Consider the following 55,770-nt stretch of genomic DNA (forward strand, 5'->3'; position numbering starts at 1 on the left):
GTCGATGCCGAAGCTGAAAAGGCCCGCTTGACGGCGCTGACCGGCGACCAGCCGATCATCATCGCCCAGAAGAAAGACCAGAAATTCAAGCTGCCCGGCCTCTAAGGCCGGACAGTAGGTTTAAAAAGTATCGAGGCGTTCCATTCGGGACGCCTTTTTCTTTCCCACCTCAATCCCGGAGGATAAGATGAAGCTGAAGTCCCTGATCGCCCTGTCCGCGATCTTGGTTGTGCCAATGGCCACGACCGCCCTCGCCGCACCGGCCGCAGATTGCGCCAAGCAGACGCTTGAACAGCGCGTCGATAGCGCCCTGGCCATGGCCGACCGCCCCGCCAACCAGCGCGAACGCGACGCGGTCCGTAAACCCGAAGTCACCTTCCTTGTGTCTCACGTCAAGCCGGGCGCCAACGTGCTCGATATCGGCGCCGGCCAGGGCTATGCCTCATGGCTGCTGTCATCGGCGGTTTGCGACGGTCACGTCGATTCGCAGAACCCTCAGGGCTGGGTCGACGCTTTCAAGATGGGCCCGGCACGCGACGCCATGATAGCCGCGCGCAAGAATATAGGCCTGGTGACCTCCGACTTCGACAAGATCCCTGTGCCTGCAAAGCCCTATGACGTCATTTTTATGGGTATGGTCTACCACGACACCTACAATGAAAAAGACCATGACACGGCCAGACTGACGGCTTCGCTCAAGGCAGCGCTTAAAAAGGGCGGCGTGGTGGTCATTACGGACCACGACACGGCAGCCGGCAAGGGCTTCAGCGAGACGAACACGACCCACCGGATCGAAAAGGCGCAGGTCCTGGCCGACTTCAAGGCTGCCGGCTTTACCGTCGCCGAGGATAGCGCCGTGCTGGCCAATAGCGGCGACGACCACACGAAGAACGTCTTCGACCCGGCGATCCGCGGCAAGACCGATCGGATGGCTTTGGTGTTCCGCAAGCCCTAAGCCGTAAGGCTTTTTAACCACGAACCACACGAACGAACACGAACGCAGAGACGCGATGTTCGTGACGGCGCTTGCCGGGAATGTATCCCGGCGGCGCTCACGTGGTTAAACCCTTGCTGACTTCCCAACCGACTCCGGCTATTCTGCCGCCATGTCCGTTATTCAGCGTCTCCCCCAAGATACCATCAACCGCATCGCGGCCGGTGAGGTCGTCGAGCGCCCGGCGTCGGCCGTCAAGGAACTGGTCGAAAACGCCATCGACGCCGGCGCCCGCCAGATCGACATTCGCTGCGACCTGGGCGGCCTGTCGCGCATCCTGATCGAAGACGACGGATGCGGCATGGGCCCGGACGACCTGCAACTGGCCATCGAACGCCACGCCACATCCAAGCTGAAGCCGCAACACGACGGTAGCTGGGACCTGCTGCACATCCAGACCCTCGGTTTCCGTGGCGAGGCCTTGCCCTCCATGGGCTCGGTCGCCCGCCTCAGCCTGACGTCGAAGCCAAAAGACGGCGATGCCCTGACCATCACGGTCGACGGCGGCGCCATCCAGCCCTTGCAGCCCGCTGCGTTTGGCCGCGACCACGGCACGCGCGTCGACCTGCGCGACCTGTTCTATGCCACGCCGGCGCGGCTGAAATTCATGAAGTCCGAACGCTCGGAAAACATGGCGATCGCCGAAGAAGTCAAGCGCCAGGCCATGGCGCACCACGAGGTCGGCTTTTCGCTCGAGCTCGACGGCAAGAAGTCGCTGCGGCTCTATCGCGAGCCCGACGGCTTCGAAGGCCGCCTGAAACGCCTGGCCGCCCTGCTCGGTGCGGACTTTTCCGAGAATGCCCTCTTGATCGACCAGCACCGCGAAGGCGTGCGGCTGACGGGCTATGCCGGTCTGCCGACCTTCTCGCGCGGCAATGCCCTGCATCAATATCTGTTCGTCAACAACCGCCCGGTGCGCGACCGCCTGCTGGCCGGCGCATTACGCGCCGCCTATGCTGACTTCCTGGCGCGCGACCGCCACCCGCTGGCGGCGCTGTTCATCGAAATCCCGCCCGAAGAGCTCGACGTCAACGTCCATCCGGCCAAGACGGAAGTTCGCTTCCGCGACCCGAACCTGGTGCGCGGCCTGATCATCGGCGCCCTGAAACACGCGCTCGCCTCAGCCGGCCACCGCGCCTCGACAACCGTCGCCACCCAGACCCTGAGCGGCTTCCGCCCCGAGGGCATGATATCGCCGGTCCAGCCGCAATTGAGCCTCAACCGCGCCTTTGCTGTCCCAGCCTATGACCAGCGCCCGACGCCGTCGCAGATCGCTGCCGTGCGGCCGTGGCTGAGTCCTGAGCCTTCGCCGTTCGTGCCCGCCGGTCGGGTCGAACCCTCCCCCGCCTATGACCTGGCGCCGGGCGTCGCCGAAGCGCCCTTCATTGACATGGATGGCGTCATCACCGAAGTTGCAACGTGGGCGCCGGCCGAACACTCGGCGCCTGACGCCATCGCCTTTCCCCTGGGCGCCGCACGCGCCCAGATCCACGAAACCTATATCCTGGCGCAGACCCAGGACGGCATGGTCATCGTCGATCAGCACGCCGCTCACGAACGTCTGGTCTACGAGCAGATGAAGGCGGCCATGGCCGAGGGCCACGTCATCAGCCAGAACCTGCTCATCCCTGAAATCGTCGATCTTGAGCGCGAAGAGGTCACCCGACTGATGGCGCGCGCCGACGACCTGACAGCCATGGGCCTGGGACTGGAAGCTTTCGGCCCAACCAGCGTGCTCGTTCGCCACATCCCGTCTCTGTTAGGCGATTGCGATATAGCCGGCCTCGTCCGCGACCTGGTCGACGACCTGACCGAACACGGCCAGTTGCTGGCGCTGAAGGAGCGTATGGCGGAAATCTGCGGCGATCATGCCTGCCGCCACAGCGTACGTTCCGGTCGCCGTCTGACCGGCGAAGAGATGAACGCCCTGCTGCGCCAGATGGAGGCCACGCCGCACTCCGGCCAGTGCAATCACGGACGCCCGACCTATGTCGAGCTTAAGCTCAAGGATATCGAGCGCCTGTTCGGCCGGCGGTAACAAGAAATCCGTTGCTGAAACAACAATGGCGAGCGCACCCATTTGCGCTCGCCATTGTCACACCCCACCCATCGTACTCTAGCGCCAGGACAGAAACTGCCTCTGCGCACATCAGTCTGGCTCATGCCCCGCTGCAGAGTCGGGGCATATTTTTGTTTTGACGTGATACTCGACCTTAACCATTCCACACGTGAGACGTATGGTTTCAGTCATAAAAAAACCTGCGGTCAGACGACCCCAGGCAGACACCGCATCAATGTGCGAAATTCAGGATGAGCAGACCGAGGCCCATTACGACACCCCACGCCTGAACGCTCAGACCGGCGACCAGAAGCAGCTTGAAAGCGTCCTGACGGCCGCGTGCGGCACGCACCTTCCCTGTATACATAGCTTGATTGTCCATCACTTACCCCTAAGTTTGATAACCTCATCTCAAGGCGTAGACGGGCAATTTGCGTGCCTCTTTCATATTTACGCCTTGTTAAGGACATATTGGGGATAAGATCGGCAGACCGTCAATAGACTTTTTTAACTGTTGCGCTAATTATACCACTGGACAACGTGATTGAATTTTTATTGTAATAAAAATCAATAATTTATTTACGATAAATTTTTTGTTTAAGGAATAAAACCTGCGCTGCGCCGTAGATTTTCGCGTTGTTTATTTCCCACAGGTCTGTGGCAAAATCGCCCTCGTCCGCGCCGCGCTCGAAAACCACTGTCGCATTTTCTGACAGCCAGTTACCCGAAATGAGACAGTCGAGTGTCTTCTCGCCCAATCCCTTGTGGTAGGGCGGGTCGAGGAACACCAGATCGTAGGCTTCGGCCGCGGATCCAAGCCGTGTTCCCAGTTGCGTGGCGTCACGGCGATGGATCTTGGTATTCCCGAACAATCCGAAAGATTCGATATTGTCGCGAATGGCGCCGCGCGCCCCTTCATCCGTTTCAACAAAGAGGCAGGACGCAGCACCGCGCGACAGGGCTTCGAAACCCAGCGCGCCGGAGCCGGCAAATGCGTCCATGACGCGGGCGCCCGTGATATCGGGCGCCCACTCGGCATGGGCCAGGACATTGAAGATGGCCTCACGCGCACGGTCCGAAGTCGGCCGCGTATTGCGGCCATCCGGCGTGGCGATGGTGCGGCCCTTGAAGTCGCCCCCGACTATGCGCATAGCTTAATCTTCGCGGCGCGGCTTGCCAAAGCCGCCGGGACGCCCGCCGGGAGCCCCGCCTGGACGCGGTTTGAAACCCCCAGGCTTGCCACCGAAGCCGCCAGGCTTACCGCCGGGACGTGGCCCTGAAGACGGCCGGTCGGACTTGTAACCGCCACGGTTCGGCGCATCGCCATAGCTTTTGCGTTCCCCGCCGCCTGCACGATCCTCGCGCGGACGGAAGCTGCGCTCACCCTGAGGACGGTCGCCTTGCGGACGATCGAAGCGTGGCTTGTCGCCATAGTTCTTGCGTTCCCCACCACCGGCACGGTCTTCACGCGGACGGAAGCTGCGCTCGCCCTGAGGACGGTCGCCCTGCGGACGATCAAAGCGCGGCTTATCGCCATAGCTCTTGCGTTCCCCACCACCGGCACGATCCTCGCGCGGACGGAAGCTGCGCTCACCCTGAGGACGGTCGCCTTGCGGACGATCAAAGCGCGGCTTGTCGCCATAGCTCTTGCGTTCCCCGCTATGGGCACCGCCGCCTGCACGATCCTCGCGCGGGCGGAAGCTGCGCTCACCTTGGGGACGATCGCCTTGCGGACGATCGAAGCGCGGCTTGTCGCCATAGCTCTTGCGTTCCCCGCTATAGGCACCACCACCTGCACGGTCTTCGCGCGGACGGAAGCTGCGTTCACCCTGCGGACGGTCCGAGCGGAAAGGCTTGCTGTAAGGCTTGCGATCACCACCTTCGCCGCCGCGCGCCGGGCGATCACCATAGGGACGGTCGCTGCGCGGGCGATCAAAGTCACGCTTAGGCCTATCGCCCTGGGCACGATCGCCGCCGCCAAACTCACGCTTGGCGCGTTCGTAAGCGCCGGCCTCACCCGCCGGGACGCCATCGGATTTTTGGCCGTAAGGTTTCGCACCATAGGCCCGCGCCGGACGCGCGCCGTCACGCGGCGCACGATCCTCGCGTGGACGGAAAGGCGGCTTGCCGTAGGAGGGACGGTCTCTGCCCTCATGGGCGCCACCTTCACGGGGCGGACGCGGCGTAAACGGACGCTCGCTGTTTCCGCGGTCAAAACGCGGCGGGCGCTCTTCGCTGCTGCGTTCCGGGCGCGGCGTCCACGGCTTCTTGTCGAATGACCGCTCGCCACCATGCGTAAAGGAAGGTTCAGCACGACGATTGCGGGCCTCGCCGTCACCTTCAAAGCGCGGACGCTCATCAAAGTCGCGGTCCTTGAACTCGCGGCGGTCCTCGAACTCACGACGGACTTTTGGACCGTCGCCGACCTTGCGCTCACGCGGCGGCCGGGCATCGCTCTTGCCGAAGCGATCGCCGCCACTGCGACGGCCTTCGTCGGTCGGGCGGGCACGCGGCAGGTCGCGCGTCTGGCTGGCGCCTTCCGGCGGCAGGTTACGCGGATCGATCTTGTCGCTCAGCAGTTCACGAATAACGCGTGGGCCGACTTCCTCGGCCTCACCCGCTTCCAGGTTACCAAGCAGGAAGGGACCATAGGCCAGGCGGATCAGGCGATTGACCTTCAGGCCGATCGATTCCAGCACCTTGCGGACTTCACGGTTCTTGCCTTCGGTGATTGAAACGGTCAGCCACAGATTGGCACGGCCATCGGCCTTATCCTGGCGCTTGTCGAGCGAAGCTTCCATCGGGCCGTAGATTACGCCTTCGACGGTGGTGCCGTTCTTCAGGCGGTCAAGCTGCGCCTGGGTCGTATTCCCAAGGGCACGGGCACGATACTGGCGCACCCACGCGGTCGACGGCATTTCCAGCGCGCGCGCCAGTTCACCGTCATTGGTCAGCAAAAGCAGACCTTCGGAATTGAGATCGAGGCGGCCGACAGAAATGACGCGCGGCATGGGCTGCGGCAGCTGCTCGAAAACGGTCGGGCGGCCTTGCGGATCGGAATGGGTGGTCATCAGGCCGACGGGCTTATGGTAGCGCCACAGGCGGGTCGGCTCGGCCTTGCCGATCGGCTGGCCTTCGACGGTGATGACGTCGGTGGACGACACCAGCACTGCCGGCGTCTCAAGAATACGGCCATTGACGGCGATCTTGCCGAGACCGATCAGGCGCTCGACTTCGCGTCGCGAGGCCAGGCCGGCGCGCGCCAGCACCTTGGCGATGCGTTCGGTCTTGGCCGGCGCCTTGGCATCCTTGCCGTCCTTGCCACCCTTTTTGGGGCCTTTGGCGTCGCTTTTCGCGTCGCTCTTCCCGTCTCTGGCCGGACGCTTGCGATCACTCGCCGGCTTGGCGGCTTCACGCGCGTCTCGGAATTCCTGGCTCTGGTAACGATGGCCATCGGCCATGTCCTGTTCGTCTTGGCTGATCTGCGCGGGCGCCTGAATCTCAGTGGGCTGGGTCTCAGGAGTCTCTGGGGTTCCATCTTCATTGGGCATGTCACGCTCTCCAGCGTTACTGTTATCGGTCACGACGATGACTTTCTTAAAACGCGGCACTTAGGCCTTTTTGCTTGACGCGGCGGGCATGTTTCGGCTTGTGGCAGCATGGTTCACAACGACGAAAGCCTTATGCAGGCCGCTTTGGACGAGGCGCAATCCGCTGCCCGGTCCGGCGAAGTGCCGATTGGCGCTTTAATCTACGATCCGTCAAGTAAAACCATTGTTTCAGTCGCAAGAAATTCGCCGATTAGCCTTAATGATCCGTCGGCGCATGCGGAAATACTGGCCATACGCGCGGCAGGCGCGGCCATCGGCAATTATCGTCTCACCGACCTCTGGCTTTATGTGACACTGGAACCGTGCGCCATGTGCGCCGGTGCGATCAGCCACGCCCGCATTGGCCGGGTGATCTACGGCGCGCCCGACGCCAAGGGCGGCGCGATCGATCACGGCCCACGCTTTTTTGCGCAGCCGACCTGCCACTGGCGGCCGGAGGTAACCTCGGGCATACTAGCCGAACAGAGCGGGACTATGCTGAAAGACTTCTTCAGGGCAAGGCGCAAAGGTTAGCTTTGTCGCGATATCCAGCTGAAACAACGTTCGGCGCAGCCAAAACTGCTTCACACTTTTCGGCATATCGCTTAACGGGGGCGCATGATCACATCCGGATTTAAACTGGACCTCGGTCCGCTCAACGGCTTCCTGAACGAGATTGGCACCTACGCCAACGCTCTGTGGCACCAGCTGACCGCCAAGCCGGAAATGATGTCGAACATCGGCTGGGCGGCGGCACTGCTGGCCGTTACCATGATCCTGTCGACCCTGATCGGCGATGCCGTCAAACGGGTGTCGCGCCGCCTGGTCCACCGTGACGCCGACCGCACCCTGCCCGAATTCTTCTCCCAGGTCGTGCGCTGGCTGGTTCTGCTGGTCGGCCTGGTCGCCGTGCTCAATCGCCTGGGGGTGCAGACGGCATCGCTGATCACGGTATTGGGCGCCGCTTCGCTGGCTATCGGCCTGGCGCTGCAGGGGACACTCAGCAATGTTGCCGCCGGCCTGATGCTTTTGTTCACCAAGCCTTATCGCATCGGCGATTCCATTCGGGTGGGCGATGTGTCCGGCAAGGTGCACCGGCTGGGACTGTTCAGCACCGAAATCGACAATGTCGATAATGTCCGGGTCTACGTCCCCAATACCAAGGTCTTCTCCAACGAGATCACCAATCTCACCACCAATGGCGCCTCCAAGGTCGAACTGCGCGTCGAGGTTGGCTACAACACCGACCTCGACGCTGCCGTTCAGCTGCTGACCGAGGTTGCCAAGGCCCAGGCCGAGCACCTGTCGGCGCACGAGGTCGCAGTCCACCTACATGAATTTGCCGCCTCAGGCGTGATCGTGCGCATGTGGATCTGGACCTTGCCAAGCAATGCGCAGAAGGCCCGTACACAGTGGATCATCGCGGTCAAGACAGCTCTGGATAAGGCAGGGATCGAAATCCCCTACCCGCATCAGGTGGCGATCGAACGCAATGGCTGAGGTTGCAGGGCTTAGAACTTATAGCCGACGCCAAAGGATACGACCGGATAGGTCTTGAAATCCTTCAGTTCGTCCTCAAAGTCCCGGCGCTCGACTTCCAGCGCCTGCTGATAGGCCGGATCGCTGGCCAAGGTGCCATTCGAGGTCAGGGAGACCTTGGGCGAGCCCTGGAAATAGGCGCCGGCTTCCAGGCTGAACCCGACATGGCCGGCAGCCCAGCGCCAGCCGAGGCCGAGATAGGGTGCCGTGTCCTTGAAATCGGCCCTGGCGGTCAGCACGCCGATCTGTTCGGGCGTAAAGGGAATGCCCCCGATGTCGGTCTGCTGCGCCGGATCGGCCGTTGCCTTGATCTCGTTATTATTCTTGTAGATGCCGGCCGAGACGAAGAAGGGGCTGTTTTCCGTGAAGTGGAAATCGACAAGGCCGCCGAATGAACCCAGTTCCAGTTCGCCATTGTACTGGATGTTGTCGGACTCGAAATCGTCGTCGTAATTGTAATTGTTCACCACTGCACGGCCGGAAATGTGCGGCGTGAACCTGTGGACATATTCCAGCCCCAGGCCGAGCGTGCTGGCGCGGGCACCGACATATTCCGGTTCGGCGTGGGCGCCCAAAGGAAGGAAAGCTGCAAGGGCTGTGGCGGTAAGAAGGGCAATACGCATGGTCTAGCTCCAAGGTTTCAAGAGCCTATGTGCGATCCGGGATAGCTAAACAAAGGGGACTGGCGGATAGAAAAGTCAGCGCGCCGTAAAGGTAACCGGTTAAATTTCCGACTTAGAAAACCGAAGCTGCCGCGTCGCCACCACGGAGCTTCATCTGGTTCTTGTGAACCGCGCCAGATATCCGGAAGAAGAGCGCCATGCTCACCAATATCAAGCTATATCCCGCCGCTTCCATCGCGAGATCAAACATAACCCCGCTCTCGACTGCGAAATTGGTTGTTCGCTCGGCTATCCGGGTCAGAATTCCGCCAAGAACGTGCGCTGCCCACCAATAACCAAGCAGTCGCGTAGTTTCAGTGTCTTTTGCGACATCAAGACTGATGTTCCAGATTTTCTCCATATACTGGTATGGCTTGTACAGCAGGGCAAAAGGAACAAAGTACCAGCCGACGGCCCATCCTGGCGACAGCTCGACATCCGGCTGCAACGCTGCGGCATTGCGTGCCGCGCCGTAAATCCAGAAGAGGCTGGTTACCCCCGCCGCTCCCCAGGCAATGATCACATAGAGACTGACAAGTGCGGCGACACTCCCAAGGACACTGAGTTCTTCGGCGTCAAAGTCGACCCGTTCGCCCGTGGTCAATTGCATGACAAGGCATACGACGTAGGCCAGTACGCCAGGCATAGCCAAGCCAATCAGGACCTGGTTGGCCTTGGTCAAAGCCTTCAAAGGCTTGAATACGTGGTCGCTCAAAAATCCCCCGCCTGCCGCCTTTACAACCCCTTGCGGCCGATATCGTAAAAGCGCTCCGATCGCTGGGCAACCAATTGCTCAGGCGTCAGGAAGCTCAGTGCCTTCAGTTCTTCTTCAAGCACGTCGCCAAGCGTCTCGATCATCTTTTCACGGTCGGAGTGCGCGCCGCCGGCGGGCTCTTCCACGACACGATCGACGATACGCATCTTCAGCAGATCGGGTGCGGTGATCTTCATGCGGTCGGCCGCATCCTTGGCGCGGCCGCCGTCCTTCCACAGGATCGACGCGGCACCTTCCGGCGAGATGACGCTGTAGATGGAGTGCTCCAGAATCAGCACCCGGTTCGCCGCCGCCAGGGCGATCGCGCCGCCCGAACCACCCTCGCCCGTCACCGTAGCGATAAATGGCGATTTCAGCATCAGGCCCTTTTCGGTCGAACGCGCGATGGCTTCGGCCTGGCCACGTTCTTCGGCGCCGATACCGGGATAGGCGCCGGCCGTGTCGACAAAGGTCAGGACCGGCAAGCCGAACTGTTCAGCCATCTCCATCAGGCGCACCGCCTTGCGGTAACCTTCAGGGCGGGCCATGCCGAAATTGTGCTTCAGGCGCGTATTGGTATCGTGGCCCTTTTCATGGCCCATAACGACGACCGACTGGCCGCGGAACTTGCCCAAGCCACCGACGATCGCCTGGTCGTCACCGAACTTGCGGTCGCCGCGCAGCTCGACGAAATCCTCGATCAGCCCATTGATATAGTCGACCAGGTGCGGGCGTTCGGGATGGCGCGCCACCATGGTCTTCTGCCATGGCTCCAGCTTGGCATAGACGTCCTTGCGCAGGCGCTGGCTCCGGTCGCGCAGCGCCTGGATTTCCTCATCGAGGTTGGTCCCGCTCGCCGAAAGCGCCGACAGTTCGTCGATCTTGGCTTCCAGGTCAGCAATGGGGCGCTCGAATTCAAGATAATGACGCATCTAAATTGGCTCTCGGCTGCCGGAAAGTTCGCAAAACTAAGGGAATTGGCGTTTAACAGCAAGCGCGTGAGAAGGCAAAGCCGTTTTTGGCCGGTTTCCCTCCATTAGGTTAACGCAGTTTTGCAAGCGGATGATGCGTTTCCACGACCTCGCGCAGGCGTTCGCTGGCCACATGGGTGTAGATTTGCGTCGTCGAAATGTCAGCGTGGCCCAGCAGGGTCTGGACGACGCGCAGGTCCGCACCGCCTTCCAGCAAGTGCGTAGCGAAGGCATGGCGAAACACGTGCGGCGACACCCGCGCCGGATCGATACCGGCATTCATCGCTGCTTCATCGAGCAACTGCCCGACGCGGCGGCGTGTCAGGTGACCATCCGCGCCGCGCGAGGCGAACAGGAAGGGATTGACCTGGTCCTTAGCCTGCAAAAACGCGCCGCGAATATCGAGATAGGCCTTGATGGCTTCGCGCGCCGGCGGATTGAGGGGGACCAGCCGCTCGACCCCGCCCTTGCCCTTGATGATCAGGAAGGCCGGATCACGCTGGACCGTGTCCAGTTTGAGCGAGACCAGTTCCGAAATCCGCATGCCTGAGGCATAGGCCATTTCGATCAGGCAACGCAGACGGATCGCCTGGGTGACATCCTTGACGCCCGCCGCCTCCAACAGGGCTTCGATCTCGTCGCGGCTGATGATCTTGGGCAGCTTCAGGCCTTTGCGTGCGGCTGCTATCTTGCGGCTGGGGTCGTGTGCGGTCAGGTTTTCCGACACGCAGAAGCGATAGAACTGGCGAACCGCCGAGCGCTTGCGCTGCATGGAACTCGATGCCAGGCCGCGTTCATCCAGGATCGCGAAGTATCGCGCAATGTCTGCTTCGCCCAAACCGAGCAGGCCCGAGGGCGTGACATTCAAAGTCTCGGCGAGGTCACTCAAGTCGCGGCCATAGGCGTCGAGCGTCGGCCGCGCGGCGTTGCGTTCGACCGCCATCATCTGCAGAAACTGGTTCACGGGATCGAATGTGGGGCGCGACATAGGGGTGCTCAAAGGAAATTCGCACCGAGTCTGGCAAAGCCCCCCTAATATCGTGTAAAAGCCGCCATTATGACACTTCATCCCTTTGGCCAGGACATGGCAACCCAGCCATGACCGCGCCCACAAATCCTGGCGAGGCCACTCCGCGCCCGCAATTCACCCTGCCCCGCACCGTGGCGCTCGTCGGACTGATGGGCGTCGGCAAGACGACCATCGGCCGCCGCCTGGCCGATCATTTCGGCCTGCCGTTCGTCGACGCCGACGAAGAGATCGAAAAGGCTGCCGGCCAGAGTATCGCTGACATCTTCTCCCACTATGGTGAAACAGGTTTCCGGGATGGCGAGCAGAAGGTCATTTCCCGGCTGCTCGACGCCCCCGTGCAGATCCTGGCGACCGGCGGCGGTGCCCTGACCAACGCCCTGACGCGTGAGCGGCTTAAGGAGAAGGCAATCACGGTCTGGCTGAAGACCGATCTCCGCGTCCTGGCCCGGCGCGTCGCCAATAAGCCGCACCGGCCGCTTTTGAAAGATCGCGATCCGATGGACGTTCTCAAAGACCACGTCCAGAAGCGCTATCCTCTTTATGAGATGGCCGACGTCGTCGTCGATACCGGCGACAATTCCCACGGCCGGGCCACCGAAATGGTCCTCGATGCGCTGTTTGCGCACGTCAACGGAGACAGGACATGACGGAGATACGGCGCATCGCGGTCGATGGCCAGGGCTTCAAGCCCTACGAAGTCATTGTCGGCCAGGGCTTGCTGAACGAAGCGGAAAAGTGGATCGGCCCCTTCCTGACCAATAAGCGCGCCGTGCTGGTGACCGACAGCCATGTCGATCCGCTCCACGCTGACGCGCTGCTCAGGCAGTTTGAAGCCGCCGGCCACAAGACGCACAAGATCGTCGTCCCGGCCGGCGAGCAATCGAAGTCGTTCGACGGCCTGAAATACCTGTTGGAAGAGATGCTGGAGATCGGCCTCGACCGCAAGGACGTGGTCCTGGCCTTGGGCGGCGGCGTCATTGGCGACCTGGCTGGTTTCGCCAGCGCCGTCTATATGCGCGGCATCGACTTCATTCAATTGCCGACGACCGTGCTGGCTCAGGTCGATTCGTCGGTCGGCGGCAAGACGGCCATCGACCACGAAAAGGGTAAGAACCTTATCGGCGCCTTCTGGCAGCCACGTCTGGTCCTGTGCGACCTCGATATCCTGAAGACCCTGCCCGAACGCGAAATCCGCTGCGGCTACGCCGAGATCATCAAGTACGGCCTGCTGGGTGATCACGCCTTCTTTGACTGGCTGGAAGCCAATGGCGGCGACGTCATTTCACTTCAACCGGAAGCATTGCTGAAAGCTATTTCCAGAAGTGTGGAAATGAAAGCCGAGATTGTCGCCGCCGATGAACGCGAAGGCGGCAAGCGCGCCCTGCTCAATCTCGGCCACACCTTCGGTCACGCGCTCGAAGCCGAGGTCGGCTTCGGCGATCAGCTGCTGCACGGCGAAGCCGTCGCCGTCGGCATGGCCCAGGCCTTCCGCTACAGCGAGATGATCGGCGAATGCAGCGATGCCGCGCGCGAACGCGCCGTCGCGGCGATCGCCAGTGTCGGCCTGCCGACAACCATGGCCGAGGTCCGTAATGAACCCTTCGAAGCAGGCCGCCTCATCAAGCACATGGGTACCGACAAGAAGGCCGAGGGCGGCAACCTGACCTTCGTCCTCGTCAAGGGTATCGGCGAGGCCTACATCGCCAAGAAGGTCGGCCGCAGCTCGGTCTGCGACTTCCTGATCATGGACGGCGCTGAGATGACCGAGGACCAGCCATGCTGATCGCCACTCTGCTCGTTCTAGCGCCATCGCTTATCTGCCTGTTGTTCGTCTCGGCCCTGTTCTCGGCCGGCGAAACCTCGCTGACCGCCGCGTCACGCGGGCGCATGCATCAGCTTGAACGCGACGGTGACAAGGCCGCCAAACGGGTGAACATCCTGCTTTCCGATCAGGAAAAGATGATCGGCGCCATCCTGCTGGCCAATAATGTCCTCAATATCGGTGCGTCGGCCCTGACGACCAGTGTCCTGGGCAGCCTGTTTCCCGGCGCACTCGGCGTGGCTGCATCGACCGCCATCATGACCGTACTGATCCTTGTCTTCGGCGAAGTCCTGCCCAAGACCCTGGCGATCCTGAAGCCCGACGACGTGGCGCGCGGCATGTCGCGCCTGGTCATGTGGACCGTTTACGTCTTCGGTCCGGTCGTCCAGGCGGTGCAGTGGTTCGTGCGCGGCACCCTGCGTTTGTTCGGCGTCAGGATGTCCATGGAGATCGACGTGCTGGCGGCCCACGAGGAGATTCGCGGCGCAGTCGAATACCATCACGACGAAGGTGCGGTCGAAAGCCAGGACCGGAACATGTTCCGCGGCGTGCTCGACCTGCAGGAACTCGACGTCAGCCAGATCATGGTCCACCGCAAGCAGATCGACATGATCGACGCCGACCTGCCCATTTCCGAAATTGTGGAAACGGTTCTGGGCTATAGCCATACCCGCATTCCACTCTATCGTGACCACTCCGAAAACATCATCGGCGTCCTGCATGCGCGTGACCTGATGGTCGCCATGGCCCGGGTCGGCGGCGACGCCAACAAGCTCGATATCGCCGCGATCACGCGTGAGCCGTGGTTCATTCCGGACACGACCAACCTCAAGGATCAACTGGCAGCCTTCCTGCGCCAGAAGATGCACTTTGCCCTGGTCGTCGACGAATACGGCGCCTTGCAGGGGCTGGTGACGCTAGAGGACATTCTCGAGGAGATCGTCGGCGAGATCGACGACGAACACGATGCCGTTTTCACCGCCATCCGCAAGCAGTCTGACGGCTCGATCCACGTCGACGGCGACATGCCGATACGCGATCTCAACCGCGCCATGGACTGGAACCTGCCCGACGACGACGCCGTGACGGTGGCGGGGCTGGTCATCCATGAAGCCCGCACCATACCGGAACCGGGCCAGACCTTCATCTTCTACGACCGCAAGTTCCAGATCATGCGTAAGCTGCGCAACCAGATCACGGCGTTGAAGATAACCCCCGTGCCCCGCTCGGAGGACTAGACCATGCTCTGTTTTGAAGGAAACAGAGCATGGTCCAGATTCCTTAGCGGCCGCATGCTTGGACCGAAAACCGGGTTCCACTTTTTCGGAGCATGCTCTAAGCGGATTAAAAGAAAAGCCCCGGTTCGGATGAACCGGGGCTTTTCTTGTTTCTGATGCCTGCGGATTATTCCGCCGGCTTGGTCTCGACCTCGTCCTTGCCCTGAGCGCGGAAGAGCGGCGAGATCAGCTTGCCGAAGAAGTTCGATACCTTGTCGATCAATACATAGACGACCGGCACGTACAGCAGCGACAGCAGGGTCGAGGTGATCAGACCCCCGATCACGGCGACCGCCATCGGCTGACGGAAACTGTCGATACCGACCGCGACCGGGATCATGCCGACGCCCATGGCGATCGTCGTCATGACGATCGGGCGCGCCCGCTTGCGCGACGCCTCAACCAGGGCCTCCTCACGCTTCATGCCGCCCTTGATCGCAACCATGGCATATTCCACCAGCAGGATCGAGTTCTTGGCCGCGATACCGACCAGCATGATCAGGCCGATAAAGGCCGGCATGGACATGCTCATCCCGCACAGGATCAGTCCTATGAAGGCGCCGCCGAAGCTGAGCGGCAGGGCCAGGATGATGGTCAGCGGGTGGCTGAACGATCCGAACAGCAGCACGAGAACGACGTACATCAGGCCGATGCCTGTCAGGATGGCGATGACGAAGTTCTTGCCCATGTCGGCAAAGTCCTCGACGTTCGGGTTCACCTGGACGCGGACGCCCGGATACTTCGCCTTGTCGGGGTTGGCCATGCCTGCGCGAATATCCTTCATGACCTGGGTATTCTCGACAGCCTTGTCGGCCACGCCGGTCGGCACACCGTTAAGGTCGGCCTTGACGGTCGCCGACCGGACGCGATCGAGACGGTTGATCTGGATCGGACCGGCGCCAAAATGAATGTCGGCGACCGCGCTCAGCGGCACCGATGTGCCGGCGCGCGTCGGCACCATCATGGTCGACAGGTTGGTGACCTCAGCCCGGGCGTCCGATTTCAGCATGACCCGGATCGGAATCTGACGGTCGCCTTCGTTGTACTTGGCCAGGATCTGATCGATATCGCCCATAGTCGCCACGCGCGCGGCCGAGCTGATGTCGGCGGTCGATACGCCCAGCAGCGCCGCCTGTTCAGGCTTGGGCGTGATGACGATTTCCGGCCGGGTCAGGTTGTCGTCCGATGACACATTGGTCAGTTCCGGCAGCGCCGCCATTTCCTGTTGCAGCTGGATGGCCGCATGGGTGAGGCTCTGGGCGTTTTCAGACACCAGGATGTAGGCCGCGCCGGTACCGCCGCCACCTTCGGAACCGAAGCTGGCATGCACGCCCGGATAGTTGCCGAGGGTCTTGGAGACGGCCTGTTCAAATTCCGCCTGGCTGACATCGCGTTTGTCCTGGGGCACCAGGTTCGCGATAATCGTTGCCTTTTCCATTTCCATGGTGGCGAAGGTGCCGACGACCTCTGGCCGCTTGCGGAGATCGGCGCTCAGCTTCTTCACAGCCTCATCGGTTTCCTGCAAGGTCGATCCGGGCGGGAGCGACACGTTCATGACCGACATCGACACATCGCCCGCCGGGATATTGTCGCTGGGAATCATGACCAGCATGGCGATCGAGCTGGCAAAGAAGCCGAAGCTGAGCAGAACCACCACAAACTTGTGACGTAGCGACCAGCGCAGGCTCTTCAGGTAGGTGTCCATCCAGAATGGCTTGTCTTCCTTGTGCTTGCCATTGTCGCGCAATAGATAAGCGCCCATGAGCGGCGTCAGGGTCCGCGCCACGACCAGCGAGAAGAAGACGCTGACACAGCAGGCAATGGCGAAGCTCTTGAAGAACTGGCCGACAATGCCCGGCATAAAACCGGTGGGCGCGAAGACGGCGATGAGCGTCGCGGTCGTTGCCACGACGGCCAGGCCGATTTCGTCGGCGGCTTCGATAGCCGCTTGGTAGGGCGGCTTGCCTTCGCGGATATGGCGGACGATGTTTTCGATTTCCACGATTGCATCGTCGACCAGGATACCAACGGTCAGGGCCAGGGCCAGCAAAGTCACGACGTTGAACGACTGGTTCGTCGCCAGCATCACGAAGAAGGTGGGCAGCAACGACATCGGCATCGCCATGGCCGACACAAAGGTCGCCCGCCAGTCGCGCAGGAACAGCCACACGACCACGACCGCAAGAAGCGCGCCGATCAGCAGGGCTTCCATTGACGAGGTAAAGCTCTGATTGACCTCGTCAACCGACGAAGCCACCTGCTCGATGCGCAGGTTCTTGTTTTCCGTCTTCAGCTTGGCGATGACTTCACGCACCTGCTTGGCGACGTGCGCTTCAGAGGTGCCACGCGTCCGCTGAATGTCGAAGCCAACCACTTCCTCGCCATTATAGCGGGCACGGGCGCGCGGTTCGGACCATGAATCGACGACCTCGCCGAGATCGCCCAGGCGAACGCTGGAACCATTCGGCAGGGCAATGCGACGGTTGGACAGTTCGGCGACGCTGTTGGCGCCACCGACCGTGCGGATGTTCTGCTCGGTCGTACCGACATTGAAGCGTCCGCCCGGCATGTTGACGTTCTCGGAGCGCAGCTGATTGCTGATTGCCGCTGCCGTCACGCCTTGCGCCGCCAGCTTGGACGGATCGAGTTCGATACGGATTTCGCGGTTCACGCCGCCTTTCCGGTTCAGTTGCGACACCCCTTTGACCGCCAGCACGCGCTTGGCGACGTCGTTGTCGACGTACCAGCTCAGCTGCTCCGGCGTCATGTTGTCGGCGCGGATGACGTAGGTCAACAATGCCTGGCCTTGCGCGTTCTCGACGCGTGAGACAATCGGATCCTGAACGTCGGCCGGCAGGTTGCCACGCACGCCCGCGACGGCATTACGGACGTCGTTCGTTGCTTTTTCAAGGTCGACGCCCAACTGGAACGTAACGACGGTGGTTGAGGCCCCTTCATTGACGTAGGACTGGCTGTGGCGCACCCCACCGAGGCCCGCGACCGAATCCTCGACAATGCGCGTCACCTGGTTTTCCAGTTCGGTCGGCGCTGCGCCTGAACGAATGACGGTGACCACGACCATGGGGAAGTCGACGTCGGGCCAGTTGTTGACCCGTATGGAGCTAAAGCCCATTGCGCCGACAATCGTCATCATCAGAAAGAAGACGATGGTCGGGATCGGGTTGCGGATCGACCAGGACGATATCTGGAAGCCGCCCGTGGACGCCTTCGCGGCGTTTTCGTAGTGATTGCCTGCCGACATGGCTTAAGCTCCCGTAGCGCCGGCCGGAGCCGCGGCCGCCTGGAGCTTGACCTTGTCGCCGTCGTTCAGGAAGCCGGCGCCCGTGGTGACGACGCGGTCACCCGGTTGTAAGCCTTCGCGGACGATGACGTTCTTGCCGGCCTGGCCGCCAAGGGCAACCTTGCGGCGATGGGCCTTGCCGTCGGCACCGACGACAAAGACGCCCGGCGTGTTCTCCGAATAGACCACAGCCACCTGCGGAACGGTCGTAACGCTTTGCGTGCCAACATTAATCTGACCCGAAGCGAACATGCCGGGGCGCATGCCCGACGACCACGGCACCGAGATGCGGGCGTAGCCAAGGCGGGTCGCCGGATCGACCATGGGGGTAACGATACGGACCGAGCCTGTAACCGCGCCAGTTGTGTTGGTCGTCACGGTCGCCGGCATGCCGGCCTTGATCATGCCCAGTTCGCTTTCGACGACTTCCATATTCAGTTCGATACGGCCGTCGCGGACAATCTTGAAGAGTTCCGCGCCCGGCTGGATGACCTGGCCCAGAACGGCCTTGCGCGACGAGATCACGCCTGCGACCGGCGCACGCACGGTTGCCAGAGACAGCTGCGTCTGCGCAGTCGCCAGAGCGGCTGCGGTCGTTTCCTGGTTGGCGAAGGCCTGATCCAGAGCGGCGGCCGACAGATATTGCTTGTCGTGAAGTTCCTTGGCGCGCGCATAGGCCTTGCTCGCCTGGTCGGCTGAAGCCTTGGCCTGGCGGACCTGGGCCTGCAGCAGCACGTCGTTCATCTTCAGCAGGGGCTGGCCCTTGGCGACGCTCTGGCCTTCATCGACCAGCAGGGCGACGGCGGTCAGGCCGCCGGTTTCGGCGCCGATCGGCACTTCCTGCCAGGCGCTGATCGTGCCCGAGCCGCTGACCGCGACGGGTGCTGTATCCTGGCCGGCCGTGACATAGTTCACAAGCGTGGCATTCGCCGGCGCCACCGACTTGGCCTTGGCCTCATCCTTGTGCTCGCATCCGGACAGCCCCCCAGCAAGCACAACACAAAGACCGGCCGCCAGCAGCGGGCCCTTACCCTTAGTCAACCCCATGAACATACCATCGATCCCAGTTTTTTTCGTTATCAATCCGAGCTGGGCAGAATCGGGAGCACTGCCAGTCTTCGAATCGCCCATGAAAACGCGCCACACCCTTCATGGATGCAGCCTACCCCAATGCAACAAAGGTGCACATATTGCACCGCAAGACTTAATTTGCCACTAAACTCGCCTTACGGGAAGTGCGGCAGACCCACGTTACGAAAATATTTCCTGCGAAGTCGCATGGAAATGTCACACCTACTGTCACAGACACCCAAGCCCATATCTGTCAGCAGGCTTATAAAAGCGGTCGGCCGACATGGCGCTCACCGCCCCTCAGGCTGATTTTACCCCTTTACCTGGCACCGCTCTACTTGGCAGCCTTGAACTTGGCAGCCTTGAACTTGACCGTCCTGAACGCCGCCTTGACCTCGGCGCCCTTGGCGTCCTTCAGGACACTGCAGTTGCGCATGTTTTCCAGCATCCGGTTGAAGGACAACTCGCCCCGGCCCGCGGCCTGAACCTTGGGACGCATGATACGCTCTATCTCATCCGCCTTTTCCGCCGAGCAGTAGGTGCCTGGCAGCGAGGCCACCTTGCCCGCCGCGAAAATGCCGGTGCGTGCCGAAAACGCCTCGTAATTGGTCTTCAGCCAGTCATATGCCTGGTCGCGCGTCGTATCGTAGGCGAACAGCCCGCCCATCAGGGCCAGCTTGTCCGGGGTGCGCAGGCGCGGATCGTCGAGCCCGCCGTCCAGCAGCCAGTCGGCCGTTGCCTTTGTGGCCCCGGCGGTCACCGCCCCAAGCGCGCGGGCGCGGAACAGCTCGTCCTTGGTGGTCAGCACACGCTCCAGCATCGCCTTGGCGACCGGCAACCCGCCCTCTTCGACGTATACGGCCAGGGCACGGAAGGTATAGGCTTGGTCAAGCGCGGAGGCGTCGCCGGCCAGGTAGGCCACGGCGGCGGCGTTCAGCGTTTTGCGAACGGCCGGATCGTGTGCTTCGTCGGCGACAAGGCCGACCAGCGACTGGCGCAGCTTCTGGCGGTCGGGGGTGTCGGCCTTATGCGCGCCGGCCTTCGGGTCAAAGCCCATGGCACTGAGGCGCGGGGCATAGATGCCGCCGATGACGCGACGATAATCACCAAGCTCCGCCGCGCCCAGGAAGCCTCTGGTCCGGAAATAGCCCAGACGGTCGCCACCATCGACGGCGACGTTGGAGTCCTGGTTATCGACCATTACCCGTGCGGCGGCGATCAGGTGGCCGGTGTCGATGCGGCCGGCATTGAACTGTGCCCACAAACTGTCGGTTGCGGCAATCCCCTCGCCGGCCGGCAGCTTCGCGCCCGTCGCGATCAAGGCGTCCCAGTCGCCCGGTGTCAGGTTGAAGCGGTAATAGCCCGTACCGCCGGCATTGGGCATGAAGGCGCCCTTCCCCGGCATCTTTACTTCCTGCGTCGTCTTGTCGAGCAGGGTGCAGGCACGCGCCGCATCCTGGCGGATGCACAGGGGCACGATCCAGGTCTGGGCGGGCAGCGTCGTCCCAAGCTTGCTGTAGCGCGACTGGGTGGCGATCACCTTGCCGCCATCATGGCGGAAATCGACCACCGGCACGCCTTGCTGGCCGATAAAGCTCTTCATGGCCGCCAGGACGCGCGGCTCCTTGGCGGCGTCGGCCAGGGCGCCGAAGAACTCCTCAGTCGTGGCATTGCCGTGCGGATGCCGCGACATATGCAGGCGCACGCCGTCGCGGAAGGTGTTGTCACCAAGATAGGCCGCGACCATGGCGACGACGTGACCGCCCTTGCCGTAGGTAATGGTGTCGAACGCGGAGTCGATGTCGCCGTTATTGGCGATCGGTTGGTGAATCGGCCGGCCGATCTTCAGCGAATCGGTGTTCATCGCCACGAAGCCCTCATTGGTCGCGCCGATGCCGATGTTCAGCTCCGGCCGCCATTCGTCACCGATGCGGTAGCCCATCCAGTTGGCGAAGCTCTCGTTCAGCCAGATGTCGTCCCACCAGGCGGGCGTCACATAGTCGCCGAACCATTGGTGTGCCAGTTCGTGGGCGACGACCATGCCGAAGGTCTGTTTCTGGGTCGTCGAGGCATTGTCGTCGAGCAACAGGATATTGTCGCCATAGATGTCGGCGCCGGCATTTTCCATGGCGCCCGGCATGACCGGCGACGCGATCTGGTCGAGCTTGGGATACGGGAAACCCATGTCGAAATAGGCTTCCAGGTGCTTGATGATCGGCTTGGTCTCTTCCAGCGCGTAGTTCAGCCTGTCCTTGCCGGGCTGGGTCGCCAGGATGCGGATTGGCAGTTCGTGGGCGCGCTGCGGCGTCGGCGGGATCTTGCCTTCGGCGACCGCGAACGGGCCGGCGACGAAGGCGACCAGATAGGTCGGCAGCGGCACAGTCGGCATGAAGGTGTGCTTTACCATATCACCAACCTTGACGCTGCCGGTTTCCGGCGCGTTCGAGGCAGCGACCGCGTCCGCCTTGGTCGTCAGGCTGACGGTGAACGGCGTTTTAAAGCCGGGCTCGTCGAATGAGGGAAAGACGGCGCGGGCATCGATCGACTGGAGCTGCGACCAGGCGTACCATTGGTCGGCGACCTTGATGCGGTAAAGGCCGGCGGGACCGTCGCCGAATGGCGCGTCATAATCGAATTTCAGCGTCACCTTTCCGGCTTTGAGAGGCGTGGCGAAGGTCACGCGCGCTACGCCCAGCGGCTCAAGCTGTTGCCAGGTGACGGCAATCTCCTTGCCGTCCTGCACGGCAACGGCCTTGGTGACGTTAAGATCGCGACCGTGCATGTAGAGCGAGGCCGAGGCGGACTTCAGCGTGACGTCGATTTCGGTATGGCCGGAAAAGCGTTCCGTGTCCGGATTGACCACCAGGTCGATGCGATAGTCCAGGGGCGTTGCGGTGTCCGGCAGCTTCCCGAGCGGAATATCGACCGGCAGGGCCTGGGCAGATGGCGCGGCGCGCGCCGCAGGTGTCTCGGCGAGAGCCACGCACGGAAGGATAAACGCAGCGGCAGTGGCAAGCAGGAACGAACGCATGACAAAATCCTGGAACAGAAAATCTGGTCAGGCCTAACACGGGGCCTTTGTGAACAATAGTTAACAAACGGAAAGGTTTCATTTTTGACGATCTTTCCACATCGCCATCACTCTTGAACAAAGGGTTAATTCGCCCTACCCTGAAACTGGGGTGCGTCACGGATCAGGAGCTCTGGATGAGATGGGATTTGGGCCGCACCAGCGGCGTGCAGGATCGGCGCGGCATGGGTGCGGGCGCCATTGCCGGTGGCGGCGGAATTGTTACGATCGTCGTGGCCCTTATTGGCTACTTCGTGTTCGGAATAGATCCACGCACCTTCCTCGACACAGCGCAGACCACGCAATCCGTCAGCCGCACGGAAGCGGTCCAGGAGGCTGCGTGCCCGGAAGGTGACGAAGCGTGCCGCTTCGCCGATGTCATCCATACCTCGACTATCGACACCTGGAAGCCCCTGTTCCAGGCGCGTAACCAAACCTATCGTCCGTCGCAGATCGCGCTTTATACCGGTGGCACGCCGACCGGCTGCGGCATGGGCCAGTCGGCCATGGGACCGTTCTACTGTCCGGCCGACGACACCATCTATATCGACCTGACCTTCTTCCATACGCTTGAAAAGGACCTGGGCGCGCAGGGCGATTTTGCCATGGCTTACGTCATCGCCCACGAAGCCGGCCACCACGTCCAGAACGTGTTGGGCGTCAGCGAGAAGGTCCAGGCGGCCCAGCAGCGCCTCAGCGAACGCGAAGGCAATGCCCTGTCAGTGCGGCTCGAGCTCCAGGCGGACTGCTATGCCGGCATCTGGGCCAGGCAATCGAACACCAAGCTGAACTGGCTGGAAGCTGGCGACGTCGAGGAAGGCCTGCAGGCCGCAGCGGCGGTCGGCGACGACACGCTGCAAAAACGCGGTCAGGGCATGGTGGTGCCGGACAGCTTCACGCACGGAAGCTCAGCCGACCGGATGAAATGGTTCAAGACCGGTTACGACAGCGGCAATCCTGCCATGTGCGATACATTCGGGGCGTAACGCTAGGACTCCGGCAGCGCCGCGTTCAGTGCGGCGCCAGTGTCTCGCAGCGCTTCCGCCGCCGACTTGGCGACATGGGCTGCGGCCTTGGGCGACATCAAAGCCGCCGTCTTCATGCTGGCGTGGGTCACGCCGGCCAGGCGTGCCACCGCCATCTGACGATAGTTGTCGAAACCCTGGACCATGCAGGCGCCGGCCGAAGCCTTGGCGGCGGTACTGAGCGCGCCGAGATAGTCCTTCAACGCGTCTTCGTCGCGCTTGACGCCGTCATATTCGATGCAGACGCCCGACAGGCCGCACTTGTTGAGCGTCGAGATAACCTTGCGATCCGGACTGACGGAGCCAACCACCGTCATGCAGAACGGCTTGATCATCGAGACGATTTCAAGCACGCGGTGCGGCGGCACGCCGTCCAGGCCACGCACCTCGAACAGAACCTTGAGGCCCAGTTCGGCGGCGGCGCGCGCCACCTCGGTCGTGATCTTCTGACGCGCCCGGGCCGACGCAAAGGTCGAAAACGCCGCCGGCACGACCATCATCATCTTGCGCTGTTCAGCCGTCTTCAGCTTGAGCAACTTCAGGCCCTGGTCGATATTCGTCAGGTCGACGTGCTCGCGCAGGTTCCAGTCGAGATTGGCCAACCCCTTGCGGTCCAGCAGGGTGTTGTCGATATTCTCCATCACCATGGCTTCGAGGCGATGGCCGATCATGACCATCTTCTTCATCTCGAACAGGGGTTCGACGGCACTCGCGACCTTGAGGTTGCGGCCGCCATAGGTCACTGTCGCGGCGACGATGACGGGACGATTGGCGGCCTGCGCCTGCGCGCCAGCGCCGCCGGCAGCATCGCCGCCCGCTTCGGGGCTGAATTGTCCGCTACGGGTCTTGAGCGGACCCTGATCGGCCTCGCCGGGCCCAAACCAGGTGTTGAGATCGATCTTCTTCAGCATGAAGGCATCGACGTCTTCGACGTGAACCTCGTAGATCGGTACATCAAGCGACGACATATCGCCGACAAAGAAGCCGCACAGGTCACGCCAGATATCGGCAACGGCCAGGGCGCCCTTGCGCGAACCGACGGATGGCATCAGCGCCATCCAGGCGTCGTCATTGATCTTGATGCACCAGTTCGGCTCTTCAAACTGCCGTTCGAATGTCGTCTTCAGGTGCTGGAATACAAATTCGGACTTGGAGTCCCACTTGGCGCCAAGGCGCACGATCAGCGTGTCGAGCTTCAGCAGGAAGGCCCGGCCGGTGATATCGACCTTGGTTTCGCGAAGGCGCTCGACGATGACCACCGCGTCTTCACGGACCAGCGGCAACTTTTCGGCGCCGGACGCATATGCGGCCAGGTCTGCGGGAACAGCTGGATCAGTATCGGACATGCAACGCCCTTGTGGGGACTACTAACAACAATCTGCCACCCTAAGACGGGTCAATTGAAACAAGATTAACAACCGCGTCAAAAATCTGAAAAACTGTAGGTTCGGCAAATACAACTCAAACCTTTCGCGGCATTAAACAAGTGTTCACCATGCCCTGTCAGATTCCGTTAAAGATATTTCCGCCTGTCGGGTCAGAGACGCCTTGCGCACGCAACCCCTTACCGTATCCGAGTTCTCCCCTGCCGCCGCCGCCGCGCCGCTCACCATAGCGCGCCCGCCTGTTCACGCCCGCGACTTCCACGCCCCGCCCAGGCACATCTGGCTGGCGCACAGCCAGGCGCGTCCGGTTGAGCGCATAAGCGGCCCACCCCAGTCTATCCAGTCGCTTCAGGACCTGGTCGTCCAGCTGTGCCAAATGCCGGTGGACCTCGCCGCGCCGCTGATCGGTGGCCAGTTGCCATCGCTCGACACCTCGGCCCTGCTGGCGCTGATTGCCGCGACGGGCGAGTCTCACCATCTGCTGGTCGCCCGCCGCACCGATCTGGACGCCCGTGTCATCAAGGCCCTGATCCGCGCCAATTCTGACGCTGTGCTGGTGGCGCTGGCGGAAAACCACGCCTTGCGCTTCGGCGACGACGATCAGACCGCACTGGCACGGCTGGCCCACGACCGCCCGCAACTGCGGACCGCCCTGCTGCGCCATCCCGCCCTGTCGCGCGTCAGCCGCCGCCTCGTCGCCGGCTACGGCCTGAGCGAAGACAATCTGAAGCTTGTCCGAATCTTGCGCGCCGGCCGTTCCGACCGCTTTGTCCTCGAAAGCGCGCGCCGGCTCGACTGCGAAGCGACGCAATTGCAGCGCGCCCTCACCGGGTCATCGTCCGCTCCATTAGCGCTGCTGTGCTGTGCGCTTGGCCTCGATCGAGCGATCTTCCTCAATCTTTTGCCGCACTGGCAGTCAGCCCATCCCGGCGATGCCGATTGCAATGCCGGGCACAGGCCGCTGATCCTGTCGATTTTCGGCCTGTCTCCGGCCGATGCACAGCGAAAGCTTCTCGCTGCTGCCTAGAGCGATATGTCAAAAAGTGTGCAGCGGTTCTTTGGCTTAATATCGCGACAAAACAAAACCTAAAGCGATATGCCAAAAAGCGTGCAGCGGTTCTTTGGCTTAATATCGCGACAAACAAAACACCAGAGCATGATTACCGTTCGACCTAAACGCATCACGCTCCAGGCACAACTCATATCGCCTGAGTTGATTTTCCTTAGACTTTTTCCGACAAACCGGGTTAGACCTTGGTCATGTCCCTTCGTCTCGACTTCACCGCCTCCGACCGCCCCGAAGCCCAGGCCGCCTGCGCCAGGCTCAAGGCGCTCTATGGATCGGCGGCCAAGCCGGATGTCGTGGTCGCGCTGGGCGGGGACGGTTTCCTGCTCCAGACCGTGCATAAATACCTGCGTGAACAGATCCCGATCTTCGGCATGAACCGGGGCAGCGTGGGCTTCCTGCTCAATGACTTTTCCGAAGACGCGCTGGTCGAGCGCATCCTCAAGAGCGAAAGCACCCTGATCAGCCCGTTGAGCATGACGGCGCGCGATCGCGATGGCCGTGACCACCAATCCCTCGCCTTCAACGAAGTCTCGATCCTGCGCCAGACCCACCAGGGTGCCAAGCTGCGCATATTCATTGACGAGACCGTCCGCCTCGATGAACTGATCTGCGACGGCGCCATGGTGGCCACGCCCGCCGGATCGACCGCCTATAACCTTTCGGCGCACGGCCCGATCATTCCCCTGACCGCCAAGGCCCTGGCCCTGACGCCGATCAGCGCCTTCCGGCCCAGGCGCTGGCGCGGCGCCATCCTGCCGCACACGGCGCAGGTCCGCTTCGAGGCACTGGAGGTCGACAAGCGCCCGATCAGCGCCACGGCCGATACGTTCGAAGTGCGCAATGTCGTCTCCGTTGACATCTCCGAGGCCGATAACCTGAAGGCTACCCTGCTGTTCGACGCCGGCAACGGCTACGACGAACGCGTCATGGCCGAGCAATTTGCCTCGTAAACGCTTACGTCATGCGAAATGTACAATTTTTCGCTAACTATTAGCTCTTCTTAAACCCGGCAGCAGTAAGGTCGCACGACAAGACAAGCGTCCAAAGGTCACAGTACCATGCCAATGCCGGAAAAAGCCCAAATCATCCAGGTCCCGAACACCCTGCGCGCCAAGGTTGGCGGCCGCCTGGGCGGGATCGACGCCGACGCCATTGCCAAGGCCGAAGCTGCCCTGGCCGATCTGTCCGAACACTTCGAAGACTGGCTGATGGATGAAATTCGCAAGCTCGAAGACGTTCAGGCACTCATCAAGTCCGAAGGCTATACCGACGCGCACAGCGAGCAGCTCTTTTATCGCGCTCATGATCTTAAAGGCCTCGGCACGACCTACGGCTACCCATTCATTACCCGCATCGCCGGTTCACTGTGCAAGATGCTGGACGAAGATGAAAAGCGCAAGCTGGCGCCGCGCCGGCTGGTCGATGCCCACCTCGACACCATCCGTGCCATCGTTCGCGACCAGATCAAGGCTGACAATCACCCGATGGGCAAGATCCTGGCTGAAACCCTGGAAGTGCGCGTCAAGGAACACCTCGACTCGATCGGTCGCAACACCTGATCCCTTCCCTCTAGTGAATTAGAAAAAAGCCGCCGGTTACCCCGGCGGCTTTTTTGTTCTTGTGCGCCTTTAAGCCGCCTTGACAAGCGCGGCTTCCGGCCCGGAAGTCTGTTCCGGCGTCTGCGTGCCCCACTTGCGGCCCTTGGAGTCGCGGTCGAGGCGCTCATAGAGATAGATCAGATCTTCGCGTGGTGCGAACGGCACCTGGGTCAGGAAGCGCTCGATCAGGCGCTCCTGGAAGCTGATCGCGTCGAGATGGTTGGCTTCAGCGTGCAGGGTGCGCCAGGTATCGACGGCAATCCTGAAGGTCTGGAACAGCCGCGCCGGCATCCCCGCCCGGTCGTAGATGGCGCGCAGGCCCAAGGATCCGGCGTCGTGCACCATCAGCCAGGTCCGGTCGTGCGACACGCCCGACAGCTCGGCCAGGCCGTGTTCGAAGAACGGCATGTGGCCACGCGCCAGGGCACGCAGCATCAGGGACGGCGTCAAACGCCCATTGGCGGAAAGATGCTTGACCAGCTCGGACGGGTCGCGGCTGGCGCCCGAGGCATCGGCCATGTCGAGCGTGGCGCGTTCCTGGGCGGCATTGACCAGTTCTACCGCCGTTTCCGGCTTGATAGCGTGGCGCGTCACCAGATGTTCGCGCATGGCGGCGCTGACCATGTGCACCAGGCGCTCGCTGATCGCCACCGGCAACGTGGCGCGGTTGATCAGGACGCTGTGCAGGACTTCGGACTCGCCAAAGCGGTCGACGACCTTGCCCATGCTATTTTCCGAGAAGCGCGCATTGTCGTTGGCACAGGCAATGACCACGGCCTCTTCGACTGCATTTTCGGCCAGGGCCGACGTCACGGTTTCCGACAGCGTGTCGCGCTTGGCGATGGCGATCTGGCGCGTGGCGCCGCCGCTGCGGATGATTTCGCTGAGATCCTTGTCGGTGAACAAAGGCGAGTGGCTGAGCAGCGGCACGGCGACGCTGGCCACGTCCTGGGCGAGCGTCATGGCGACGTCGTGTGGCACCAGGTCCGACGTGCGCAGGGTCACCGCCAGGGCGCGGCGTACCAGCTCGGCGGCATCATGCGCCATCATGCGAATTATTTCCTGAGCGGCGGCACGATCGCCGTCATTCAGTTCGGCGCGCTCTATGACGCGACAGATCTTGTGCGTTGCCACGGCGCGATCGTCGGCGTTCTCGCTTTTGACCAGACGCTGGATGTCGGTCTGCGACAGGGGGCTGCGAGCCTGGGACGCTGAACTTTGGACAGATGGCGCATTCATTGGCGAATCCTTCGGGGCGGGTCCTTTCCGGGACCCCCAATTTTCGCGCGTTTTGACTAACGAATCCTTTACTCGTGTGATCACGCTTCCGGCACGACATGTGAATATTCGCGCCCAAAATCTTTAAAAGGTAAACCCGGCGGCAATCTCTGTCTGGTAGAGTGCGGACATGACCGCGTCCTCAGTATCTCCTCATACCGTCCTGCTCGACTACGGCCTGCGTGCGCAGGCCCGCATGTTCCCCTACACCCTCGGCTTTTTCGGCGTCGGCCTGCCCCTGTTTATATGGGCTGCGGCAACCAGTGTCTCGCCGTGGCTGATGACCATCTACATCCTGCTGATGTGCGCCATCTGGCCGGCCTTTATGGTCCTGCGAAACCGCTCGGAAGCCCTGGCCGAAGCGCCGCGCACCGAAGTCAATGTCCGGGCCCGCCTGCTGCGTCACGGACTGGGTGGCGGGCTGTGGGCCATGTGCCTGACCGTCATCAGCCTGACGTCGGGCGGCAACAGTCCCGGCGCCGACGTCATGATGATGATCTGCGCCGGCGCGGCGGTCAGCATCATCTTTTTCTGCACGCCTGTCCTGCTTCACTTGCTGATCATCGGGCCGGCCGCGCTTCTGGGACCTATTCTTGTTCTTTACAGCACCCGGGCGGATACCAGTTCGGCGCCGCTGATGACCGGCGGCCTGATCCTGGCCTTCGCCATGTCGCTGGTGCTCAACCGCCATATGCGCGAACATTATATTCTGCAGGTCAGCGCGCTCGACGCCGCCCGCGACCGCGAAGACGCGACGGCTGCCCGTGTGGCGTTGATGGAAACCCTGTCGCGCGAGGTCAAGACCGGCCTTAACGGCATCGCGCATCACCTGACGCAAGGCGCGGCCAGCCTGGCCCGTGCCCCTGCCCCGCGCCGCCTGGTCGAAACGGCCCTGGATGAGGTGGCGCGTCTGCAGACCATCCTGGTGACGACACTCGACAATGACGAGGCGGAAGCCGGGCACATCGCCGTCGAGCGCCTGCCGCTCGATATCGAACTGATCTGCGAGCGGGTCATGGCGGGGTTCACCGCCCTGGCCCAGAGCAAGGAGCTCAGCCTTACCCTTACGGCGGACCTGCCCGCATCCGGCAGTGCGCTCGGCGATACCCATCGGGTAGAGCAAATCCTGGAACACCTCGTCAGCAATGCCTTGCAGTATACGCAGCTTGGCCGCGTCGAAATTCGCCTCGGCCAACCCGAAGGCACACATGCCGTACGTATAGAAGTCGTCGATTCCGGCCCCGGCCTGTCGCCCGAAGAGGTCGAACAGGCTTTCGCGCCCTATCAACGCATCGCCCGCACCTCCGCAGGCTGCCCCGGCGCCGGTCTGGGCCTCAGCCTGTCGCGCTCACTGGCAACGCTGATGGACGGCGACATGGGCGCGCAATCGACCCCAGGCGTCGGCTCGAAGTTCTGGCTGGACCTGCCTTACGACGCGCTGGCCACCGCGCCTGCCCGTCCGGTCGAGCCCGAGGCCGAGGCCACCGAAACTGAACGCTTCCTGCGCGTGCTGCTGCTTGCCAACGATTCCCTGCGTGCGGCGCAGTTGCGCGACCAACTCGAGGAGATGGGCCACCGCTGCCTGACCTCGACCTCGCGGGAGCGCGCCCTGGCCCTGGCGAAAAAAGGCGGGCTGGACGCCTGCATCATCGCGACCGGCAGTTTCGAGAACCTGCACGAAGATGCCAACCGGCAAACGCTCGACGCTTTCCTGGGCGGGCTGCGCGCGACGCAGGAAGAGGCGCGGCTCAGGATCGTCGCCCTGCTGCCGAACGGCGACCAGGCTGAGGACCTGCAAATGCTGGGCGTCAAGCCACTGTTGCTGCCGCACAATCGCGAAGGGCTGTACCGCGCCCTGGCATCGGACTGATTTGGGCGCAATGCTTAAGAACCACTGCACTCCTGGGTTTAGCATTACGGCTAACCGCTGTATCCACCGGTCCCGCCAAACGCCTTCATCAGCGCCTCACGCTTCCCCTCACCGCCCTCGTCTTCCGGCCCGAAGGCCGACAGGAGCTGGGCGTTGAACAGCATGCCCGGCTCGTTCTCGCCATTGCCGAACACCAGTTGCATGATGGCGGAATCGGCGCGCAGCTTGTCGAGGCGCGCCACGACCTGCGGGTTGCCGAAGGCTTCATTGGCCGGCCGGGGATCGGTGGAGGCCTGAAGCGTCATGGGCTCGCTACCGCCGGTCTTCGTCAACCGCGCCGTGACCTCGGCGACGCTCAAGGCATTGCCCTTGCGGTAGAAAATGGTCGGGTTGGCGCGCGCCGCCGCCGGAAACAGCGCCGCCGCCGAAGCGCCGGGGCGATTGGCATTGGCAGTGATCAGGTCCGCCGCGCCATCGGGCCCCAGAAAGTGGGCGACATAAAGCTCGCCCTGCGTTGCATCCCGGCCGATCCGTCCTTTGAGATAGGCGGCGTGGCCGGCTGTCATTTCCGCCGCCATGACGGCATTGGCGTCGGCATTATAGCGCAGCCCCAGCACCTGCTTGCGCATATCGTTGGCAACGTGGAAGCGACCGTCCCGTCCGCGCGTAATGTGTTCGGCAAAGCCGCCATAGCCGTGCTTGGCGCCCTTGGTTTTCAGGACGCCAAGCCAGGTCTGTTCGATAAACTGGAACAGGCCGGCGGCCGAAGAGGTCGGTGCCTTGGCGTGCGGATTGAGCGAGCTTTCGCGCTTGGCGGTCTTGACCAGATAGCTGAAATCTACGCCAGTGGCCTCAGCCGCGCGCTGCAGGGAGCCCATCACACCTGACGCGATTCCACTGGCGCCCGCTTCCGCGGCGCGCCCAAGCTGACTCATAACGGATGGGCTACTCGGTAACGGCATGGGCAAATTTTGCCCCATGCATGGTTAATATGGCTTTAAAATCGGTTCGGGTCGTAGAGGACAGCGTCCGGGTCGGGGGGCTCGCCCGTGATCAAAGCCAGCAACAGCTGCGCCGCGTAGGGCGCGAAGATGTAACCATTGCGCCGCATACCAACCGCGACATAGACCCCGCTGGTATCGCGCCCGATCAGCGGCCACGAATCCGGCGTCGAAGCCCTGACGCCGGTTTTCGGCGTGGCAACGCCCAGATCTATAGACGGCAACATGCCCGTCGCCCGCGCTTTGAGATCTGCTACAACCTCAGGCTCAACCGCCCGGTCCTCCTGGCCGAACTGCATGGTTGCGCCAAACTTGGCCATGGTGACGTGGTCGGCCAGATATCCGCCCGCCCAGCGCAAGGTCCCCTGCCCGCCCTGGCCTTTCAGGTCGAGCAGATGGCCTTTTACCGGTTCCAGCACTTTCAACGAAGGCACTGAAGCCGCGAGTGCCTTGGCGCCAAACCCGGCGGCCACAACGACATGGTCGGCCGTCAGGACATCGCCCGTCGCCAGTCTTACTGTCGTCGCGGATACGGCAGTGACCTCCGCAGGCAATATCTCGCCCTCCTGGGCGAGGACATGCGCCTTCAGGCTTTCGAGCACCTCGTGTCCCGACAGGAGCCAGTCGCCGGTCACTTCGACACCGTCCATATCGCCGGCTATACCTTTAAGCTGGTCGTCGGTCAGGGCGTGAAACGGTACGCCCATGGCCTTGAGGCGCGGCGTGGTTATGTCGCTCAAATTGTCGCTCTGGTACCAGACGTAGCGGCTGCGCGCGTCATCTCGCGTCTTTTCCAAAGCAGCGCGAACGTCGACGGGCCATACCTCCATAAGGTCGATCCAGGCCTGCTGCGCCCTGTGCAGGCGGACATAGGCGACGTCAGGCTCGAACTCACCCAGAGCTTCCAGCGCCGGCGCGATCATGCCGGCGGCAATCCCCGATGCCGTATCGCCGCTGGCGTCGCGCGCAACGACGCGGACTTTGAATCCCCTCGCCTGCGCCGCCACGGCAAGGCACAGGCCGGTAATGCCGCCACCGACGATGATCAGGGATGTTTCGGAAATCGCCATGGAGTGCGCCGGCAAATGAAGGACCTGCCGTCGCCTGACACAATCCGGCGAAGGCAGTCATACGGCATGTCGGCTAGAATAATCTTGGGCCCGAGGGGCCGCCAATCTGGCGATGGTACCGTCTGCTGGTTTCGAACCAGCTACCTCCAGAGCCACAATCTGGCGCTCTACCAAGTGAGCTAAGACGGCACGTCATCGCGAGGAGCGTGTCTCTAACGCGAGAGGGCGCAGCGATCAAGCCCGAATTTGCCTTTATGCAAAGACAGGTCAGTTATAGCCCTTCTCAGCGATATAGGCCTTCAGGTCGTTGATCCGCGTCTTGTCTGACGGGTGGGTCGACAGGAACTGTGGCGGCGCGCCGGTTTTCTGCGCCGACATGTTCTCCCATAGCGCCACGGACTCGGATGCGCGATAGCCGGCCTTGACCATCAGGTCGACGCCGATCTTGTCGGCCTCCGATTCGTGCTTGCGCGAATAGGGCAGCAGGAAGCCCAGAGCCGCCCCCATCCCACCATAGTTGGCAACGGCCTGCTGGACGCGCCCGCCGGTCGTGCGGGTGGCGATTTCGAGCCCCACCTGGGTGGCGGCCTGCTGCGAAGCGCGTTCCGCCGCATGGCGACCGATGACGTGGGCGGTTTCATGGCCGATAACCGCCGCCAGTTGGTCGTCGTTCTTCACCACCTTGAACAGGCCGGTATTGACGCCGACCTTGTTGCCCGGAATGACGAAGGCATTCGGCTGGTCGTTTTCGAACAGAACGTATTCCCACGGCGAGCCGCCCATACCGGCGGCCGCGACGATGCGGGAGCCGACCTTCTGCAACCGCGCGTTCAACACCGGATCGCGCGACACCTTCGCCGTCCTGAGCTGTTCCTGCCAGCCGGCCAGGGCGCTCTGCTCAAGCGCGCGCTCGTCGAACAGGATCAATTGCGACCGGCCCAGGGCCGAATTGCTTTCGCAGCCGGTCAGCCCCACGGCTGCGACACAAACGGCGGCCAGCGCCGCGCCTGCCTTAAACTTGCTTATGTGTTGCTTCATCGAGACTTCCCCCGTCGATCGTCCTGAACGTTATGTGCCGGACATTAGAGCGATATGCCGAAAAGTGTAAGCGGCTTTTGGCGTAAATATCGTCAAGGCAATAGCGCAGCGTTCATAAAAAGGCACTCCGAAATTGCTTTCGGAGTGCCCCAGACAGAACTGTTCAGCCTGTCAGTTCATCCGCCAGGCAACGGTCTGGCGGAGCACGGAGCCCACCTGGACATTGCCCTGGCTGATGTCGACGCGCCCCTTGTCCTGGACCATGCGAACGGTCGCAGCGCCGAAGCCGTAACCGCCTGGCTTTTCGCCGACGGCCGTGCATGAGACCCGGCCAGCAGTGTCCAGCACGACGCATTGCACCGTGGCGGAGCCTTCGACCTCGTCTTCCTCCGCACGCGGTGGATAGTAGTGGGTAAGCGCCGCACTATCCGGAAAACGGCTCCACCGCGCAGCAACGACAACCGGCTGAGCCGGAGCGTCAGACGTCCCTGCGCCGGCGCTCGTCCCTCCCCCGCTCGTCGGCAGCGGCGGTGGTCCCTCGGTCACGGTGTCGGGGATTGGCTTCGGATCGTCGACCGGAATGAGTGGCGTCGTCTCGACCCTTGTGTCGTCCACTATGACCGGCTTGTGCACCTGTATCGTCTCGGTCTTCACGGGTTCAGGTTTGGCGGGCGTCGGCATCTCCACCAGGATGGTCGGCGGTTCCTGAGGCCGCTCCCAAGTGTCGATCAGGCCATCTCCGAAGCGTTGCGCAACCAGATAGTAGGCAAGGCCTGCGTGTACGGCGACGGCAATGGCCACGGCCGCGTAAAAGGATGGGGGTATGCGTTTGCTGGGTTGGATATCCAAAGCCGAGCGGCGGTTATGGACCGGGTTGTCCATGTTTTCGGTCTCCTTACATGATTGAAAATCACGCAGAAGCGACAACAGCCCGCAAGGTTACCGGGTCGGGTCCGAAAACGATGAGGCGGTAATCACCTGCATCAAAAAGTCGGCAATATGTTTTCTTGTAGCGGCCTCTTCTTGAGAACGACGATATGCTCAAATCATTTTTGACGCAACCGTCATTTTTGACCGCCAGGCGCAGTCCACGAACCATCACGACCAACCAAACACCACAAAAAGTAAAACCCGGAACCGAAGTTCCGGGTTTTACTTTTTGCATTCTCAGGCCGGTTAACCGAGCTGGAAGCGGAAGGTCTGCTTCAGCTTCTGGCCAGGTTGAACCTGACCACCGCCAGTATCGACGCGACCGCGAGCTTCGATGGCGCGGATAGCTGCAGGACCGAAACCGTAACCCTTTGGGGTTTCGCTGACGAGCGTGCACTTCACCTTACCGTCTGCACTCAAGATCGTGCATTCGATGGTCGCCGAGCCTTCGACTTCATCTTCCGAGGCGCGCTCGGGATAGTAGTCGTCGAGGTTCGGGAACTTCGACCACTTCGCCGAAACATACGCCGGAGCCGGAGGCGCCACGGGTGGCGGTGTACCGGTGTTCATCTGGCGCGGTGGCTCAGTGTATTCTTGCTTCTGCTCCTTCGGAACCGGCGGAACCGGGATCGGAGGGGGCGGAGCCACGTCGGTCGGCGGCGTCACGCGTGGCTGAACCACTGGCGGAGGCGGCCGATCGGGCGGCGGAGGAGGTGGTGGTGGCGGTGGAGGAGGCGGTGGCGGTGCGACCAGGTCGACCTCAACCTTCTCATCCGAGAACGCTACCTCGTGCAGTTCAAATTTCGCGCGTACGAAATAGTAGGCGACGGCGATGTGAACGACGGCTGCAACCGTAACCCCGACTGCCAGCGAAGCCGATTTCTTCTTCGGCGGCGGGTCAAGGATAGGGTCCCGTTTTCTATGGGGTGTTTCGTCCATATTAAGACCCTTTACTAGCTTTCATCTTCGCCTTGCAGCGCGACGCTGTAGAAACCATTATCCTGCAGCGCGTTCATCACCTTCATGAACTCAGCGTAGCGCGTGCCCTTGTCACAACGAATGAAGATACGTTCGTTGTTCGGGTCGCGAGCGCCGATGGAGGAGCGAAGATCTTCACCTAGCGTATCGAGCGACGAAGGTTTGTCGCCGATGTACAGGTTCGTGTTCTTCTGCAGCGAGATGTAAACCGGTTTCGGCGGATTGTCTTGCGGCGGTACGGTTGCTTTCGGAAGACTTACTTCGATCGACACAGTGGCGAGCGGGGCCGCCACCATGAAGATAATAAGCAAGACCAGCATGACATCGACGAACGGCGTAACGTTGATTTCGCTGTTCTGTTCGACGTGGAATTTCGAGCCGCCGCCACCTGATAGCTTGGCGCCCATCGTGATTACGCCCCTTTGTCGAGTTGACGCGACAGGGAGTTCATCAGTTCCGAAACGAATTGCTCAGAGCGCGTGCCGTACTGCGAGATGCTGGTGTTAAACAGGTTGTACATCACGACGGCCGGGATAGCGGCGATAAGACCGATACCGGTCGCCATCAGGGCTTCAGCGATACCCGGAGCAACGACGGCCAGGTTGGTGGTGTGCGAGTTGGCGATACCGATGAACGAGTTCATGATGCCGTAAACCGTACCGAACAGACCGATAAACGGCGAGGTCGAACCAACCGAAGCGAGGAAGGTTTGGCCACCCGACAGACGCTTGGCCAGACCGGCCTGAACGGCGGCGATCGAGGCTGAAGCGCGGTTCAGGGTCGAGTCGCGGTGCTCGCCCGAAACCTGCAGGCCAGCTTGCTTCGACAGTTGGATTTCTTCGGTACCAACGGCGGCCATGTCGGCCAGCGGGTTACCGGCGAACTCGTCCGAAACCGCGATGCGGTTGATGTCGGCAATCGACTTCGCCGAGCGATAGGCTTCGAGGAAGTTCGAGGTGACACGGTTCAGCGACGCGAAATCCATCATCTTCATGATCAGGATGATCCACGAGATGACAGACATCAGGCCGAGGCCGATCATGACGACCTTAACGACGATGGTCGCACCGGCGAACATCGAGGCAAAGTTAACGTCCGAAGCGCCGTGCTTAGCGGCAGGAGCTTCTTCGGAATCAGCAGCGGCCGGAGCCGGAGCAGCTTCAGCGGCAGGGGCCGTGGCGGCCGGAGCCGGAGCGGCGGAGGCCAGAGCCATCGCCGGGGAGCTCAGCAGCAGCGCGGCGGCGCCAAGCAGAGCAATGAGCGGGTTGTGTTTCTTGTGTTCGAGCATTTTTCGCCAATTCCTGAATATGGACTACGCCCGGGCGGGGCCGACCAAGGACTGAAGGGGAAGCGTTTACCCCAGTTAAAGCCAATAGACCCGTACCCGACACTTCAGACCTCACGCCTGTTGCATCATGAACGAATCTTGCGCGCACCGGTCCGGACAGAGCGGTTTCTGACGACCGCATGATGCCCGTGCCGAAGCACAAACCAAGCCAATATGGACCACGACGGTACAAAAGGCGACCTCTTTGTTTCCGGCGGGATGCCAGAAGCAAACAGGTTTGGGCCTAAATGATCCGGCGCGACCTGAAACGTCAAGGTGTCTGTTACAGAGAATTCACGCTTGCAAGCGCTTCTACAGGCAACTCTTTATGAAATTATGAATTAAAAATCCAAACATGTCCGATAGTTAATGTTCGGCCACCTTAAATCCTGCCCCAACGGTGCAGTTAAAAAAAAATTTGTGCCCGGCGACTTTTTTTGCGCGGGACTCTTTAGGCGCGAAAAAGCAATGAGCATTGCAACCCATAGACGGGAGACGGCCGTAAAAACGCGATCACCGACTCGCCGCAGAGATGGGGCCTGGCACCGGCATTTCAAGGTATCGGAAAGAGAATGGTGCCTGGAGCCGGAATCGAACCAGCGACACGCGGATTTTCAATCCGCTGCTCTACCAACTGAGCTATCCAGGCCCTCGTCTTCGCACCAGTCATAATCCCAGCGCCGGAAGGAGGCAGGTCTATAGAAGAGGCTTTTGTCCTTGTCCAGCCGAAATGGCGCAACGAAATATTTTTTTGGTGGAAGGCTTTGGCGCATGTTTCGAAAAAGTCGAACCCGGTTTTCCGCGTCAAGCATGCGACCACTAGGATTCCTGAACCATGCTGCATTTCCTGCAAAAACGCAGCACGTCTAGGCTTCGTCGTCGTTGGACAGACGCGTGTGTCTCTGAGGTGACTTTTCCTCCGGCGCCTCGTCCTCACCCACGGCCAGGCCTCCCTCCCCGTCGATGACATAGTCACCCTTAAGCCAGTGCCCCAGGTCGACATCGGCGCAGCGCTTGGAACAGAACGGCGCATAGCCACGCGCAACATTAGCGACGCCTTCGATGGCCTCGCCATAGGGCTGACGGCAGCGGGTGCAATAGCGGACAGTCACAGGGCAAGAACCTCAGGTCTGGTGGTCGTGGCTTCAAGGCGCAGCATCGGCGCCAATGGGTCAAGAGCGCCGGCGATCAGTGGCTTCAGGATTTTAATATCGCGGTCATACAGACGCATGACGATAATTCGACTGTGATCCTGTTCCGACAGTTCAATCGCCTTGAACAGCCAATATAGGACGTCTCCGGTCTTTTGAAAGTCGCCCTTAAAGGGACAGATGCTCCACGGCCGGACGAATTCCAGCGTGCCGAACTTGCCGATCGTCGCCACGACGATCCCTGTCTCCTGACCAAAGCCTTCGAGCAGCAAACCTTTCAGGCGCTCGAAATCATGGCGCTTGCCGATCAGATCGACCACGGCCAGGCCGGCATGGCCCGACAGGCGCAGGCGACGCGGCAGGTCACGGACGGCCAGCTCGTTACAGGCTTTCGCCAGCGATTTCGGCGTGGCGGCCAGTGAGGTTTCGCCTTGCGCACTGTCGACGTCGCAGGCGATCAGGGCCCGCGTCGGCTCGATCGACAGAAAACCGCCGTTCGGGAGAGGCCCGCTGGCATCAAACGCCTGACCGCGCGCCTCGACGATAGCCTCGCGATCGCTGCAGATGGCCACGGGCGCCTCGCCAAAAACACGGCGCGCCCGCGACAGCAGGCGATCCCTAAGGCTTACCGGGGGCAAGAGACGGCGAGGCTCGCCGTCGGACAGATCCACGAACCGCGCACGCGCCAGTTTTTCGCGCCCGCGCTGTTCAGCAATGATCTCGACTTCGACCGCCGCCCCTTCCGCCAGCTTATCGAGCGCACTCTGCGGACCTTCCAGCACAGCGTCTTCGCCACTGGCCAAGGCCAGAAACAACATGCCACCAGCACGTGTCTTCAGCCGCGCCACCGAACGGGTGCCTAAAACACCAACGGATGGATCGTGCTCAAGCCCTTCGGCGTACAGATGCGGCAGGCCGTCCTTATAGACCGCCCCGCGCGCCAGTCCGAACCGGCTCTCATAATGAAGAGTGATCATCGATAGCCCGCGCCATCCAGCAGGACGCGCGTCTCATAAAGCGGCAGGCCTACCACGGCGGAATAGCTGCCGACCAGGCGGATAATATACGAACCGGCCAGCCCCTGGATGCCGTAACCGCCGGCCTTGCCGATGCCTTCGCCGCTGTCGAGGTATGTGGCGATATCCTCACGGCTGAGGCGCTTGACCGACAGCCGGGTTTCGACCGCGCGCGACGACAGCCTGCCACCGGGTGCGATAACGGCGATGCCGGTGATGACGCGATGTCCACGGCCGGACAAGAGATCGAGACAGGCCGCGACCTCTTCCCGGCTTTCGGCCTTGGGCAGGATGCGGCGCCCCACGGCCACGACGGTGTCGGCGGCCAGCACAAAGGCGTCGGGGTGCGAAACCGCGACGGCCTGCGCTTTCTCGACCGCAAGCCGCAGGGCCAGGGCATTGGGTGTTTCGGATTTAAGCGGCGTTTCGTCGATATCGGCCGCGGCGATCGTATCGGGTGCAATGCCCATCTGGGCAAGCAGATCGCGGCGGCGCGGACTAGCGCTGGCTAGGATAAGCGGGGCCGCCATGCGCCGCCTGGCTTACTTGAAGCGGTAGGTGATGCGGCCCTTGGTCAGGTCATAGGGCGTCATTTCGACCATGATCCGGTCGCCGGCCAGAACGCGGATGCGGTTCTTGCGCATCTTTCCGGCGGTGTGGGCGATGATCTCGTGCCCGCTGTCTTCAAGCTTTACGCGAAAGGTGGCGTTCGGCAGCAGTTCGATCACGGTGCCCGGAAACTCGAGCAATTCTTCTTTGGCCATGCAGACTCTCAAAAGGGTTACGCGCACGCGGAATCGTCATCGCGCGAACGAGGTTTGCGCCCTTTATACCTAAAGCCGTTAAGTGGAAAGCGTTAAAACGCGGCAACGCCTCCCCGGTGGTCCGGAGAGGCGCTGATTACAGATAGCGGGGGCGTTCGGCTAGAACTTCTTGACCAGGCTGACCGTGGTGGCGGCGCTTTCGCCCTTGTCGCCGACGAAGTCCGACTTGGTATAGTCGACGCGGGCGGCGTAGTCGTTATTGAAGTGGTACTGGGCGCCAACGCCATAATCGACAGCCGTGCCCTGCTCGAACTTGCCGGCAGCGGCAGGCGCCTTCAGGTCGGTATCCGACAGGCCGACGCGGCCAATCAGGTCAACCTTGGGGCTGACGGGAAGGTAACCGACACCGTAGGCCGCGACCTTGTTGGTCAGGCGATACTCGCTGCCGGCAACAGTGTCCTTATTGGTGCCGAAAGCGGCTTCGCCTTCCACACCGAAGTGCGGGGTGATCTTGGTGCCGACGCGGGCATTGACGCTGCCCAGCTTCGAATTGGTCGTGTCATTGTCATGACCCGATACGCCGACCGAGCCGTATACGCGGCCCGTATCCTGGGCAGAAACAGCGCCGGCCGTGGCGGTCAGGGCGATAGCGGTCGCAGCAGCGATAACAAAGGTCTTCATCTTAGTGCTCCATATATAGTCTTTTGTCCAAGGCACTCGGGAGATGCCGGGAAGGCGCTCATTGTCGCCTGAGACCAATATGGGCAGTACAACTGGCCATCGTGGGACCGTTTCTGGGTCGTTTTGGGGTAATTGCGGGCAAATAAGGCGATAGGGTCACACGGCCGCCATCTCTATGGCGATCCGCGTTATATGGCCCCATTGTTGTCGCGAAATGGCCGCGATGATGAACCTCGGATGAATGGCGTCAGATTACAAATCTGTAAGAAAAACATAAGGATAGGCAATTTTTGCCGTATCCACGTTCTTTAGCGTTCATCCGTTCCCGGATCAGACGTCCGCCGCAATTCGCCTAAGAGCGGATCAGCGCATTGATCAGGGTGAACAGGCGTCGCGAGGTTTCATGGTCGATCGCCACTTTGCCGGCCAGGCGTTCCGTCAGCAGCTCGGCGCCTTCGTTGTGAACGCCACGCCGGCCCATGTCGATCGACTCGATCTGGCCGGGCGTCGCATTCTTGAGCGCGTCGTAATAGCTTTCGCAAATCATCTTGTAGTCGCGCAGGATGGTCTTCAGCGGCGCCAGCGACAGCATGATCTTGCGCGCATAACCAGCCCCGGTGATGTCGAAGATCAGCCGGTTGTCCTCATAGGCCAGGCGCAGGTCGAAGGGACCTTCCGCCCCCGCCTCGGCCGCGCCTTCGGGCGTAAAGCTGTTCTTCTCGATCAGGTCGAACATGGCGATCTTGCGCTCGTGCTCGATCTGGTCAGTTGGGGCGCTCAGGGAGGCGTCGTCGATATCGATTTTCGCAATGCGCATATATGTTTCTCTGAGTTCTAAAGTATGATGACTTTAAATCAAATTTCTTATGCTTTGGTCCTAGACCAAGCCCCCCCTTCCGTCCGCTTCGCGTCCGCCTTCCCCGTAAACGGGGAAGGAATGAGTTGGGCTTTTTCCTTCCCCGTTTACGGGGAAGGTGTCGCGGCGCTTGCGCCGTGACGGAAGGGGGGACTGTTCTAATCCACCGGGTGGTTCGGGCGGGACTTCGCGCGGCGAGGCGCGGCCAGATCCAGCAACAGGACGTCGATACATTCCACCTCGAGTCGGACGTCGCGTCCACCGCCGGCGAATTGCAGGGTCAGCGCGTAAGCCGGCGCATCAAGCGCCTCAGCCGAGACACACAGCAGGCTAAGCGGCAGCTCCTTGCGGGCCGGGTCAATGCCCCGGACCTTGACCGCCTTAACGCAGTTGATACGCAGCACCGACGGCGCGCGCAACGGCGTCGCACTTGCGACCTCATGGCAGAACCGGTTCATGCGTATCGTGAAATGGCGCTCACCCGGCACATAGGACAGGTCCCCTGCCCGCAGCGCCGCATCCTGGACCAGCGCGGCCAGAGGCGGCAGGTCGTCGGCTTCGTTGGCGATCAGCCGCAAAGGCTTTGCCGGAGGTTTGCCGAACCCGAACATTATTCCTCTTCGTCCATGGGCGCGTCGCCCTTCAGACGCTTGATCTTCGCGCCACAAGCCGACAGCTTGCCTTCGAGATTCTCAAAGCCGCGATCGAGGTGATAGACGCGGTTGACGACGGTCTCGCCCCTGGCGGCCAGACCGGCAATAACCAGGCAGGCCGAGGCGCGCAAATCGGTGGCCATGACCTGGGCGCCGCGCAAGGCCTCGACGCCGCGCACGCGCGCCTCGCCACCGCTGACCGAGATGTCCGCGCCCAGCCGGCCCAGTTCCGGGACGTGCATGAAGCGGTTCTCGAAGATCGTCTCGCGGATGACGCTTTCGCCGTCGGCCAGGGTCATCAGCGACATGAACTGCGCCTGCAGGTCGGTGGCAAAGCCCGGATAGACGTCGGTCGTCAGATCGACCGGCTTCAGTTTGGTGCCATTGCGCTTGATCGTCACCGACTGTTCGCCGTGCGTCACCTCACAACCCGCGTCGACCAGTTTGTCGAGCAGGATGGAAATCAATTCCGGCCGCACCTTGGTCAGCCGGACTTCACCGCCGGCCATGGCAGCCGCGACGGCATAGGTGCCGGCTTCGATACGGTCGCAGATAACGGCCCAGTCGGTGCCGTGCAGGCTGGTAACGCCTTCGACGACAATCGTCTTTGTGCCAGCGCCCGACACCTTGGCGCCCATGCTGTTCAGGCATTCGGCCAGGTCGACGATTTCCGGCTCGCAGGCCGAATTGTTTAGGACCGTCGTGCCTTGCGCCAGGACCGCCGCCATCAGGGCGTGTTCGGTCGCGCCAACGCTGACGAACGGGAAGTCGATCTCGGCACCCTTCAGACCACGCGGTGCCTGGGCGAAGACGTAGCCCTCGTGCATGTCGATGTGCGCACCCAGCGCTTCAAGCGCCTTGAGGTGCAGGTCGACCGGACGCGCGCCGATGGTGCAGCCGCCCGGCAGCGACACCTTGGCGTGGCCGGTCCGCGCCAGAAGCGGCCCCAGCACATTGAACGAGGCGCGCATCTGACGGACCAGGTCGTAAGGGGCAAAGGACGAGGTGATTTCCGGCGTGTGCAGGTGCATGACCTGGCCGTCTTCGTCGGTCTCGCTGATGCCGCAGCCGAAGCGCTGCAACAGGCGGCTGAGCAGACGGGTGTCGGCCAGACGCGGCATATTGCTCAGGCGCACTGGTTCGGAGGTCAGGAGCGAAGCCGCCATCAATTTGATAGCCGAGTTTTTCGCGCCCGAGACAGGGATGTCCCCGAACAGAGGGCTACCGCCCTCGATGGCAATGCGATCCATTTATGCGTCCGTAATCAAAATCCGCCACATGCGGAGAAGCGGTTCTACATGACCTGATTGCGCGTGCAACAGCCTTTATGCGCCCTCTCCGGGGTTTTCTTTCGCTTTTTCGTGAAGAGTTTCGGGAGATGCGGCCGAAGCCGGTGCTTCTGCGTTCGCGGCCTTGCGACGGCGCAGGTTCTCGCGCAGCGCCTTCTCCAGCGCCGCCGCCCGGATGTCATTATGGCTCTTGCGCGCAGCCCGGTGCGGGCGTGTCTCTTTGGGGGGCTCTGGATCGCTCATGGAGTGACGGATAAAAAAAGCAGCGGATAAATGCAAGCGGCGCGATTTTTCTCTTTGTCTTTCAGAAAAGTTTGGCTATAGCCGCACGCCTCGGACCGCTTATGCGGACACCGGGCCGTATTAGCTCAGTGGTAGAGCGCATCCTTGGTAAGGCTGAGGTCGGCAGTTCAATCCTGCCATACGGCACCACCGGGCCCCCGTCGGAAACGATGCGGGGCCCGACCTTTATCTGCCTTCCAAAAAAACTAGCCCAGATAGACCAGGCGCTTCTTGCCCTTGGTGGCGCGCATGTCTTCGAGATGGCCGTGGTGTTCGCCCGACTGGCGTGCGGCGGATTCGCTGCCCGGCACGTAATGGGTCTTGTCCATATCCTTCTGGATCATGTGCGCGGCATAGAGATGCCCCTGGAACAGAAGGTCGGCCGCGCCCGGCAAAAGCGCCAGGAAGGGGCCGGCGAGCGGAATAAGCTGGGTCAGTTCCTCGACTGTCGTAATGCCGCTGTCGATCAGCAGGATAATGAGACAGATGATCAGGGTCCCGGGCGACACCCTGGCGCGCATGCCCTGAATGAGCAGAAACCCACCGGCGATAACCGAATAGGCCATGCTGACCGCCGGTATCGGCAACAGCGCCAGGATACCGTCGAGGCCGATGATGTTGAACGGCCCAATGCCGATGACCCGGTCCGACAGTCGTTTCACTGCCTCGATCGAGTCGCGAATTTTATGAAGGTCTCCGTGCGTCCTGGCAAACATCGGCCTTGTCCCCCCGCGTCAGAGCTTTTATCCTTAATGGAGGAGCGAGTAAGGCCGTGAACCGCGGCCTTGTCAACATGGTTAAGGCTGGGGTCGTGCGCATTAGCAAGTTCATTTCCGCGGTATGCGTAGCCATCGCGTTGCCGGTCGTCGTCGCCGGTGTTATCTGCCTGAGCAATCCGCTCGACGGGCTGTTGTATCTTATCGATATTTTCACCCAGCCCATACTGACAGCCTCAGTGCTGCTGACAATCGCCATCCTGCTTCTGCGCCGTTATAGGGTCGCGGCTTTGAGCGGACTGGGCGTTGCCCTCATGCTGGTGTCGATCCTGCCTCAGACCCTGCCCGATCAGGCACCGGTCGATGACGACGCCGCCCCCATCACCCTGATGTGGAGCAATATGTTCGTCCAGAACCCGGTGCCGCAGAAGATCCTGCCTTGGATCGCCAGCAAGCAGCCGGACATCGTCGTGCTGGTCGAGGTCACCTATCCGCAGCGCAAGGCGATGGCGGATATGCTGAAAGAGGCCTATCCGTACGTCATCCGGTCGAACGACATGATTATAGCCTCGCGATATCCCGTGACGCCGCCAACAGCCCGCGTCCGGGGTTTCGTCGCCTACAGCATGACGGTGAGGACTCCCAAAGGGCCGATTACACTGGTGGCGGCGCACCTGGCGCGGCCATGGCCTTATACTGCCGAGGGCAAGCAGCCCTATCAGTTCGAACACCTTTATGAGGGGCTGAAATATCTGCCGCGCGAAAAGATGGTGCTGGTCGGCGACTTCAACTCATCGCCCTACGCCGCCCACCTGCGCGATTTCGCCAAGCGCCGCGAGATGTCGCTGGCCTATGGGCTGTCCGGGACGTGGTATTCCATTCTGCCGGCCATCGGACGGGTGACGATCGATAATGTGCTGGTCAGCCGCGACCTGCACCTGTCCAACCGTCAGGTGGGCCCAAGCACCGGCTCGGACCACAACCCCGTCTTCGTCGAGATCAGACCGACAAAGACGGGCAAACCTTAACCTTTGCGCGGGCGGCGCGGCGCGGGCTTGGCCAGCGGTGGCTTGGGCTCAGCCACAGCTTCGACGACAGCCGGGATAACGGGTGCTTCGGTTACCGGATCGATGAGCGGCCGTGTATCACCGCCGGGCTTTGCCGTTGCTCCGTTCCCGAGCAGGTCGAGGGTCGCTTCCGCCGCCCTTTTCGCCAAAACAGCCGACGTCTTGGCGGTTTTGGTGACTACGGCGTCTGTTGCCTCGGCCGCCGTCTCGACAGCCTTGGTCGCCACTACCGGGATCTCTGCTACGGGAATGTCTGCTACGGGGACTTCCGGCACAGGGATTTCTGCCACAGCCTCGACTTTGGATGCTGTCTCTGTTTGCGCTGCGGCAACGGTTTCGACCGTCTCCGCCACGGTCTCGACTGCCTCGGTGGCCACGGCAGCGGTCGCGTCCACGGCTTGCTCTGCAGTCGTTGCGACTTCGTCCGTTACCTTTTCCACGATCGGACTTAACGCCTCAACGTGCTTGGGAAGCACTGCGAAGCCCGGCCATTTCAAAGCCAGCGGCAAATCCTTGTCATAAAGCGTACCGCCCAGCACCTTGGCAGCCCCCTGTCCCAGCGCCCAGGCACCAACGCCAAAACTGGCCGCGGCCCAAAACGGCGCCCACAATGGAGACGTTGCCCCGACCCACAGGTGCAGGCTTTTTTGCGACAGGTCGCGGATATCTTCCGGCGTTGCCAGGGAAATGCGTACAGACGTATCGGTGAAGGTCGACATGTTCAGCCTCGCGAAAATGTTGCATCGCAGCATAACATGTCTTTTGCCCTTGTCCAATCACGACAAGGCCAATCACGAGGACGTTAGAGGAACCAAGTCCTGGCCTGCCCGCTGCCTTCGCCGAAAACGGCAACAACGTCGCGCCCGATGGCAGTTATGACGGCCTGGAAGGCCTCCGGGGCATTGACGGCGACCAGACAGCAACCATTCATCCTCATCGGGTTCGAAAGCGAACGCAGGCGCAACTCGGTTACCAGTACGTCGGTTTCCGGCAGTTCGCGCTCCAGATGGCGCAGAAAACCATCAAAGGTTTCCAGATCCTTCAGCGGCAGCCAGACCAGCGCACCGGCGTCCGGCTGCATGGCCAGAACATCGCGCAAGGTGGTGACGATGGCGGCGTAGTCACCCGGCAGCTCGAACGGCGGATCGATCAGATAGAGCTGCTTGCGGGTGTCGCCGTCGGCGGCCATTTCAACCGCCATTGCGTAGCCGTCGGACTGCACGGCCTTGCCGCGCGGCGCGATACGGTGCTGAAGCAGGGTAAAATCGTCGCTGCGCAACTCGCAACCGACATAGGCGTCGTCGGGCGTACTATGATCGAGCACCAGTACGGGCGAGCCCGGATAAACGCCGACATAGTCTTTGAAACCCGCGCCTGCGTTCTTGGCGCGGACATATTGCGCCAGAGGCTTCAGGCTTTCGGGAACGTCCTTGCCCAACAGGTACTTGATCCCGGCCTCGGCCTCTTTCGATCGGGCAAAGTCCGGATTGGACAGGTCGTAGAAGCCCGCCCCGGCGTGGGTATCGACGACGCGCACCATCGCGTCTTGCGCCCGTAACATGCGCAGCCACGCCAGCAGCGCGGCGTGCTTGGCCAGGTCTGCGAAGTTGCCGGCGTGATATCCGTGGCGGTAGTTCATGCCCTGCCTTATGTCTGGAGCGGGTGCTCGCGCGCGATCTGGAGGACGTCCGCCAGCAAGGCTTCGGAGGTCGGCCATGCGCCGGCGCCCTTGCCGGTGACGTACCAGGTCTCGCCATTGTCGAGATCGATGATGGCCCGGTTCTGCTCGCCACGCGCGCCGACCAGATAGTGATTGGCGTCGAGCACTTCCAGTTTCATGGAAGCTTGCAAACCGTCATCGGTACGGAAGCAGCGGGCGACGTAGCGCAGGCCCTTGCCTTCGGGGATGACCAGCGAATCCTCGGTGATTTGGCCAACTTCGATATGCTTCGGCGTCTCGCCCGGATAGGCGATTTCACGGAGCAGTTTAAGCTTGGCACCAACGTCCGTGCCGTCGAGGTCCGCGGTCGAATCCGGTTCGGCGAAGCCCAGACGGCGCGCTTCGTCCATGGCAGCGTCGAAGGTCTTGCCCGACTCGACCTGGTCGATGACGAAGTTGGACGTGCCATTGAGCACTCCACAGAAGGCCTTGATCTTATGCGACTTGACCGCGCGAGTCAGGGCTTCGATGACCGGGGCGCCACCACCGACGCTGGCCGAATAGGTCAGCTTTGCGCCCGACGCCTTGGCAGCCGCGCGCAGCTTGTCGCCGGCGGCCGCGACCGCCTGCTTGTTGGCGCTGGTGACGCTGACACCGGCCTTGAGGAAGCCTTCCAGCAGTTCGGCCGAGGGCGACACGCCGGTGCCGATATCGACGAAGACATCGACGTCCGGGCGGGCGAAGGTGCGCGCGTCCGAGGTGAACTTCGAAGCCAAGGGATGATCGCGGCGCTTGCCGGCGTCGCGGACCAGGATGCGATCGACCTCGATCAGGTCGGACCATTCCTGGCACCTTTCCAGAAATTTGGAACCGACACCACCAGCGCCCATGACGGCGATGCGGATCTTGCGCTTCAGGACCGGCTTCTTGCGATAGGTTGTCTGGCCACCCAGGACGGTTTCGTAGCCCTTGGCAAGACCCGCGACCTGTACGGTCACGCCATTGTCGGAGGCATAACGCATGGCTTTCGACTGCACGACCGGGAAGGCAATCTTGATGGCTTCCGCCCAGTCGAGGCTCTCATAGGGCTTGGCGGATTCGCCAACCGTCGCCGGGTCGGCGTCGTAAACGGCATCGACATCCTTGATCAGGCGCACAGGCACACCCAAGGCCTTGGCGATATAGACGGCCGTCAGGTCAGAGCCGCCGCGGCCGAGCAGCACTGGCTCGCCTTCGGCATTTTCGGCAACGTAGCCCGGCACGACGACCAGGTCGACGCGCTCCAGATCGCGCGTCAACACTTCCGGCTTTACGGAAACGGGATTGGCATTGAGGTGTTCGCCATCAGCGGTCAGGCCGATCTCATAGGCCGAACGAAACTGGGTCACGATGCCCGAACGCTCGCACGCCATGGCGAACAGGGTCGCCGCGCGCATCTCACCACCGGCCACCAGGTGCGGCGTCGCCGAGCTGGTCGAGGCCTGCGTATAGGCGCCGGCCAGGCGCAGCAGCTGATCCGTCTCGCCCTTGAAGGCCGAAACAATGGCGACGACCTTATGGGCATCACGGACATAGCGGTAGATTTCCGATACGGCGCGCTGCAGAGCGCTTTCCGACACCAGGACCGAACCACCGAATTTGACGACGAGAATGGACATGCATTTCCCCGAGATTTGTTGCTGGTCGCTATAAGACTTTCGCCGAAAGGCCAAGAAGAATCTTGCCCCGCCTCGCAACTATCGCCATATCCACACCATGCCCAGTCTCAGTGTCTCCAGCCGCGCCTACGTCCTGTTGAGCATCACCACGCTGATCTGGGCGGGCAACAGCGTCGCCGGCAAGATCGGCGCCGGACACGTCCATCCCTTCCTGCTGACCGCCCTGCGCTGGTCACTGGCCGTGATTATCATCATACCGCTGGCCTGGCCGAGACTCAAAGGCGACTGGCCAGTCATAAAACGCCATTGGGGACTGCTGATGGTCTATGGGCTGTTTGGTTTCGGTCTGTTCAACCTGCTGCTCTATACAGCTTTGAACTATGCCAGCGTCGTCAATGTCATGATCGAACAGGCGGCCATTCCGCTGATGATTTTTCTTGGCAACTTCGCCCTGTTCCGGGTCAAGGCGACAGGCGCACAACTGGCGGGCTTCGGCTTGACGCTGGCTGGTGTGCTCGTGACGGCCAGCCACGGTGATCCTTCGCGACTGCTCAGGCTGGAGGTCAATATCGGCGACGCCCTGATGCTGCTGTCGGCGGTCATCTATGCCGGCTATACAGTCGGCCTGAAATGGAAGCCGCCCGTCCACTGGCAGACCCTGATCGCCATTCCGTGCATCGGCGCGGTCATCGCCTGCATTCCCTTCCTGATCTGGACCTACAGCCATCAGGATTTCGTGTGGCCGGATGCGACCGGCTGGGGCGTGATTGTCTATGCCGGCATCTTTGCGTCGCTGGTGGCGTCGGGGACCTATGTCGCCGGGGTCGAGCTGATCGGCGCCAACCGCGCCGGGCTGTTCATCAACCTGTTGCCAGTCTTCGGTGTTATCCTGTCGGTCATCATCCTGCGCGCCCCGCTCGAGGGTTTCCATCTTGCAGCCATGGGACTGGTCATCAGTGGGATTGTGCTGTCCGAGTGGAGCAGAGCGCGCATGCGCTAACTTTTTGCTTGTAGCGATATTTCACCAAAAACCGCTTCACACTTTTTGGCATATCGCTCATGTCTTCATCCCTTTCACCGCGTTGAAGAACAGGCCGTCGGGCAGGATCGCCAACAGCTTGGCGCCCAGCGTAAACGCCACCGGGAAGTGAATCTCGAAACGCTTGCTGTTCAGACCTTTGGCGATGATCTTCGCCGCCTTCTTCGCCGTTATCTTCATCGGCATGTCGAAGTCGTTCTTGTCGGTCAGCCGCGAAGTGACAAAGCCCGGATTGGTCAGCTTGATATCGAACCTGTGCCCCCACTCGGCGCGCAAGGAGTTGGCCAGCGAAATGACACCAGCCTTGGTCGCGGCATAGGGCTGGGCATTGGGCAGGCCGCGATAGCCGGCGACGCTGCCGCACAGGACGATCTGCCCGCCGGTCTGCGACTTCAAAAGGCTCAGGGCCACCTCAACCGTATTAAAGGCGCCCACCAGATTGATATCGATGATCTGGCGTGTCTCTTTGAGATCAAGCTCACCAAGCTTCATCGGCGTATAGGCGCCTGCCATAAAGATGATGCGATCGATCTGCGTCCAGGCGTGAAACAGCTTCTGCGCCGTCGACATCAACGCAGACACGTCCGTGACGTCGGCCGTCAGGGCGACATGACCATGTCCCGGCAAACGCGCCTTCACCACTTCAAGTGCCGTCGCATTGCGGGCCGTGACGCAGACCGTTTCACCGCGCCTGGCCAATTCAACGGCCAGCGCTTCGCCGATACCGCTCGATGCCCCGATAATCCACGTATTGGTCATCAGCCCTTCCCGAGCAGTTTCTGACGCAGGGCCGGCTGCGAAGTCTTCGCGCCCAGCCAGATGTCGAAGAAGGCACGGCCAAAGGCCGGGTCCGCGACACGGCCGATTTTCGCTGTTCCGCGATAGAAGACCGTTGCGCCATCGGCTTCGCGGACACCGGTGAGCGTCGCGCCCTTGGTCACGTCCGGGAAGATACCCATCATCGCCTCTCCCCACGCCGCAAGCTGGGCGTCGCTGTGCCCACCTTGCCGGCGCATCTGTTCGACCGAATTCCGGGCGATATCCCGGCCCTTGAGCGTGCGCAGATACGAGAGTTTGAGCGCAAACGGTTTGGCGGCGGAGTAGACACCGCCCGGCGCGTAGAGCGTGGCGTCGAATACCGGCAGGGTCAGGTAGGTCATCCGCCCTGCCCCGACCTTTTGGGCATCCGGAAGCTGCGGGACGTCGGCCAGCGCAGGTGCCGTGCAAAGACAGGCGGCGAGTGTGAACAGAAGATAGCGGCGATGCATCGGTTTCTCCCGGCAATCTGATGCTTACGTCCCCGCAATCTGGTTGGATCGGTAACGGCCTTGCTTTCTTCGACTCGCCAAACCATGTAAGAGGGCGAATGATGAAAAAGATTAAGACAGAGAAGGTCCGGCTGCCGCAGGGGCTGCCCGACGATCAAACCCTTCTGAAGACCCTGCAGGAAAACCGCGAACTCGACCTTTCCGACATTGCGCGCATGTATGGCCTCAAGGGCGAAGACCGCCGCTTGCTGCGCCATCGCCTTAAAGCCCTCTCCGAAGCCGGCAAGCTCGACAAGCGCGGCCGCAAGACGTTTGGCGCCATGGGCCAGCTGCCTGAAACCGGCGTCGCCGAAGTCGTTGAGCGCGATATCGACGGCGAGTTGTGGGTCAAGTGGGGAAAACCCGAAGAGAACAAGACGCCGCTCGCCCGCCTGGCGCCGCTTAAGAAAGGTGCGCAGCAGACACCGCCGAAACTCTATGACCGCCTCTATGTCCGCTTTGAAAAAGCATCGGACGGCTGGATCGCCCATCTCGTCAAAATACTGGACGAGGACGCGCCGCGCATTGTCGGCGTGGTGCGTAAGGGCCGCAAGGAACTGCGCCTAGAAAGTGTCAACCGCAAGGAAAAGAGCAGCTTCATCCTGACCGGCCCCAAGCTCGAAGAGCTGGAAGACGGCGATGTCATCGTGGCGGCGCCCGCAGGCGGCAACCACCGCTTCGGCCCCAAGCCCGTCCGCGTCGTCGAGGTCGTCGGCAAGGAGGACAGCCCGCGCATCGCTTCGGTCATGGCCATCCATAGCCACGGCCTGCCGACCGGTTTCCAGACCTCGACCGAAGACGAAGCCAAGTCCGCCAAGGCGCCCAGCCTCGGCAAGCGCACCGACCTGCGCGACCTGCCCTTCATCACCATCGACCCCAGCGACGCCAAGGATCACGACGACGCCGTCTACGCCCATGCCGACGACGATGCGGCCAATCCTGGCGGCTTTGTCGTCTGGGTCGCCATCGCCGACGTCGCGCACTACGTCACGCCGGGCTCGTCGCTCGATCGCGATGCCCGCGACAAAGGCAACTCGACCTACTTCCCCGACCGCGTCGAGCCGATGCTGCCGCATGTCCTGTCATCAGGCCTGTGCTCGCTGCAGGAAGGCGAGAATCGCGCGACGCTTGCCGTGCGCATGGTCTTCGACGCCTCAGGCAAGAAGACCGGCCACAAGTTCGTCCGCGGACTGATGCGCTCCGCCGCCAAGCTTAGCTATGAGCAGGCACAAGCGGCCATCGACGGCACGCCCGACGACAAGACCGGCCCGATACTCGAAACCCTGCTGAAGCCTTTATGGGCGGCGCACGCCTGCCTGGGCAAGGGCCGCAAGACCCGTCAGCCGCTGGCGATCAACTCGCCGGAACGCCGCGTCAAGCTGGATGCCGACGGCAATGTCGTCTCGATCGAGCGCCGCGTCAGCCTCGACGCCATGCAACTCATCGAAGAGATGATGATCCAGGCCAATGTCAGCGCCGCCGAGGAACTGGAAAAGCATCGCACGCCGCTGATCTACCGCGTCCACGAAGCGCCTTCGATGGAAAAGGTGCAGAGCCTGGCCGACTTCCTCGGCACGCTGGGCCTGCCGTGGAACAAGGGCGAGCCCCCGCGCACCGAAAGGTTCAACCAGCTTCTGGAAGGCCAGAAGGACACGGAAAACGCCGAGATCATCAACGAAGTCGTCCTGCGCACTCAGATGCAGGCGCACTACAGCAACGAGAATTACGGCCACTTCGGCCTGAATCTCGACCACTACGCCCACTTCACCTCGCCGATCCGCCGCTATGCCGACCTGGTCGTGCACCGGGCGCTGATCCGCGCGCTGAAACTGGGCGATGACGGTTTGACCGACTATGAGGTCAAAACCATGGCCGATACGGCCGACCACATCACCCAGACCGAACGGCGGTCGATGCAGGCCGAACGCGAAGCCATCGAACGCTATATCGCCGCCTTCCTGCACGACAAGGTCGGCGCAACATTTGAAGGCCGGGTCAGCGGCGTGACGCGCTTTGGCCTGTTCGTGAAGCTGACCGACACTGGCGCCGACGGCATCGTGCCGGTCTCAAGCCTCGGCAACGACTACTATATCCACGACGATGTCCAGCACGCCCTGATCGGCGAACGCACGGGCGCGCGCTGGCGGCTGGGGGCCCTGGTCGAGGTCGAACTGGCCGAGGCCATGCCGATGACCGGCGGGCTGGTGTTCAAGATGCTGAGCGAGCCGGAAAAGGCCGATCCGAATGCCCCGCGTCCGCGCCTGGGCGTCCGCAAACGCAGCGATGGCGGCGGCTTCCAGCCACGCGGCAAGGGGCCCAAGAAGCCGGGCTTCCGCGATGAGCCGCGCGGCCCCAAAGGTCCGAAGAGCGGACCGCGCACCGGCGTCAAGAACCTGAAGAAAAAGAAGAAGCGTTGAAATAAATAGCCATCAACCTATCGGCTGGTGGCTATTTCAATTCGTGCACACCGATCTTACGGCTTGATCGCGCCGGCGGCCGGCCATTCGCTGTCGCCGATGCGCTTGAGATTCATTTCGACGACAGTGCGCGCTGGCTGGCCTTGCATGACATACTGCTGGACCTCGTGCCAGGTGCCGTCCTTGATGGTGATGGTGCTGACGATATTGGCGTTCGGACCTGCCGGCATTTCCCACACGGCGCCTGTATCGGTCGGCGTCATCTTGAAAGTGCCCGAACGCCCGCCCGTATAGGCGCGGAACTCGTAGCCTTGGGTTTGCGCATTCAGAGAGATGACACCAAAGGCGTTAAAGGCAACCTTGCCGCCCGCGTCATAGCCGGTGCCTTCGATGACCAGAACATCGCCGCCCAAAAGTGCGCCGATACGCTCGGTTTGGGTGACGGTGAACGGCGCACCGCCCGGCCCGAAGCCCTTGGCCTCGCCCTTCCAGACGCCCTTCATGGCGTCGAATTTCGCCAATGGGCCGGCTGGCTCGGCGGCGATCGCGGGCATGGCAAGGGCAGCGATAAGCGCGCCAGCAGCAAGTACGGTCTTCAGCATGTGAGTCTCCCTCTTCGATGAAACAGACTAACATGGCGCCGGAATCGCGGCTTGAAGATTTCGGACATCCGAGCGCTTGTCTCATTTCCAGACGGCGAACCGGTGGCCACTTTTCCTGGAATGCTCAGCTCAACTCAAGCAGATTAAAATGCCGTATCTGGTCCAGATAGGCACGCAACTGGCGCGGCGACATGCCATACACCGCTTTCAATTCCCGCGTAAAATGCGGCTGGTCGGCATAGCCATGATCGGCCGAGATGGTCGCGACATTGCCGGGCCGTTGATAGGCCAGGTCAATGCAGGCCCGTCGCACACGCCTCAGACGGGCGAAAACCTTGGGCGACAATCCGGTTTCACGCTGGAAACGGCGGCGCAACTGCCGCTCGCCGACAGCACTGCCGGCCATCAGGTCCGTCATGACCGCAAAGCCGTCGCTATCAATGAGCTTCTGCGCCAACGCACAGACCTCGACATCGAGCAAACCTTCGTCAAAACGCCCGGAAAAGGCTGCTTCAAACCCCTGGGCAAAGCTGGAAAGGCTGTTAGCCCCGGCGCACGCCGACTGGATGGCCCTTCCCAGTTCCGGCGACAGCATCGCCATCGGCAGTTTCTGGCCGACCAGCCCCGCCACCTCAGACCCAAGCATGGCCCGCCAGGCGCCCGCACGAATGCGCACGCCGCTGTAGGTCAGTCCGCGCTGGACAGGCACGCGCACAGCCGCCGGCGATGGCCCCGCCACGCTGACAAAGGCGCCACCGGGCATGGGTTCGATCACAGCGATATTGGCCGTACCGTCCGGAACGATGACGTGCTCATAGCTTTCGGGATCGCCTGCATCGGTTTCGAATGCCCAGAACCGCTCGATGAACGGGGCGAACTGGGGCGACGGCGCGCGCTCCTCATATTTCATGGATAGGGTGTTCCGTCCTTGTGCGAAAACTGCCAGGCACCATCGACCATTTCGGCGGCGATGTCATCGTCCGGATAGGATGCCGTATCGCCCGGCGCACGATCCCCGACTTCGAGATACACAACCTCTTCCGGCCCCCGGTTGATCAGCACGTGGCCATCCGATACGCCCGCCTTGAAACCGGCGCACATACCGGGCGTCAGAATCGTCTCGCCTGCGTCCGTGACCAGGCTTGCGGTCCCGCTCAGGACATAGATGAACTCATCCTGCTTTGAGTGATAATGCCTGAGCGCCGACTGGCCGCCCGGCAGGATCCGCGTCAGGTTGACGCCGAAGTTGCTAAGGCCGAAAATGTCGCCCAGGGTGCGCTTTTCCCGCCTCTTCATCATCGAAAAGAACGGCTCCGGATAGACCGAAGGCTTGACGCGCGGCGCAACCTCGGCTGCAATGACGGCAATGGGTTTGGCTTCGGGCATGATGTTTTCCTGTGAGACTCGCAGCCCCAAACCATAAAGTCGCGCTCTCGCCAAAAAAAGCGCGACTTCCTGCCATTTGACCATTGACTTTGGGCGGATGGTGAGTATTTTCCGCGCCTCGCAATTCTTCGCGCCGGATCATGCCGCGCGCGCCAAAACCGTACTGTTAGGGACACCCGTCATGGCTAAGCCAGCTTCAATCAAGATCCGTTTGAACTCGACGGCTGACACCGGCTTCTTCTACGTCACCAAGAAGAACGCCCGTACCAAGACCGAAAAGATGGTCCTGAAAAAGTACGACCCGGTCGTCCGCAAGCACGTCGAATTCAAGGAAGGCAAGATTAAGTAATCTGCTTTTCATTCTAGATTGCCCTTGAACATTCCCCCCCTCGTTCAAGGGCTGCGGAAGCCGCGCCTTTTGAGTTCCCCTAACTCGGCGCGGCTTTTTCGTGCCTGGAGTTTGGGAAGTTAAGCCGCGGCGCGGACGACGACCCGGTTGCGGCCGGCCTGCTTGGCT

General features: G+C 61.7%; 56 protein-coding genes and 3 tRNA genes (2 of these 59 only partly in view). 18 read left to right on the forward strand and 41 right to left on the reverse strand.

The genetic code is table 11. The features are described 5' to 3' along the window. The 3 genes from AC1DON_RS18250 to mutL all read left to right on the forward strand — a co-directional run. Nucleotides 1-105, forward strand: partial view of a DUF3035 domain-containing protein gene (locus AC1DON_RS18250; protein ID WP_476936246.1) — the final stretch only. 453 nt of this gene lie to the left of the window's left edge; only the last 105 of its 558 coding nucleotides appear in the window; its start codon lies beyond the left edge, outside the window; it ends in the stop codon at nt 103-105. 82 nt (nt 106-187) lie between these two features. Beyond that, entirely contained in the window at nt 188-955 is a 768-nt protein-coding gene (locus AC1DON_RS18255) for a methyltransferase domain-containing protein (protein WP_476936247.1), read from the forward strand. Nucleotides 956-1,106: 151 nt separating this feature from the next. Then, nucleotides 1,107-3,032 (forward strand): DNA mismatch repair endonuclease MutL, encoded by a 1,926-nt coding sequence (gene mutL, locus AC1DON_RS18260; RefSeq protein WP_476936248.1) that lies wholly within the window; start codon nt 1,107-1,109, stop codon nt 3,030-3,032. A 253-nt stretch (nt 3,033-3,285) separates the two neighbouring features. On the opposite strand, the gene AC1DON_RS18265 is transcribed toward mutL, so the two are convergent. From AC1DON_RS18265 to AC1DON_RS18275, 3 genes are all read right to left on the reverse strand, one after another. Beyond that, nucleotides 3,286-3,435: a hypothetical protein gene (locus AC1DON_RS18265; protein ID WP_476936249.1), complete on the reverse strand. Its 150-nt coding sequence runs from the start codon at nt 3,433-3,435 to the stop codon at nt 3,286-3,288. Nucleotides 3,436-3,628: 193 nt separating this feature from the next. After that, complete coding sequence (rsmD, locus tag AC1DON_RS18270) at nt 3,629-4,204, reverse strand: 16S rRNA (guanine(966)-N(2))-methyltransferase RsmD (RefSeq protein ID WP_476936250.1); 576 nt, start codon at nt 4,202-4,204, stop codon at nt 3,629-3,631. Between the two features lie 3 nt (nt 4,205-4,207). Continuing rightward, nucleotides 4,208-6,604, reverse strand: a complete 2,397-nt coding sequence (locus AC1DON_RS18275) for a pseudouridine synthase (protein WP_476936251.1) — start codon at nt 6,602-6,604, stop codon at nt 4,208-4,210. Between the two features lie 108 nt (nt 6,605-6,712). On the opposite strand from AC1DON_RS18275, the gene tadA reads away from it, so the two are divergent. Next, complete coding sequence (tadA, locus tag AC1DON_RS18280; protein WP_476936252.1) at nt 6,713-7,177, forward strand: tRNA adenosine(34) deaminase TadA; 465 nt, start codon at nt 6,713-6,715, stop codon at nt 7,175-7,177. Nucleotides 7,178-7,261: 84 nt separating this feature from the next. Beyond that, the gene (locus AC1DON_RS18285; protein WP_476936253.1) at nt 7,262-8,143 is read left to right on the forward strand and encodes a mechanosensitive ion channel family protein; all 882 of its coding nucleotides are present in this window, start codon (nt 7,262-7,264) and stop codon (nt 8,141-8,143) included. Nucleotides 8,144-8,154: 11 nt separating this feature from the next. Here AC1DON_RS18285 and AC1DON_RS18290 read toward each other — a convergent pair whose 3' ends face one another. The 4 genes from AC1DON_RS18290 to AC1DON_RS18305 all read right to left on the reverse strand — a co-directional run bounded on the left by AC1DON_RS18290 (nt 8,155) and on the right by AC1DON_RS18305 (nt 11,557). Then, on the reverse strand, nt 8,155-8,805 hold the full coding sequence (locus tag AC1DON_RS18290) for a hypothetical protein (protein WP_476936254.1): 651 nt from the start codon (nt 8,803-8,805) through the stop codon (nt 8,155-8,157). A gap of 112 nt (nt 8,806-8,917) precedes the next feature. Further along, nucleotides 8,918-9,559, reverse strand: a complete 642-nt coding sequence (locus AC1DON_RS18295) for a DUF4328 domain-containing protein (RefSeq protein WP_476936255.1) — start codon at nt 9,557-9,559, stop codon at nt 8,918-8,920. A gap of 20 nt (nt 9,560-9,579) precedes the next feature. Then, nucleotides 9,580-10,530, reverse strand: coding sequence for an acetyl-CoA carboxylase carboxyltransferase subunit alpha (locus tag AC1DON_RS18300; RefSeq protein ID WP_476936256.1), 951 nt, complete (start codon nt 10,528-10,530; stop codon nt 9,580-9,582). A 109-nt stretch (nt 10,531-10,639) separates the two neighbouring features. Next, nucleotides 10,640-11,557, reverse strand: coding sequence for a site-specific tyrosine recombinase XerD (locus tag AC1DON_RS18305; RefSeq protein WP_476936257.1), 918 nt, complete (start codon nt 11,555-11,557; stop codon nt 10,640-10,642). 110 nt (nt 11,558-11,667) lie between these two features. Between AC1DON_RS18305 and AC1DON_RS18310 the strand changes: the two genes are divergently transcribed. The 3 genes from AC1DON_RS18310 to AC1DON_RS18320 are packed head-to-tail and all read left to right on the forward strand — an operon-like array spanning nt 11,668 to nt 14,659. Beyond that, nucleotides 11,668-12,246 (forward strand): shikimate kinase, encoded by a 579-nt coding sequence (locus AC1DON_RS18310; RefSeq protein ID WP_476936258.1) that lies wholly within the window; start codon nt 11,668-11,670, stop codon nt 12,244-12,246. After that, nucleotides 12,243-13,382 (forward strand): 3-dehydroquinate synthase, encoded by a 1,140-nt coding sequence (aroB, locus tag AC1DON_RS18315; RefSeq protein WP_476936259.1) that lies wholly within the window; start codon nt 12,243-12,245, stop codon nt 13,380-13,382. Before AC1DON_RS18310 ends, aroB begins: the two co-directional genes overlap by 4 nt. Next, nucleotides 13,376-14,659 carry an HlyC/CorC family transporter gene (locus AC1DON_RS18320; RefSeq protein ID WP_476936260.1) on the forward strand — a complete coding sequence of 428 codons (1,284 nt, stop codon included), beginning with the start codon at nt 13,376-13,378 and terminating at the stop codon, nt 14,657-14,659. The genes aroB and AC1DON_RS18320 overlap by 7 nt, the downstream gene beginning before the upstream one ends. A gap of 166 nt (nt 14,660-14,825) precedes the next feature. On the opposite strand, the gene AC1DON_RS18325 is transcribed toward AC1DON_RS18320, so the two are convergent. The 3 genes from AC1DON_RS18325 to AC1DON_RS18335 all read right to left on the reverse strand — a co-directional run bounded on the left by AC1DON_RS18325 (nt 14,826) and on the right by AC1DON_RS18335 (nt 22,101). After that, nucleotides 14,826-17,960, reverse strand: coding sequence for an efflux RND transporter permease subunit (locus AC1DON_RS18325; RefSeq protein ID WP_476936261.1), 3,135 nt, complete (start codon nt 17,958-17,960; stop codon nt 14,826-14,828). 3 nt (nt 17,961-17,963) lie between these two features. Further along, nucleotides 17,964-19,046, reverse strand: a complete 1,083-nt coding sequence (locus AC1DON_RS18330) for an efflux RND transporter periplasmic adaptor subunit (protein ID WP_476936262.1) — start codon at nt 19,044-19,046, stop codon at nt 17,964-17,966. A 358-nt stretch (nt 19,047-19,404) separates the two neighbouring features. Beyond that, nucleotides 19,405-22,101, reverse strand: coding sequence for a M1 family metallopeptidase (locus tag AC1DON_RS18335; RefSeq protein WP_476936263.1), 2,697 nt, complete (start codon nt 22,099-22,101; stop codon nt 19,405-19,407). Between the two features lie 176 nt (nt 22,102-22,277). On the opposite strand from AC1DON_RS18335, the gene ypfJ reads away from it, so the two are divergent. Continuing rightward, nucleotides 22,278-23,126 (forward strand): KPN_02809 family neutral zinc metallopeptidase, encoded by an 849-nt coding sequence (gene ypfJ / locus AC1DON_RS18340; RefSeq protein ID WP_476936264.1) that lies wholly within the window; start codon nt 22,278-22,280, stop codon nt 23,124-23,126. Nucleotides 23,127-23,128: 2 nt separating this feature from the next. On the opposite strand, the gene AC1DON_RS18345 is transcribed toward ypfJ, so the two are convergent. Beyond that, nucleotides 23,129-24,511 carry a hypothetical protein gene (locus tag AC1DON_RS18345; protein WP_476936265.1) on the reverse strand — a complete coding sequence of 461 codons (1,383 nt, stop codon included), beginning with the start codon at nt 24,509-24,511 and terminating at the stop codon, nt 23,129-23,131. A gap of 202 nt (nt 24,512-24,713) precedes the next feature. Here AC1DON_RS18345 and AC1DON_RS18350 point away from each other — a divergent pair, with 202 nt between their 5' ends. The 3 genes from AC1DON_RS18350 to AC1DON_RS18360 all read left to right on the forward strand — a co-directional run bounded on the left by AC1DON_RS18350 (nt 24,714) and on the right by AC1DON_RS18360 (nt 27,178). Next, nucleotides 24,714-25,577: a DUF2336 domain-containing protein gene (locus AC1DON_RS18350; RefSeq protein ID WP_476936266.1), complete on the forward strand. Its 864-nt coding sequence runs from the start codon at nt 24,714-24,716 to the stop codon at nt 25,575-25,577. Nucleotides 25,578-25,810: 233 nt separating this feature from the next. Further along, nucleotides 25,811-26,569: an NAD kinase gene (locus AC1DON_RS18355; RefSeq protein ID WP_476936267.1), complete on the forward strand. Its 759-nt coding sequence runs from the start codon at nt 25,811-25,813 to the stop codon at nt 26,567-26,569. A 114-nt stretch (nt 26,570-26,683) separates the two neighbouring features. Beyond that, complete coding sequence (locus tag AC1DON_RS18360; RefSeq protein ID WP_476936268.1) at nt 26,684-27,178, forward strand: Hpt domain-containing protein; 495 nt, start codon at nt 26,684-26,686, stop codon at nt 27,176-27,178. Between the two features lie 69 nt (nt 27,179-27,247). On the opposite strand, the gene spbR is transcribed toward AC1DON_RS18360, so the two are convergent. Continuing rightward, nucleotides 27,248-28,456 carry a SpbR family protein gene (gene spbR, locus AC1DON_RS18365; protein ID WP_476936269.1) on the reverse strand — a complete coding sequence of 403 codons (1,209 nt, stop codon included), beginning with the start codon at nt 28,454-28,456 and terminating at the stop codon, nt 27,248-27,250. A 169-nt stretch (nt 28,457-28,625) separates the two neighbouring features. Between spbR and AC1DON_RS18370 the strand changes: the two genes are divergently transcribed. Continuing rightward, nucleotides 28,626-30,365 carry a sensor histidine kinase gene (locus AC1DON_RS18370; RefSeq protein ID WP_476936270.1) on the forward strand — a complete coding sequence of 580 codons (1,740 nt, stop codon included), beginning with the start codon at nt 28,626-28,628 and terminating at the stop codon, nt 30,363-30,365. A gap of 50 nt (nt 30,366-30,415) precedes the next feature. Here the strand turns inward: AC1DON_RS18370 and AC1DON_RS18375 are convergent, their stop codons facing one another. From AC1DON_RS18375 to AC1DON_RS18465, 19 genes are all read right to left on the reverse strand, one after another. Further along, nucleotides 30,416-31,300, reverse strand: coding sequence for a transglycosylase SLT domain-containing protein (locus AC1DON_RS18375; RefSeq protein ID WP_476936271.1), 885 nt, complete (start codon nt 31,298-31,300; stop codon nt 30,416-30,418). 62 nt (nt 31,301-31,362) lie between these two features. Beyond that, on the reverse strand, nt 31,363-32,436 hold the full coding sequence (locus tag AC1DON_RS18380) for an NAD(P)/FAD-dependent oxidoreductase (RefSeq protein WP_476936272.1): 1,074 nt from the start codon (nt 32,434-32,436) through the stop codon (nt 31,363-31,365). 113 nt (nt 32,437-32,549) lie between these two features. Beyond that, nucleotides 32,550-32,625, reverse strand: a tRNA-His gene (locus tag AC1DON_RS18385). A 78-nt stretch (nt 32,626-32,703) separates the two neighbouring features. Beyond that, entirely contained in the window at nt 32,704-33,474 is a 771-nt protein-coding gene (locus tag AC1DON_RS18390; RefSeq protein WP_476936273.1) for a M48 family metallopeptidase, read from the reverse strand. A 171-nt stretch (nt 33,475-33,645) separates the two neighbouring features. Beyond that, complete coding sequence (locus tag AC1DON_RS18395; protein ID WP_476936274.1) at nt 33,646-34,356, reverse strand: hypothetical protein; 711 nt, start codon at nt 34,354-34,356, stop codon at nt 33,646-33,648. A gap of 28 nt (nt 34,357-34,384) precedes the next feature. Then, a complete protein-coding gene (locus AC1DON_RS18400) occupies nt 34,385-34,639 on the reverse strand; it encodes a hypothetical protein (RefSeq protein WP_476936275.1) in 255 nt (84 codons plus the stop codon). Between the two features lie 11 nt (nt 34,640-34,650). Continuing rightward, nucleotides 34,651-35,343 carry an energy transducer TonB gene (locus AC1DON_RS18405; protein WP_476936276.1) on the reverse strand — a complete coding sequence of 231 codons (693 nt, stop codon included), beginning with the start codon at nt 35,341-35,343 and terminating at the stop codon, nt 34,651-34,653. 14 nt (nt 35,344-35,357) lie between these two features. Then, nucleotides 35,358-35,789 carry a biopolymer transporter ExbD gene (locus tag AC1DON_RS18410; protein ID WP_476936277.1) on the reverse strand — a complete coding sequence of 144 codons (432 nt, stop codon included), beginning with the start codon at nt 35,787-35,789 and terminating at the stop codon, nt 35,358-35,360. Between the two features lie 5 nt (nt 35,790-35,794). Continuing rightward, a complete protein-coding gene (locus AC1DON_RS18415) occupies nt 35,795-36,670 on the reverse strand; it encodes a MotA/TolQ/ExbB proton channel family protein (protein ID WP_476936278.1) in 876 nt (291 codons plus the stop codon). A 612-nt stretch (nt 36,671-37,282) separates the two neighbouring features. After that, a tRNA-Phe gene (locus AC1DON_RS18420) sits at nt 37,283-37,358 on the reverse strand. Nucleotides 37,359-37,575: 217 nt separating this feature from the next. Beyond that, nucleotides 37,576-37,773 (reverse strand): DNA gyrase inhibitor YacG, encoded by a 198-nt coding sequence (locus AC1DON_RS18425; protein WP_476936466.1) that lies wholly within the window; start codon nt 37,771-37,773, stop codon nt 37,576-37,578. Between the two features lie 44 nt (nt 37,774-37,817). Beyond that, the gene (locus tag AC1DON_RS18430) at nt 37,818-38,837 is read right to left on the reverse strand and encodes a ribonuclease E/G (RefSeq protein WP_476936279.1); all 1,020 of its coding nucleotides are present in this window, start codon (nt 38,835-38,837) and stop codon (nt 37,818-37,820) included. After that, nucleotides 38,834-39,406 carry a Maf family protein gene (locus AC1DON_RS18435; protein ID WP_476936280.1) on the reverse strand — a complete coding sequence of 191 codons (573 nt, stop codon included), beginning with the start codon at nt 39,404-39,406 and terminating at the stop codon, nt 38,834-38,836. Before AC1DON_RS18435 ends, AC1DON_RS18430 begins: the two co-directional genes overlap by 4 nt. A 12-nt stretch (nt 39,407-39,418) precedes the next feature. Then, nucleotides 39,419-39,640 carry a translation initiation factor IF-1 gene (infA, locus tag AC1DON_RS18440; protein WP_192618509.1) on the reverse strand — a complete coding sequence of 74 codons (222 nt, stop codon included), beginning with the start codon at nt 39,638-39,640 and terminating at the stop codon, nt 39,419-39,421. 159 nt (nt 39,641-39,799) lie between these two features. Continuing rightward, the gene (locus AC1DON_RS18445; RefSeq protein ID WP_476936281.1) at nt 39,800-40,321 is read right to left on the reverse strand and encodes a porin family protein; all 522 of its coding nucleotides are present in this window, start codon (nt 40,319-40,321) and stop codon (nt 39,800-39,802) included. Between the two features lie 352 nt (nt 40,322-40,673). Further along, entirely contained in the window at nt 40,674-41,138 is a 465-nt protein-coding gene (locus tag AC1DON_RS18450) for a UPF0262 family protein (protein WP_476936282.1), read from the reverse strand. Between the two features lie 197 nt (nt 41,139-41,335). Then, nucleotides 41,336-41,788 carry a DUF2948 family protein gene (locus tag AC1DON_RS18455; protein ID WP_476936283.1) on the reverse strand — a complete coding sequence of 151 codons (453 nt, stop codon included), beginning with the start codon at nt 41,786-41,788 and terminating at the stop codon, nt 41,336-41,338. Further along, on the reverse strand, nt 41,788-43,080 hold the full coding sequence (murA, locus tag AC1DON_RS18460) for a UDP-N-acetylglucosamine 1-carboxyvinyltransferase (RefSeq protein ID WP_476936284.1): 1,293 nt from the start codon (nt 43,078-43,080) through the stop codon (nt 41,788-41,790). The genes AC1DON_RS18455 and murA overlap by 1 nt, the downstream gene beginning before the upstream one ends. Nucleotides 43,081-43,155: 75 nt before the next feature. After that, complete coding sequence (locus AC1DON_RS18465; RefSeq protein WP_476936285.1) at nt 43,156-43,362, reverse strand: hypothetical protein; 207 nt, start codon at nt 43,360-43,362, stop codon at nt 43,156-43,158. Nucleotides 43,363-43,476: 114 nt separating this feature from the next. Here AC1DON_RS18465 and AC1DON_RS18470 point away from each other — a divergent pair. Next, a tRNA-Thr gene (locus tag AC1DON_RS18470) sits at nt 43,477-43,551 on the forward strand. A gap of 56 nt (nt 43,552-43,607) precedes the next feature. Here AC1DON_RS18470 and AC1DON_RS18475 read toward each other — a convergent pair. Continuing rightward, complete coding sequence (locus AC1DON_RS18475; RefSeq protein ID WP_476936286.1) at nt 43,608-44,063, reverse strand: DUF4112 domain-containing protein; 456 nt, start codon at nt 44,061-44,063, stop codon at nt 43,608-43,610. 149 nt (nt 44,064-44,212) lie between these two features. Between AC1DON_RS18475 and AC1DON_RS18480 the strand changes: the two genes are divergently transcribed. Next, nucleotides 44,213-45,145 carry an endonuclease/exonuclease/phosphatase family protein gene (locus AC1DON_RS18480; protein ID WP_476936287.1) on the forward strand — a complete coding sequence of 311 codons (933 nt, stop codon included), beginning with the start codon at nt 44,213-44,215 and terminating at the stop codon, nt 45,143-45,145. Here AC1DON_RS18480 and AC1DON_RS18485 read toward each other — a convergent pair. The 3 genes from AC1DON_RS18485 to AC1DON_RS18495 all read right to left on the reverse strand — a co-directional run bounded on the left by AC1DON_RS18485 (nt 45,142) and on the right by AC1DON_RS18495 (nt 48,502). Beyond that, nucleotides 45,142-45,903, reverse strand: a complete 762-nt coding sequence (locus tag AC1DON_RS18485; protein WP_476936288.1) for a hypothetical protein — start codon at nt 45,901-45,903, stop codon at nt 45,142-45,144. The genes AC1DON_RS18480 and AC1DON_RS18485 overlap by 4 nt on opposite strands. A gap of 83 nt (nt 45,904-45,986) precedes the next feature. Next, nucleotides 45,987-46,823, reverse strand: a complete 837-nt coding sequence (rlmJ, locus tag AC1DON_RS18490) for a 23S rRNA (adenine(2030)-N(6))-methyltransferase RlmJ (RefSeq protein WP_476936289.1) — start codon at nt 46,821-46,823, stop codon at nt 45,987-45,989. An 8-nt stretch (nt 46,824-46,831) separates the two neighbouring features. Beyond that, nucleotides 46,832-48,502 carry an amino acid kinase family protein gene (locus tag AC1DON_RS18495; RefSeq protein WP_476936290.1) on the reverse strand — a complete coding sequence of 557 codons (1,671 nt, stop codon included), beginning with the start codon at nt 48,500-48,502 and terminating at the stop codon, nt 46,832-46,834. Nucleotides 48,503-48,599: 97 nt separating this feature from the next. Here AC1DON_RS18495 and AC1DON_RS18500 point away from each other — a divergent pair, with 97 nt between their 5' ends. Further along, a complete protein-coding gene (locus tag AC1DON_RS18500) occupies nt 48,600-49,502 on the forward strand; it encodes a DMT family transporter (protein ID WP_476936291.1) in 903 nt (300 codons plus the stop codon). A 57-nt stretch (nt 49,503-49,559) separates the two neighbouring features. Here AC1DON_RS18500 and AC1DON_RS18505 read toward each other — a convergent pair whose 3' ends face one another. Then, nucleotides 49,560-50,300: an SDR family NAD(P)-dependent oxidoreductase gene (locus AC1DON_RS18505; RefSeq protein WP_476936292.1), complete on the reverse strand. Its 741-nt coding sequence runs from the start codon at nt 50,298-50,300 to the stop codon at nt 49,560-49,562. Further along, complete coding sequence (locus AC1DON_RS18510; RefSeq protein ID WP_476936293.1) at nt 50,300-50,809, reverse strand: chalcone isomerase family protein; 510 nt, start codon at nt 50,807-50,809, stop codon at nt 50,300-50,302. The genes AC1DON_RS18505 and AC1DON_RS18510 overlap by 1 nt, the downstream gene beginning before the upstream one ends. A 98-nt stretch (nt 50,810-50,907) precedes the next feature. On the opposite strand from AC1DON_RS18510, the gene rnr reads away from it, so the two are divergent. Further along, nucleotides 50,908-53,265, forward strand: a complete 2,358-nt coding sequence (gene rnr / locus AC1DON_RS18515; RefSeq protein WP_476936294.1) for a ribonuclease R — start codon at nt 50,908-50,910, stop codon at nt 53,263-53,265. 56 nt (nt 53,266-53,321) lie between these two features. Here rnr and AC1DON_RS18520 read toward each other — a convergent pair whose 3' ends face one another. The 3 genes from AC1DON_RS18520 to AC1DON_RS18530 form a co-directional block, all read right to left on the reverse strand. After that, nucleotides 53,322-53,867, reverse strand: a complete 546-nt coding sequence (locus AC1DON_RS18520) for a DUF1579 domain-containing protein (RefSeq protein ID WP_476936295.1) — start codon at nt 53,865-53,867, stop codon at nt 53,322-53,324. A gap of 124 nt (nt 53,868-53,991) precedes the next feature. Beyond that, nucleotides 53,992-54,777 (reverse strand): helix-turn-helix domain-containing protein, encoded by a 786-nt coding sequence (locus AC1DON_RS18525; RefSeq protein ID WP_476936296.1) that lies wholly within the window; start codon nt 54,775-54,777, stop codon nt 53,992-53,994. After that, on the reverse strand, nt 54,774-55,253 hold the full coding sequence (locus tag AC1DON_RS18530) for a cupin domain-containing protein (protein WP_476936297.1): 480 nt from the start codon (nt 55,251-55,253) through the stop codon (nt 54,774-54,776). The genes AC1DON_RS18525 and AC1DON_RS18530 overlap by 4 nt, the downstream gene beginning before the upstream one ends. Nucleotides 55,254-55,434: 181 nt before the next feature. Between AC1DON_RS18530 and rpmG the strand changes: the two genes are divergently transcribed. Next, nucleotides 55,435-55,602 carry a 50S ribosomal protein L33 gene (gene rpmG / locus AC1DON_RS18535; RefSeq protein WP_018079812.1) on the forward strand — a complete coding sequence of 56 codons (168 nt, stop codon included), beginning with the start codon at nt 55,435-55,437 and terminating at the stop codon, nt 55,600-55,602. Between the two features lie 119 nt (nt 55,603-55,721). Here the strand turns inward: rpmG and AC1DON_RS18540 are convergent, their stop codons facing one another. Continuing rightward, a protein-coding gene (locus AC1DON_RS18540; protein WP_476936298.1) for a PleD family two-component system response regulator crosses the window boundary here: on the reverse strand, nt 55,722-55,770 show its 3' portion. Its footprint extends 1,319 nt past the window's final position; only the last 49 of its 1,368 coding nucleotides appear in the window; its start codon lies off the right edge, out of view — the gene reads right to left on this strand; its stop codon occupies nt 55,722-55,724.

The organism is Asticcacaulis sp. P4_H10 (genome assembly GCF_056400965.1).

Coding starts and splice junctions, on each gene's coding strand:
- AC1DON_RS18345 (WP_476936265.1), bottom strand. CDS start 24,511: ATGTCCGATACTGATCCAGCTGTTCCCGCAGACCTGGCCGCATATGCG.
- AC1DON_RS18405 (WP_476936276.1), bottom strand. CDS start 35,343: ATGGACGAAACACCCCATAGAAAACGGGACCCTATCCTTGACCCGCCG.
- AC1DON_RS18335 (WP_476936263.1), bottom strand. CDS start 22,101: ATGCGTTCGTTCCTGCTTGCCACTGCCGCTGCGTTTATCCTTCCGTGC.
- rpmG (WP_018079812.1), top strand. CDS start 55,435: ATGGCTAAGCCAGCTTCAATCAAGATCCGTTTGAACTCGACGGCTGAC.
- AC1DON_RS18400 (WP_476936275.1), bottom strand. CDS start 34,639: ATGCAAAAAGTAAAACCCGGAACTTCGGTTCCGGGTTTTACTTTTTGT.
- AC1DON_RS18355 (WP_476936267.1), top strand. CDS start 25,811: ATGTCCCTTCGTCTCGACTTCACCGCCTCCGACCGCCCCGAAGCCCAG.
- rnr (WP_476936294.1), top strand. CDS start 50,908: ATGATGAAAAAGATTAAGACAGAGAAGGTCCGGCTGCCGCAGGGGCTG.
- AC1DON_RS18500 (WP_476936291.1), top strand. CDS start 48,600: ATGCCCAGTCTCAGTGTCTCCAGCCGCGCCTACGTCCTGTTGAGCATC.
- AC1DON_RS18320 (WP_476936260.1), top strand. CDS start 13,376: ATGCTGATCGCCACTCTGCTCGTTCTAGCGCCATCGCTTATCTGCCTG.
- AC1DON_RS18370 (WP_476936270.1), top strand. CDS start 28,626: ATGACCGCGTCCTCAGTATCTCCTCATACCGTCCTGCTCGACTACGGC.
- tadA (WP_476936252.1), top strand. CDS start 6,713: ATGGTTCACAACGACGAAAGCCTTATGCAGGCCGCTTTGGACGAGGCG.
- AC1DON_RS18525 (WP_476936296.1), bottom strand. CDS start 54,777: ATGAAATATGAGGAGCGCGCGCCGTCGCCCCAGTTCGCCCCGTTCATC.
- AC1DON_RS18415 (WP_476936278.1), bottom strand. CDS start 36,670: ATGCTCGAACACAAGAAACACAACCCGCTCATTGCTCTGCTTGGCGCC.
- AC1DON_RS18450 (WP_476936282.1), bottom strand. CDS start 41,138: ATGCGCATTGCGAAAATCGATATCGACGACGCCTCCCTGAGCGCCCCA.
- AC1DON_RS18495 (WP_476936290.1), bottom strand. CDS start 48,502: ATGTCCATTCTCGTCGTCAAATTCGGTGGTTCGGTCCTGGTGTCGGAA.
- AC1DON_RS18300 (WP_476936256.1), bottom strand. CDS start 10,530: ATGCGTCATTATCTTGAATTCGAGCGCCCCATTGCTGACCTGGAAGCC.
- AC1DON_RS18310 (WP_476936258.1), top strand. CDS start 11,668: ATGACCGCGCCCACAAATCCTGGCGAGGCCACTCCGCGCCCGCAATTC.
- AC1DON_RS18510 (WP_476936293.1), bottom strand. CDS start 50,809: ATGCATCGCCGCTATCTTCTGTTCACACTCGCCGCCTGTCTTTGCACG.
- AC1DON_RS18485 (WP_476936288.1), bottom strand. CDS start 45,903: ATGTCGACCTTCACCGATACGTCTGTACGCATTTCCCTGGCAACGCCG.
- mutL (WP_476936248.1), top strand. CDS start 1,107: ATGTCCGTTATTCAGCGTCTCCCCCAAGATACCATCAACCGCATCGCG.
- AC1DON_RS18435 (WP_476936280.1), bottom strand. CDS start 39,406: ATGGCGGCCCCGCTTATCCTAGCCAGCGCTAGTCCGCGCCGCCGCGAT.
- AC1DON_RS18390 (WP_476936273.1), bottom strand. CDS start 33,474: ATGAAGCAACACATAAGCAAGTTTAAGGCAGGCGCGGCGCTGGCCGCC.
- aroB (WP_476936259.1), top strand. CDS start 12,243: ATGACGGAGATACGGCGCATCGCGGTCGATGGCCAGGGCTTCAAGCCC.
- AC1DON_RS18265 (WP_476936249.1), bottom strand. CDS start 3,435: ATGGACAATCAAGCTATGTATACAGGGAAGGTGCGTGCCGCACGCGGC.
- AC1DON_RS18325 (WP_476936261.1), bottom strand. CDS start 17,960: ATGTCGGCAGGCAATCACTACGAAAACGCCGCGAAGGCGTCCACGGGC.
- AC1DON_RS18530 (WP_476936297.1), bottom strand. CDS start 55,253: ATGCCCGAAGCCAAACCCATTGCCGTCATTGCAGCCGAGGTTGCGCCG.
- rlmJ (WP_476936289.1), bottom strand. CDS start 46,823: ATGAACTACCGCCACGGATATCACGCCGGCAACTTCGCAGACCTGGCC.
- infA (WP_192618509.1), bottom strand. CDS start 39,640: ATGGCCAAAGAAGAATTGCTCGAGTTTCCGGGCACCGTGATCGAACTG.
- AC1DON_RS18520 (WP_476936295.1), bottom strand. CDS start 53,867: ATGCTGAAGACCGTACTTGCTGCTGGCGCGCTTATCGCTGCCCTTGCC.
- AC1DON_RS18305 (WP_476936257.1), bottom strand. CDS start 11,557: ATGTCGCGCCCCACATTCGATCCCGTGAACCAGTTTCTGCAGATGATG.
- ypfJ (WP_476936264.1), top strand. CDS start 22,278: ATGAGATGGGATTTGGGCCGCACCAGCGGCGTGCAGGATCGGCGCGGC.
- AC1DON_RS18395 (WP_476936274.1), bottom strand. CDS start 34,356: ATGGACAACCCGGTCCATAACCGCCGCTCGGCTTTGGATATCCAACCC.
- AC1DON_RS18330 (WP_476936262.1), bottom strand. CDS start 19,046: ATGGGGTTGACTAAGGGTAAGGGCCCGCTGCTGGCGGCCGGTCTTTGT.
- AC1DON_RS18380 (WP_476936272.1), bottom strand. CDS start 32,436: ATGGCGATTTCCGAAACATCCCTGATCATCGTCGGTGGCGGCATTACC.
- AC1DON_RS18290 (WP_476936254.1), bottom strand. CDS start 8,805: ATGCGTATTGCCCTTCTTACCGCCACAGCCCTTGCAGCTTTCCTTCCT.
- AC1DON_RS18505 (WP_476936292.1), bottom strand. CDS start 50,300: ATGACCAATACGTGGATTATCGGGGCATCGAGCGGTATCGGCGAAGCG.
- AC1DON_RS18275 (WP_476936251.1), bottom strand. CDS start 6,604: ATGCCCAATGAAGATGGAACCCCAGAGACTCCTGAGACCCAGCCCACT.
- AC1DON_RS18255 (WP_476936247.1), top strand. CDS start 188: ATGAAGCTGAAGTCCCTGATCGCCCTGTCCGCGATCTTGGTTGTGCCA.
- murA (WP_476936284.1), bottom strand. CDS start 43,080: ATGGATCGCATTGCCATCGAGGGCGGTAGCCCTCTGTTCGGGGACATC.
- AC1DON_RS18285 (WP_476936253.1), top strand. CDS start 7,262: ATGATCACATCCGGATTTAAACTGGACCTCGGTCCGCTCAACGGCTTC.
- rsmD (WP_476936250.1), bottom strand. CDS start 4,204: ATGCGCATAGTCGGGGGCGACTTCAAGGGCCGCACCATCGCCACGCCG.
- AC1DON_RS18360 (WP_476936268.1), top strand. CDS start 26,684: ATGCCGGAAAAAGCCCAAATCATCCAGGTCCCGAACACCCTGCGCGCC.
- AC1DON_RS18430 (WP_476936279.1), bottom strand. CDS start 38,837: ATGATCACTCTTCATTATGAGAGCCGGTTCGGACTGGCGCGCGGGGCG.
- AC1DON_RS18465 (WP_476936285.1), bottom strand. CDS start 43,362: ATGAGCGATCCAGAGCCCCCCAAAGAGACACGCCCGCACCGGGCTGCG.
- spbR (WP_476936269.1), bottom strand. CDS start 28,456: ATGAATGCGCCATCTGTCCAAAGTTCAGCGTCCCAGGCTCGCAGCCCC.
- AC1DON_RS18375 (WP_476936271.1), bottom strand. CDS start 31,300: ATGAGTCAGCTTGGGCGCGCCGCGGAAGCGGGCGCCAGTGGAATCGCG.
- AC1DON_RS18410 (WP_476936277.1), bottom strand. CDS start 35,789: ATGGGCGCCAAGCTATCAGGTGGCGGCGGCTCGAAATTCCACGTCGAA.
- AC1DON_RS18455 (WP_476936283.1), bottom strand. CDS start 41,788: ATGTTCGGGTTCGGCAAACCTCCGGCAAAGCCTTTGCGGCTGATCGCC.
- AC1DON_RS18445 (WP_476936281.1), bottom strand. CDS start 40,321: ATGAAGACCTTTGTTATCGCTGCTGCGACCGCTATCGCCCTGACCGCC.